This window comes from Rhizobium sp. 007, from assembly GCF_015353075.1.
In the GTDB taxonomy this organism is placed as follows: Bacteria; Pseudomonadota; Alphaproteobacteria; order Rhizobiales; family Rhizobiaceae; genus Rhizobium.
Genome location: NZ_CP064187.1, coordinates 1,562,640 through 1,619,567 on the forward strand (window position 1 = coordinate 1,562,640; position 56,928 = coordinate 1,619,567).

At 60.7% G+C, this 56,928-nt stretch carries 53 protein-coding genes and 1 pseudogene (2 of these 54 running past the window's edge); 26 read left to right on the plus strand and 28 right to left on the minus strand.

The window, feature by feature from the left end; all coding sequences use genetic code 11:
- The 9 genes from ISN39_RS07935 to ISN39_RS07975 form a co-directional block, all read left to right on the plus strand.
- Positions 1–287, plus strand: partial view of a BMP family ABC transporter substrate-binding protein gene (locus ISN39_RS07935; protein ID WP_039844855.1) — the end only. Its footprint begins 787 nt before the window's first position; the window shows 287 of its 1,074 coding nt (coding positions 788–1,074); the start codon falls outside the window, past its left edge; it ends in the stop codon at positions 285–287.
- Between the two features lie 144 nt (positions 288–431).
- Complete coding sequence (ytfQ, locus tag ISN39_RS07940) at positions 432–1,394, plus strand: galactofuranose ABC transporter, galactofuranose-binding protein YtfQ (RefSeq protein ID WP_022715566.1); 963 nt, start codon at positions 432–434, stop codon at positions 1,392–1,394.
- Positions 1,395–1,511: 117 nt separating this feature from the next.
- Complete coding sequence (gene ytfR, locus ISN39_RS07945) at positions 1,512–3,035, plus strand: galactofuranose ABC transporter, ATP-binding protein YtfR (RefSeq protein ID WP_074068078.1); 1,524 nt, start codon at positions 1,512–1,514, stop codon at positions 3,033–3,035.
- Positions 3,032–4,048, plus strand: a complete 1,017-nt coding sequence (locus ISN39_RS07950) for an ABC transporter permease (RefSeq protein ID WP_194729682.1) — start codon at positions 3,032–3,034, stop codon at positions 4,046–4,048. The genes ytfR and ISN39_RS07950 overlap by 4 nt, the downstream gene beginning before the upstream one ends.
- Positions 4,045–5,013: a galactofuranose ABC transporter, permease protein YjfF gene (yjfF, locus tag ISN39_RS07955; RefSeq protein WP_194729683.1), complete on the plus strand. Its 969-nt coding sequence runs from the start codon at positions 4,045–4,047 to the stop codon at positions 5,011–5,013. Before ISN39_RS07950 ends, yjfF begins: the two co-directional genes overlap by 4 nt.
- 11 nt (positions 5,014–5,024) lie before the next feature.
- Positions 5,025–5,777: a FadR/GntR family transcriptional regulator gene (locus ISN39_RS07960; RefSeq protein ID WP_074068082.1), complete on the plus strand. Its 753-nt coding sequence runs from the start codon at positions 5,025–5,027 to the stop codon at positions 5,775–5,777.
- Between the two features lie 77 nt (positions 5,778–5,854).
- Entirely contained in the window at positions 5,855–7,219 is a 1,365-nt protein-coding gene (gene glmU / locus ISN39_RS07965) for a bifunctional UDP-N-acetylglucosamine diphosphorylase/glucosamine-1-phosphate N-acetyltransferase GlmU (RefSeq protein WP_194729684.1), read from the plus strand.
- A 95-nt stretch (positions 7,220–7,314) separates the two neighbouring features.
- Positions 7,315–9,141, plus strand: a complete 1,827-nt coding sequence (gene glmS / locus ISN39_RS07970; RefSeq protein WP_194729685.1) for a glutamine--fructose-6-phosphate transaminase (isomerizing) — start codon at positions 7,315–7,317, stop codon at positions 9,139–9,141.
- A gap of 116 nt (positions 9,142–9,257) precedes the next feature.
- Positions 9,258–9,989 (plus strand): DUF502 domain-containing protein, encoded by a 732-nt coding sequence (locus ISN39_RS07975; protein ID WP_194729686.1) that lies wholly within the window; start codon positions 9,258–9,260, stop codon positions 9,987–9,989.
- Here the strand turns inward: ISN39_RS07975 and recG are convergent.
- Positions 9,945–12,050 (minus strand): ATP-dependent DNA helicase RecG, encoded by a 2,106-nt coding sequence (gene recG, locus ISN39_RS07980; protein ID WP_194729687.1) that lies wholly within the window; start codon positions 12,048–12,050, stop codon positions 9,945–9,947. The genes ISN39_RS07975 and recG overlap by 45 nt on opposite strands.
- Positions 12,051–12,141: 91 nt before the next feature.
- Here recG and ISN39_RS07985 point away from each other — a divergent pair, with 91 nt between their 5' ends.
- Together ISN39_RS07985 and mfd are read left to right on the plus strand one after the other, a co-directional pair.
- The gene (locus ISN39_RS07985; RefSeq protein WP_194729688.1) at positions 12,142–12,459 is read left to right on the plus strand and encodes a succinate dehydrogenase assembly factor 2; all 318 of its coding nucleotides are present in this window, start codon (positions 12,142–12,144) and stop codon (positions 12,457–12,459) included.
- Complete coding sequence (gene mfd / locus ISN39_RS07990; protein ID WP_194729689.1) at positions 12,456–15,962, plus strand: transcription-repair coupling factor; 3,507 nt, start codon at positions 12,456–12,458, stop codon at positions 15,960–15,962. Before ISN39_RS07985 ends, mfd begins: the two co-directional genes overlap by 4 nt.
- Before the next feature lie 6 nt (positions 15,963–15,968).
- Here mfd and ISN39_RS07995 read toward each other — a convergent pair whose 3' ends face one another.
- Complete coding sequence (locus ISN39_RS07995) at positions 15,969–16,640, minus strand: DsbA family oxidoreductase (RefSeq protein ID WP_194729690.1); 672 nt, start codon at positions 16,638–16,640, stop codon at positions 15,969–15,971.
- Positions 16,641–16,737: 97 nt separating this feature from the next.
- Positions 16,738–18,540: an extracellular solute-binding protein gene (locus tag ISN39_RS08000; protein WP_194729691.1), complete on the minus strand. Its 1,803-nt coding sequence runs from the start codon at positions 18,538–18,540 to the stop codon at positions 16,738–16,740.
- A 271-nt stretch (positions 18,541–18,811) separates the two neighbouring features.
- Between ISN39_RS08000 and ISN39_RS08005 the strand changes: the two genes are divergently transcribed.
- A complete protein-coding gene (locus ISN39_RS08005; RefSeq protein WP_194729692.1) occupies positions 18,812–19,453 on the plus strand; it encodes an invasion associated locus B family protein in 642 nt (213 codons plus the stop codon).
- A gap of 116 nt (positions 19,454–19,569) precedes the next feature.
- Here the strand turns inward: ISN39_RS08005 and hspQ are convergent, their stop codons facing one another.
- From hspQ to ISN39_RS08020, 3 genes are all read right to left on the minus strand, one after another.
- Positions 19,570–19,899, minus strand: a complete 330-nt coding sequence (hspQ, locus tag ISN39_RS08010) for a heat shock protein HspQ (RefSeq protein ID WP_194729693.1) — start codon at positions 19,897–19,899, stop codon at positions 19,570–19,572.
- Between the two features lie 150 nt (positions 19,900–20,049).
- On the minus strand, positions 20,050–21,459 hold the full coding sequence (glnA, locus tag ISN39_RS08015; RefSeq protein ID WP_022715580.1) for a type I glutamate--ammonia ligase: 1,410 nt from the start codon (positions 21,457–21,459) through the stop codon (positions 20,050–20,052).
- Between the two features lie 59 nt (positions 21,460–21,518).
- Positions 21,519–21,857 carry a P-II family nitrogen regulator gene (locus tag ISN39_RS08020; protein ID WP_015339877.1) on the minus strand — a complete coding sequence of 113 codons (339 nt, stop codon included), beginning with the start codon at positions 21,855–21,857 and terminating at the stop codon, positions 21,519–21,521.
- 345 nt (positions 21,858–22,202) lie between these two features.
- Here ISN39_RS08020 and ISN39_RS08025 point away from each other — a divergent pair, with 345 nt between their 5' ends.
- A complete protein-coding gene (locus ISN39_RS08025) occupies positions 22,203–23,678 on the plus strand; it encodes an NAD(P)H-hydrate dehydratase (RefSeq protein ID WP_194729694.1) in 1,476 nt (491 codons plus the stop codon).
- Between the two features lie 8 nt (positions 23,679–23,686).
- On the opposite strand, the gene ISN39_RS08030 is transcribed toward ISN39_RS08025, so the two are convergent.
- Both ISN39_RS08030 and uvrA read right to left on the minus strand, forming a co-directional pair.
- Positions 23,687–24,493, minus strand: a complete 807-nt coding sequence (locus tag ISN39_RS08030) for a DUF72 domain-containing protein (RefSeq protein ID WP_194729695.1) — start codon at positions 24,491–24,493, stop codon at positions 23,687–23,689.
- Positions 24,494–24,540: 47 nt separating this feature from the next.
- Positions 24,541–27,465: an excinuclease ABC subunit UvrA gene (uvrA, locus tag ISN39_RS08035; RefSeq protein ID WP_194729696.1), complete on the minus strand. Its 2,925-nt coding sequence runs from the start codon at positions 27,463–27,465 to the stop codon at positions 24,541–24,543.
- A gap of 250 nt (positions 27,466–27,715) precedes the next feature.
- On the opposite strand from uvrA, the gene ISN39_RS08040 reads away from it, so the two are divergent.
- Positions 27,716–28,234, plus strand: a complete 519-nt coding sequence (locus ISN39_RS08040; protein ID WP_022715584.1) for a single-stranded DNA-binding protein — start codon at positions 27,716–27,718, stop codon at positions 28,232–28,234.
- Positions 28,235–28,326: 92 nt separating this feature from the next.
- Here the strand turns inward: ISN39_RS08040 and chrA are convergent, their stop codons facing one another.
- From chrA to ISN39_RS08055, 3 genes are all read right to left on the minus strand, one after another.
- The gene (gene chrA / locus ISN39_RS08045) at positions 28,327–29,730 is read right to left on the minus strand and encodes a chromate efflux transporter (RefSeq protein ID WP_194729697.1); all 1,404 of its coding nucleotides are present in this window, start codon (positions 29,728–29,730) and stop codon (positions 28,327–28,329) included.
- Positions 29,731–29,744: 14 nt separating this feature from the next.
- Positions 29,745–30,560, minus strand: coding sequence for a sulfurtransferase/chromate resistance protein (locus ISN39_RS08050; RefSeq protein ID WP_074068102.1), 816 nt, complete (start codon positions 30,558–30,560; stop codon positions 29,745–29,747).
- Between the two features lie 142 nt (positions 30,561–30,702).
- Complete coding sequence (locus ISN39_RS08055) at positions 30,703–31,335, minus strand: MarC family protein (RefSeq protein WP_074068104.1); 633 nt, start codon at positions 31,333–31,335, stop codon at positions 30,703–30,705.
- Between the two features lie 225 nt (positions 31,336–31,560).
- On the opposite strand from ISN39_RS08055, the gene gyrA reads away from it, so the two are divergent.
- Together gyrA and ISN39_RS08065 are read left to right on the plus strand one after the other, a co-directional pair.
- On the plus strand, positions 31,561–34,347 hold the full coding sequence (gene gyrA / locus ISN39_RS08060) for a DNA gyrase subunit A (protein ID WP_074068105.1): 2,787 nt from the start codon (positions 31,561–31,563) through the stop codon (positions 34,345–34,347).
- 463 nt (positions 34,348–34,810) lie between these two features.
- Positions 34,811–35,011 (plus strand): hypothetical protein, encoded by a 201-nt coding sequence (locus ISN39_RS08065; RefSeq protein WP_246763309.1) that lies wholly within the window; start codon positions 34,811–34,813, stop codon positions 35,009–35,011.
- Between the two features lie 99 nt (positions 35,012–35,110).
- On the opposite strand, the gene ISN39_RS08070 is transcribed toward ISN39_RS08065, so the two are convergent.
- The 3 genes from ISN39_RS08070 to ISN39_RS36195 form a co-directional block, all read right to left on the minus strand.
- The gene (locus ISN39_RS08070) at positions 35,111–35,248 is read right to left on the minus strand and encodes a hypothetical protein (RefSeq protein WP_166677326.1); all 138 of its coding nucleotides are present in this window, start codon (positions 35,246–35,248) and stop codon (positions 35,111–35,113) included.
- A 33-nt stretch (positions 35,249–35,281) separates the two neighbouring features.
- Entirely contained in the window at positions 35,282–35,437 is a 156-nt protein-coding gene (locus tag ISN39_RS08075; protein ID WP_022715592.1) for a hypothetical protein, read from the minus strand.
- 161 nt (positions 35,438–35,598) lie between these two features.
- A complete protein-coding gene (locus ISN39_RS36195) occupies positions 35,599–35,751 on the minus strand; it encodes a hypothetical protein (RefSeq protein WP_246763310.1) in 153 nt (50 codons plus the stop codon).
- Positions 35,752–35,933: 182 nt separating this feature from the next.
- On the opposite strand from ISN39_RS36195, the gene coaD reads away from it, so the two are divergent.
- The 6 genes from coaD (at position 35,934) to ISN39_RS37610 (ending at position 40,144) form a co-directional block, all read left to right on the plus strand.
- Positions 35,934–36,428, plus strand: a complete 495-nt coding sequence (gene coaD, locus ISN39_RS08085) for a pantetheine-phosphate adenylyltransferase (protein ID WP_074068109.1) — start codon at positions 35,934–35,936, stop codon at positions 36,426–36,428.
- A 27-nt stretch (positions 36,429–36,455) separates the two neighbouring features.
- Positions 36,456–37,022, plus strand: a complete 567-nt coding sequence (locus tag ISN39_RS08090) for a peptidylprolyl isomerase (protein WP_194729698.1) — start codon at positions 36,456–36,458, stop codon at positions 37,020–37,022.
- A 24-nt stretch (positions 37,023–37,046) separates the two neighbouring features.
- Entirely contained in the window at positions 37,047–37,556 is a 510-nt protein-coding gene (locus tag ISN39_RS08095; protein ID WP_039844879.1) for a peptidylprolyl isomerase, read from the plus strand.
- A 71-nt stretch (positions 37,557–37,627) separates the two neighbouring features.
- Positions 37,628–38,713, plus strand: a complete 1,086-nt coding sequence (gene queA / locus ISN39_RS08100) for a tRNA preQ1(34) S-adenosylmethionine ribosyltransferase-isomerase QueA (protein WP_194729699.1) — start codon at positions 37,628–37,630, stop codon at positions 38,711–38,713.
- Positions 38,710–39,840, plus strand: a complete 1,131-nt coding sequence (gene tgt, locus ISN39_RS08105) for a tRNA guanosine(34) transglycosylase Tgt (protein WP_194729700.1) — start codon at positions 38,710–38,712, stop codon at positions 39,838–39,840. Before queA ends, tgt begins: the two co-directional genes overlap by 4 nt.
- Entirely contained in the window at positions 39,764–40,144 is a 381-nt protein-coding gene (locus ISN39_RS37610) for a YgaP-like transmembrane domain (RefSeq protein WP_194729701.1), read from the plus strand. Before tgt ends, ISN39_RS37610 begins: the two co-directional genes overlap by 77 nt.
- On the opposite strand, the gene ISN39_RS08115 is transcribed toward ISN39_RS37610, so the two are convergent.
- The 3 genes from ISN39_RS08115 to ISN39_RS08125 all read right to left on the minus strand — a co-directional run bounded on the left by ISN39_RS08115 (position 40,090) and on the right by ISN39_RS08125 (position 42,288).
- Entirely contained in the window at positions 40,090–40,518 is a 429-nt protein-coding gene (locus tag ISN39_RS08115) for a DUF4864 domain-containing protein (RefSeq protein WP_074070262.1), read from the minus strand. The genes ISN39_RS37610 and ISN39_RS08115 overlap by 55 nt on opposite strands.
- A 332-nt stretch (positions 40,519–40,850) precedes the next feature.
- Positions 40,851–42,059 (minus strand): MFS transporter, encoded by a 1,209-nt coding sequence (locus ISN39_RS08120; protein WP_194729702.1) that lies wholly within the window; start codon positions 42,057–42,059, stop codon positions 40,851–40,853.
- 13 nt (positions 42,060–42,072) lie between these two features.
- Entirely contained in the window at positions 42,073–42,288 is a 216-nt protein-coding gene (locus ISN39_RS08125) for a DUF1127 domain-containing protein (RefSeq protein ID WP_194729703.1), read from the minus strand.
- Between the two features lie 135 nt (positions 42,289–42,423).
- On the opposite strand from ISN39_RS08125, the gene ISN39_RS08130 reads away from it, so the two are divergent.
- Complete coding sequence (locus tag ISN39_RS08130; RefSeq protein WP_194730130.1) at positions 42,424–43,932, plus strand: winged helix-turn-helix domain-containing tetratricopeptide repeat protein; 1,509 nt, start codon at positions 42,424–42,426, stop codon at positions 43,930–43,932.
- A gap of 64 nt (positions 43,933–43,996) precedes the next feature.
- Here the strand turns inward: ISN39_RS08130 and ISN39_RS08135 are convergent, their stop codons facing one another.
- From ISN39_RS08135 to ISN39_RS08155, 5 genes and pseudogenes are all read right to left on the minus strand, one after another.
- Complete coding sequence (locus ISN39_RS08135) at positions 43,997–44,389, minus strand: GFA family protein (RefSeq protein ID WP_194729704.1); 393 nt, start codon at positions 44,387–44,389, stop codon at positions 43,997–43,999.
- Positions 44,390–44,648: 259 nt separating this feature from the next.
- A complete protein-coding gene (locus ISN39_RS08140; RefSeq protein WP_074068124.1) occupies positions 44,649–45,065 on the minus strand; it encodes a GFA family protein in 417 nt (138 codons plus the stop codon).
- A 45-nt stretch (positions 45,066–45,110) separates the two neighbouring features.
- On the minus strand, positions 45,111–45,575 hold the full coding sequence (locus ISN39_RS08145; protein ID WP_194729705.1) for an SRPBCC family protein: 465 nt from the start codon (positions 45,573–45,575) through the stop codon (positions 45,111–45,113).
- 2 nt (positions 45,576–45,577) lie between these two features.
- Positions 45,578–45,892: a helix-turn-helix domain-containing protein gene (locus tag ISN39_RS08150; RefSeq protein WP_194729706.1), complete on the minus strand. Its 315-nt coding sequence runs from the start codon at positions 45,890–45,892 to the stop codon at positions 45,578–45,580.
- Positions 45,893–46,465: 573 nt separating this feature from the next.
- Positions 46,466–47,838: pseudogene (locus tag ISN39_RS08155) on the minus strand (ISNCY family transposase).
- Positions 47,839–48,419: 581 nt separating this feature from the next.
- On the opposite strand from ISN39_RS08155, the gene ISN39_RS08160 reads away from it, so the two are divergent.
- Both ISN39_RS08160 and ISN39_RS08165 read left to right on the plus strand, forming a co-directional pair.
- Positions 48,420–49,574, plus strand: a complete 1,155-nt coding sequence (locus ISN39_RS08160) for an MFS transporter (protein WP_194729707.1) — start codon at positions 48,420–48,422, stop codon at positions 49,572–49,574.
- Between the two features lie 454 nt (positions 49,575–50,028).
- Positions 50,029–50,838 carry a methyltransferase domain-containing protein gene (locus tag ISN39_RS08165; protein WP_074070265.1) on the plus strand — a complete coding sequence of 270 codons (810 nt, stop codon included), beginning with the start codon at positions 50,029–50,031 and terminating at the stop codon, positions 50,836–50,838.
- Between the two features lie 26 nt (positions 50,839–50,864).
- Here the strand turns inward: ISN39_RS08165 and ISN39_RS08170 are convergent, their stop codons facing one another.
- From ISN39_RS08170 to metG, 3 genes are read right to left on the minus strand one after another with little or no spacing between them, the layout of a single operon-like run.
- Positions 50,865–51,692: an MBL fold metallo-hydrolase gene (locus tag ISN39_RS08170; protein WP_194729708.1), complete on the minus strand. Its 828-nt coding sequence runs from the start codon at positions 51,690–51,692 to the stop codon at positions 50,865–50,867.
- Between the two features lie 4 nt (positions 51,693–51,696).
- A complete protein-coding gene (locus ISN39_RS08175) occupies positions 51,697–52,479 on the minus strand; it encodes a TatD family hydrolase (protein ID WP_194729709.1) in 783 nt (260 codons plus the stop codon).
- A 9-nt stretch (positions 52,480–52,488) separates the two neighbouring features.
- Positions 52,489–54,039, minus strand: a complete 1,551-nt coding sequence (gene metG, locus ISN39_RS08180) for a methionine--tRNA ligase (RefSeq protein WP_194729710.1) — start codon at positions 54,037–54,039, stop codon at positions 52,489–52,491.
- Between the two features lie 238 nt (positions 54,040–54,277).
- Here metG and ISN39_RS08185 point away from each other — a divergent pair, with 238 nt between their 5' ends.
- Positions 54,278–55,078 carry a sulfite exporter TauE/SafE family protein gene (locus tag ISN39_RS08185; protein WP_194729711.1) on the plus strand — a complete coding sequence of 267 codons (801 nt, stop codon included), beginning with the start codon at positions 54,278–54,280 and terminating at the stop codon, positions 55,076–55,078.
- On the opposite strand, the gene ISN39_RS08190 is transcribed toward ISN39_RS08185, so the two are convergent.
- The 3 genes from ISN39_RS08190 to ISN39_RS08200 form a co-directional block, all read right to left on the minus strand.
- Entirely contained in the window at positions 55,079–56,104 is a 1,026-nt protein-coding gene (locus ISN39_RS08190; protein WP_194729712.1) for a DNA polymerase III subunit delta', read from the minus strand.
- Complete coding sequence (gene tmk / locus ISN39_RS08195; protein ID WP_194729713.1) at positions 56,097–56,780, minus strand: dTMP kinase; 684 nt, start codon at positions 56,778–56,780, stop codon at positions 56,097–56,099. The genes ISN39_RS08190 and tmk overlap by 8 nt, the downstream gene beginning before the upstream one ends.
- 135 nt (positions 56,781–56,915) lie before the next feature.
- On the minus strand, positions 56,916–56,928 hold the 3' end of the coding sequence (locus ISN39_RS08200; RefSeq protein WP_194729714.1) for a D-alanyl-D-alanine carboxypeptidase family protein. It continues 1,181 nt past the right edge of the window; only the last 13 of its 1,194 coding nucleotides appear in the window; its start codon lies off the right edge, out of view; its stop codon occupies positions 56,916–56,918.

Genomic DNA, 56,928 nt, shown 5'->3' on the forward strand with positions numbered 1-56,928 from the left:
GCACAAAGGCCCTGCTCGACGGCACGTGGAAGTCTGAACAGATCTGGGACGGCCTAAAAGACGGCATCTTGACCATGGCGCCCTACACGAACATGCCGGACGACGTGAAGAAGATGGCCGAAGAAACCGAGGCCAAGATCAAGTCCGGCGAACTGCATCCCTTCACCGGCCCGATCAACAAGCAGGACGGTACGCCCTGGCTGAAGGATGGCGAGAAGGCCGATGATGGCACGCTGCTCGGGATGAACTTCTACATCCAAGGCGTCGACGACAAACTGCCGCAATAATCGCTGCATTTCACAGTTGCAAAAGGCGCTCCCACTCTGAGCGCCTTTTTTTGCGAGCCATCCTAAAATAGTAATTTACAAAAGTAATACTATATGATTTTTTCTCTCGTGCGCCGCGAGGAGCGGCATTTGGGAGAGACAATCATGAAATTGAAAAATGCACTTTTGAGTGCCACGGTTCTGGCTGCCTGCATGTTCGGTTCCGCATCTGCAGCTGAGCTTGTCGTGGGCTTTTCACAGATCGGCTCGGAGTCCGGCTGGCGTGCCGCTGAGACGACGGTGACGAAGCAGGAAGCTGAGAAGCGCGGCGTTGATCTGAAATTTTCCGATGCCCAACAGAAGCAGGAGAACCAGATCAAGGCGCTGCGCTCCTTCGTTGCACAAGGCGTCAACGCGATTTTCCTCGCTCCCGTCGTCGAAACCGGCTGGGACGATGTTCTCAAGGAAGCCAAGGAAGCCGAAATCCCGGTCATCCTGCTCGACCGTACCATCAAGGCTCCGGATGATCTCTATCTGACGGCTGTGACCTCCGACCAAGTCCATGAAGGCAAGGTTGCGGGCGAGTGGCTCGTCAAGAATGCCGGCGACAAGAAGTGCAACATCGTCGAACTGCAAGGCACCACCGGTTCCTCGCCGGCGATTGCCCGCAAGAAGGGCTTCGAGGAGGCGCTTGCCGGCCACGACAACTTCAAGATCGTCCGCAGCCAGACCGGCGACTTCACCCGCGCCAAGGGCAAGGAAGTCATGGAAAGCTTCCTGAAGGCTGAAAACGGCGGTAAGGACATCTGCGCGCTTTATGCCCACAACGACGATATGGCCGTCGGCGGCATTCAGGCGATCAAGGAAGCCGGTTTGAAGCCCGGCAAGGATATCCTCGTCGTCTCGATCGACGCCGTTCCGGACATCTTCCAGGCGATGGCGGCAGGCGAAGCCAACGCGACGGTCGAGCTCACGCCGAACATGGCCGGCCCGGCATTCGATGTGCTTGATGCCTATCTGAAGGACAAGAAGGAGCCGCCGAAGTGGATCCAGACGGAATCGAAGCTCTACACGCCGGCTGATGATCCGATGAAGGTCTACGAAGCCAAAAAGGGCCTCGGTTACTAATTGACACTGTTGCCGCACCGGTCCCTCATGGACCGGTGCGGCGCTGCCCGTGCGAGCGGGACATCAAGTCCGCCAAGTGCAAGGGCATGAGCGGTCATATCTGGAAAATATCGAGCCATGATTCACGATTTCGAGAACGTTCTCGTCGCGTCCGGAATATCGAAATTCTTCCCCGGCGCCGTCGCGTTGGACAAGGTCGATTTCACGCTTCGCAAGGGCGAAGTCCATGCGCTGCTCGGCGAAAACGGAGCCGGCAAATCCACACTCATAAAATGCCTGACCGGCGCCTATCGCCGCGACGAGGGAAGACTTGCGCTCGAGGGCAGCGAGATCGATCCCGCCGATACGCTGGCGGCACAGAGGCTCGGCATCGGGACCGTCTATCAGGAGGTGAACCTCCTGCCGAATCTCAGCGTCGCCGAGAACCTTTTCCTTGGCCGTCAGCCGCGCCGTTTCGGCATGGTCGATACGCGCGCGATGAACCGGATGGCGCGCGAGCTGCTGGCGCAATATGGCTTGGACATCGATGTCACGGCACAGCTCGAGCGCTTCTCCGTCGCCGTCCAGCAGGTGATCGCCATTGCCCGTGCAGTCGATCTTTCCGGCAAGGTTCTGATCCTCGACGAGCCGACCGCGAGCCTTGATACGCACGAAGTCGCGATGCTCTTCAATGTCATCAATGACTTGAAGAAGCGTGGATTAGGCATTGTCTTTATTACACACTTTCTTGAACAGGTTTACGAGATCAGCGACCGTATCACGGTGCTTCGCAACGGCAGGCTTGTCGGCACCCGGGAAGTGGCGGAACTGCCGCGGCAGGCGCTGATCCCGATGATGCTCGGCCGCGAACTGGCGCAGACGGAAGAGGCCGCAAAGGAACGCACGGCCGCTGCGGGCAGCGTCAAATATCGCTTCGAGGGCTATGGCAAGCGCGGCAAGGTAAAGCCTTTCGATCTCGACATTCGCGTGGGTGAAGTCGTCGGCATTGCCGGCCTGCTCGGTTCCGGACGTACCGAGACGGCAGAACTTTTCTTCGGCATAGAGCATGCCGACAGCGGCAGGGCGGTGATCGATGGAAAGGTTGTGGCGCTGTCGAGCCCGCGCGCTGCGATCAGGCACGGATTCGGTTTCTGCCCGGAGGACCGCAAGACCGACGGGATTATCGGCGATCTGTCGATCCGAGAGAATATCGCGCTGGCGCTTCAGGCCCGCCGCGGCTGGGCAAGACCGCTGTCGCGCGGCGAACAGAATGCTCTTGCGGACCAATATATCAAGGCGCTCGATATCCGCACGACCGACCGTGAGAAACCGATCCGGCTGCTTTCGGGCGGCAACCAGCAGAAAGCCATCCTCGCGCGCTGGCTTGCCACCAATCCTGATTTCCTGATCCTCGACGAGCCGACGCGCGGCATCGACGTCGGTGCCCATGCGGAGATCATCCGGCTGATCGAGGAGCTTTGTGCAAAGGGCATGTCGCTGATCGTGATTTCATCTGAATTGGAAGAGCTTGTCGCCTATAGTTCACGCGTCGTCGTCCTTCGCGACCGCGAGCACATTGCCGAGCTTGCTGGAGACCGCTTGACGGCATCCCACATCATCGACGCGATTGTCGCGGCCGAACAGAAAATGGAGGATGCATGAGTTCCTCGCTGAGGGCGCTTGCCATACGCCTGGCGCCGCAATTGATTGCGCTGGCCGTCATTCTTTTGTTGAATTTCATCATGTTTCCGCAGTTTTTTAATGTCGTCGTTCAGAATGACCGCCTCTATGGCAGTCTGATCGACGTCCTGAACCGCGGCGCCCCCGTTGCCCTGCTCGCCATCGGCATGACGCTGGTGATCGCGACGAAGGGCATCGATCTTTCCGTCGGCGCCGTCATTGCGATCTGCGGTGCGGTTGCCGCATCGTCGATCGTCTCCGGTAATTCGCTGGCCTACACGCTGATCACGACGCTCTGCGTCGGGCTGCTTTGCGGCGTTTGGAACGGCTTCTTGGTGGCGATCCTGAATATCCAGCCGATCATCGCCACGCTTGTGCTGATGGTCGCCGGACGCGGCATCGCCCAGCTGATCACCGAAGGCGTGATCATGACTTTCAATGATCCGGGTCTGATATTCTTCGGCAGCGGCTCCTTCGCCTTTTTGCCGATGCCCGTCGTGATCTGGCTGATCGCCGGCGCGTTGGTGATCCTGCTCGTCAGGCGGACCGCACTCGGCATGCTGATCGAATCGGTCGGCATCAATCGCCGTGCCAGCACGCTCTCCGGGGTTCGCACGCCCGTTCTTTTGATGGCGGTCTATATGCTGAGCGCGCTCTGTGCGGCGATCGCGGGCATTATCGTGGCCGCCGACATCAAGGGTGCTGATGCCAACAATGCCGGTCTCTGGCTGGAGCTCGATGCGATCCTTGCGGTCGTCGTGGGTGGTAATTCGCTCCTCGGCGGGCGCTTCAGCATCCTCGGCTCGCTGATCGGGGCGATGATCATCCAGGCGGTCAATACCGGCATCCTGCTATCCGGTTTCCCCCCGGAATTCAACCTGATCATCAAGGCCGTGATCGTCCTGATCATTCTCATCATCCAGTCGCCTGCGCTGCAATCCGCCGCAGTCTTCTTCAGCCGCAAGCCGGAAGTCAGAGCGGAGCTGTTGAAATGAACTCGAAATACTTGCCGCTCCTGGCAACCATCGTCATCTTCGTCCTTTCCTATGCGGCCTGCGCGCTGCAGTACCCGAACATGCTCTCAACCCGCGTCGCCGGCAATCTGCTGACCGACAACGCATTTTTGGGAATTGCCGCGGTCGGCATGACCTTCGTCATCATCTCGGGCGGTATCGACCTTTCGATCGGCTCGGTCATCGCCTTTACCGGCGTGTTCCTTGCCGTCGTGCTGCGGGACACCTCGATTCATCCGCTGGTAGCCTTTGCGTTGGTTCTCGTCATCACCACTGCCTTCGGTGGATTGATGGGCGCGGTGATCCACTATCTGAAGATGCCGGCCTTCATCGTGACGCTTGCCGGCATGTTCCTGGCGCGCGGCATGTCCTACGTGCTTTCGATCGACAGTATCCCCATCGATCACGATTACTATTCGACGCTGACCGGCATTTACTATCGTCTGCCGGGCGGCGGACGCCTGACGCTGGTCGGCGGAGTCATGCTGCTGGTTTTCATCGCCGGCGTCTTCATTGCGCATCGCACCCGCTTCGGAGCAAATGTCTACGCGCTCGGCGGCGGCGTCCAGACGGCGGAGTTGATGGGTGTGCCGGTCGGCCCGACGACCATCCGGATCTACGCGCTCTCCGGCTTTTTGGCGGGCCTATCCGGAATCGTTTTTTCGCTCTATACGTCTGCCGGATATTCCCTGGCGGCGGTCGGTGTCGAGCTTGACGCCATCGCGGCAGTGGTCATTGGGGGGACTCTTCTGACCGGGGGAGCAGGATTCGTAGCAGGAACCTTCATCGGTCTCCTGATACAGGGGCTTATTCAGACATACATCACCTTCGACGGGACGCTCTCGAGCTGGTGGACGAAAATCCTGATCGGCCTTTTGCTCTTTGCGTTTATCCTGATGCAAAAGGCCATCCTGTTCTTGTCCAGTTTGAACAAGAGGTACGCCTGACGGAGGACTTGTTGCGCAACCGTTTGCTTGAGACACGAAGGACCGGCCGGAAGACCCGCACGAGCCACGCGCAGGTCGTGGACGAGCTTGGCAAGGCCATCGTCGCCGGAACCTATCCGGTCGGCTCGATTTTGCCCGGCGACGTCGAGCTTGCCCAGCGCTTCAAGGTCTCCCGCACCGTCCTTCGCGAAACGATGAAGACGCTTGCAGCCAAGGGCATGGTTGTTGCCAAGGCCCGCGTCGGCACGCGTGTGACGGAGAAGAACCTCTGGAACATGTTCGACAGCGAGATCATTGCCTGGCACTTCGACCACGGCGTCACCGAAGAATTCCTGCTGCAACTCTACGACATCCGCCTTGCTGTGGAACCTTTTGCCGCGGGCCTTGTGGCAGAACGTGCAAACGCCGATGACATCGCGACGCTGCGTGCATTGGCGCTCGATATGGCTGCGCCCGGCCACACGACGGAGAGCCTTGCGCTCGCCGACCTGAAATTCCATCTCGCCGTCGCGGATGCTTCCCACAACCCATTCATGCGCACCCTCGGAAGTCTGATCGAGGCGGCCCTCGTCGGTATGTTCCGCCTGAGCACGCCACCATCGCAGAACGGTTTCGCCAACATTGCCGACACGCATATGCGCATTGTCGATGCGATCGTCGCCGGCGACGTTGCCGGCGCCCGCAAGGCGATGGAAGATGTTATCGTTGAAGGCCGCAAACATGTGCGTGACGCCTATGCGGCGTTCTCCGAGGTTTCCGCCTGATCCAAATTCGTCTTTGTCGCCGGTTCGCCTTGCTGCTATGAGGCAGAGCTGAACAACGGATTCCCGGAGCCTGCCCCATGGAACGCACCTGCCTTGCCGTCATTCTTGCCGCCGGCGACAGCACACGCATGAAATCCTCGAAATCGAAGGTGCTGCATCCGGTCGCCAACCGGCCGATGATCGCACATGTCGTGGACGCCGTGGCGAAGGCCGGCATTTCGTCGGTCGCTCTCGTCGTCGGGCGTGATGCCGACGAAGTCTCGAAGGCCGCCAGAATCGGCGGCGTCGAGGTCGAGGCACACTTGCAGAAGGAGCGCCTCGGAACCGGACATGCAGTTCTTGCGGCACGCGAAGCGATCGCCCGCGGCTACGACGATATCCTGGTGACGTATGGCGATGTCCCGTTACAGACCGAGGGGCCGCTGAAGGCGGCGCGCCAGGGACTGGCGGAGGGCAGCGATATCGTCGTCATCGGCTTCCATACGAGCAAGCCCACAGGCTATGGCCGGTTACTCGTCAAGGACGGCGAATTGATTGCGATCCGCGAGGAGAAGGACGCGACCGATGCGGAGCGCGCCGTCAAATGGTGCAATAGCGGCCTGATGGCGATCAACGGCCGCAAGGCCCTCGATCTCCTTGCGCGCATTGAAAACAGCAACGCCAAAGGCGAATACTATCTCACGGACCTCGTCGAGATTGCCCGCTCGCTCGGCGGCCGAGTCACGGCCGTCGATGCGCCGGAAGTGGAAATGACCGGCTGCAACAACAGGGCAGAACTCGCGGCGATCGAGCGTTTCTGGCAGGAGCGCCGCCGCCACGAATTGATGATCTCCGGCGTGACGATGATCGCCCCCGAAACGGTTTTCCTGTCGCACGACACTGTCATCGGCCAGGATGCGCTGATCGAGCCGAACGTCGTCTTCGGTCCGGGCGCGGTGATCGACGGCGGCGCGGTGATCCATGCTTTCTCCCATATCGAAGGCGCGCATGTGAGCGTCGGTGCGACGGTCGGTCCCTTTGCACGCCTGCGGCCGGGCGCCGATCTCGGCGAGAGATCGAAGGTCGGAAACTTCTGCGAGGTGAAGAACGGGCAGATCGGTGAGGGCGCCAAGGTCAACCACCTGACCTATATCGGTGATGCGGTCATCGGCGCCGGGGCCAATATCGGCGCGGGCACGATCACCTGCAATTATGACGGCGTGAACAAGCACGAGACCCGCATCGGCGCCAACGCCTTCATTGGCTCCAACAGTGCGCTGGTTGCTCCGGTCAGCATTGGCGACGGTGCCTATATTGCGTCGGGCAGCGTCATCACCCACAATGTCCCTGCCGAGGCGCTCGCTTTCGGCCGGGCGCGCCAGGAAATGAAACCGGAGCGCGCCAAGGCGATCCGCGAGCGCGCGCAGGCGATCAAGGCCGCAAAGCAAGCCAAGACTGAGTAACGGCCGGAAATCGAATGTGACCGGCTGACCGATTGAGAAATAACAGAAAATCGCTAGGACTGGCTCGTTATTTTCGAAGCGTTGGGGACATTTTCATGTGCGGTATTGTGGGCATCGTGGGCAGTCAGCCGGTCGCGGAACGTTTGGTTGATGCGCTGAAGCGGCTCGAATATCGAGGTTACGATTCGGCGGGCGTCGCGACGATCCACGAGGGCGTGATGAGCCGTCGCCGCGCCGAGGGCAAACTCTTCAATCTCGAGAAGTGCCTCGACGTCGAGCCGCTGCCTGGTACGACCGGCATCGCCCATACGCGCTGGGCAACGCACGGCGTTCCGAACCAGACCAATGCGCACCCGCATTTCGTCGAGGGCGTGGCGGTCGTCCACAACGGCATCATCGAAAACTTCTCGGACCTGCGTGACGAGCTCAACGCTGAAGGTGCGGTATTCGAAAGCCAGACCGACACCGAAGTCGTCGCCCACTTGATGGCGAAATACCTACGCGAAGGGCTTGAGCCCCGCGCTGCCATGCTGAGGATGCTGAACCGCGTGACGGGCGCCTATGCGCTCGTCGTCATGCTGCAGAGCGATCCGGGCACGTTGCTGGCAGCGCGCTCCGGCCCGCCGCTTGCTATCGGATTCGGCAACGGCGAAATGTTCTTGGGCTCGGATGCAATCGCTCTTTCGCCCTTCACCAACGAAATCACCTATCTCGTCGACGGCGACTGCGCGGTCATCACCCGCGACGGTGCAGCCATCGTCGATTTCTCCGGCAACCCGCTAAATCGCCCGCGGCAGATATCGCAGGCGACGGCCTATGTCGTCGACAAGGGCAACCATCGTCACTTCATGGAGAAGGAAATCTATGAGCAGCCGGAGGTCATCTCCCACGCGCTCAGCCACTACATGAATTTTGCCGAGAACACGATTGGTGCTAATGCGTCGGAGATTGATTTCAAGACAGTCAGCGGCCTCGCAATCTCGGCCTGCGGCACCGCCTATCTCGCCGGTCTGATCGGCAAATACTGGTTCGAGCGCTATGCCCGCCTGCCGGTAGAGATCGATGTCGCCTCGGAATTCCGCTATCGCGAAATGCCGCTGCAGCCGTCGCAGGCTGCACTCTTCATCTCGCAGTCCGGCGAAACCGCAGACACGCTGGCCTCGCTCCGCTACTGCAAGGACAACGGCCTGAAGATCGGCGCCGTGGTCAATGTGCAGGAGTCGACGATCGCGCGCGAATCCGATGCCGTCTTCCCGATCATGGCCGGTCCTGAAATCGGAGTTGCTTCGACGAAGGCCTTCACCTGCCAGCTGGCCGTCCTCGCGTCTCTGGCCATCGGTGCCGGCAAGGCGCGCGGCACCGTCAGCGCCGATGAGGAAAAGGGGCTCGTCCGGCAACTCGCCGAAATGCCGCGCGTCATGAGCCGTGTGCTGAACCTCGTCCAGCCGCAGATGGAAAGTCTCTCACGCGAACTCTCCAAGTGCCGCGACGTGCTTTATCTCGGCCGCGGCACCAGCTTCCCGCTGGCGATGGAAGGTGCGCTGAAGCTCAAGGAGATTTCCTATATCCATGCGGAAGGGTATGCGGCGGGCGAATTGAAGCACGGGCCGATCGCGCTGATCGACGAGAACATGCCGGTCATCGTGATCGCGCCTTACGACCGGTTCTTCGAAAAGACCGTTTCGAACATGCAGGAAGTCGCAGCCCGCGGCGGCCGGATCATATTCATCACCGACGAAGCAGGCGCTGCTGCCTCCAAGCTGCCGACAATGGCGACGATCGTGCTTCCGAACGTCCCTGAGATCATCGCGCCGATGATCTTCTCGCTGCCGATCCAACTGCTCGCCTACCACACCGCCGTCTTCATGGGCACGGATGTCGACCAGCCACGAAACCTTGCAAAATCGGTCACGGTGGAGTGAATCGGAATGCCGCCGGAAGGCTTGTGAAAGGGGCCGAATTCTGGCAGCTTCGTTCCAGGTGCGGGGGAGCGCCTGATCACGTCAGCCGGTAGATTCAAGGGAGTTCATCGCGAGCGATGGCGCACAAACTGCCCCGATTGCCGATAGCGACCCGCATGAGAAACAACTTCCTTGCGGGCCTTATCATCTGTGCTCCGATTGCGATCACGCTGTGGCTCACGTGGTCCGTCGTACGGTGGGCTGACAGCTGGGTGAAGCCTTACATTCCCGCGCGTTACGATCCGGACAGCTACCTGAATTTCGCCGTACCCGGCTCCGGCCTGGTGATCGCGATGATCTTCATCACCGTCATCGGTTTTCTCGGCAAGAACCTCATCGGCCAGACCATCGTCCAGTTCGGCGAGTCGGTGGTACGCCGCGTGCCGCTGGTGCGCAGCATCTACAGGAGCGTGAAGCAGATATTCGAGACGGTGCTCGAGGAACGCAGCAATTCCTTCAAGAAGGTGGGCCTCATCGAGTATCCGAGCCCCGGCCTCTGGGCGCTGGTGTTCATCGCAACCGATGCAAAAGGCGAGATCGCTTCGAAGTTCAATGCGATGGGCCAGGATATGGTGAGTGTGTTCCTGCCGCCGACGCCAATACCGACCGCGGGATTTCTGATCTTCGTGCCGCGCGAAAAGATCGTCGTGCTCGACATGAGCGCGGAAGACGGCGCCAAGCTGCTCGTCTCCGGCGGCCTCGTGGCGCCAGACTTTCCGGCCAAGCCGTCCAAGGAACCGGCGGTTCCGGGAAAACCGAGACTGCTAGCCCGCGCGAAGAAAGCGGATCGCTTCGTCGCGCCGGAATAGATAGAGCAGGGTGCGGAACGCCGAACCGCGTTCGCTCGTGAGTTCCGGGTCGCGCTCGATCAGATAGGCGGCATCTCTTCGGGCGATCTCCAGAAGGTCGGCGTGCGCTTCGAGGCTCGCGATCCGGAAGCCGGGCGTGCCCGATTGGCGGGTGCCGAGCAATTCGCCTTCGCCGCGCAGTTTCAAGTCTTCTTCGGCAATCCGGAAGCCGTCCTCCGTCTCCCGCATGATCGAAAGCCGCGCATGGCCGGTTTCGCCGAGCGGGCCTTTGTAGAGCAGGATGCAGGTCGAAGCTTCGTCGCCACGGCCGACGCGGCCGCGAAGCTGATGGAGCTGCGCGAGACCGAAGCGTTCGGCATGTTCGATCACCATGATCGTCGCATCCGGCACGTCGACGCCCACTTCGACGACGGTCGTCGCCACCAGCAGTCTGAGTTCGCCGTTCTTGAACGCCATCATCACGGCATCTTTCTCCGGTCCGCTCATGCGGCCGTGGATGAGGCCGATGCCCGGTCCGAGCGTTGAGACCAGCGTCGCATGCCGCTCTTCGGCGGACATGAGGTCGAGCTCTTCGGATTCCTCGACCAGCGGGCAGATCCAATAGGCCTTCTTGCCTTCGGCAAGCGCGCTTTGCAGCCGCTCTATGATTTCCCCGGTCCGTTCACTCGGTATGGTGATCGTCTGGATCGGCTTGCGGCCGGCGGGTTTCTCGGTGAGTTTCGAGACATCCATGTCGCCGAAGGCGGCGAGCACCAGCGTGCGTGGAATGGGTGTTGCCGTCATCACCAGCATGTGCGGCGAGATCCCCTTCGCCGTCAGCCGCAGCCGCTGGTGTACGCCGAAGCGATGCTGCTCGTCGACGACTGCCAGCATTAGATTCTTGTAGTTGACGCTCTCCTGGAAGAGCGCATGCGTACCGATGATGACTTGGGCCTCGCCGGAAGCGATGCGTCCCAGGATATCGTCGCGCTCGCGTCCCTTGGTGCGGCCCGTCAGCACCTCGATACCGAGACTGGCAGAAGCGGCGAATTTGGAGATCGTCGCGTAGTGCTGACGCGCGAGAATCTCGGTGGGAGCCATCAGAACGGACTGTCCGCCGCACTCGATCACCGCGGCCATGGCCATCAGCGCCACCAGCGTCTTGCCGGAGCCGACATCGCCCTGCAGCAGTCGCAGCATGCGGTCTTCGCCAGCCATGTCCTTCAGGACGTCGGCGATTGCTTCCGTCTGGCTGCGCGTGGGCGAGAAGGGCAGCGCCTGCAGGATCTTGCCGCTGATTTTGCCGGTGGCATGGACCGGCTGCCCGGGGACCTTGCGAAGACGCTGGCGTACCAACGCGAGCGACAACTGTCCGGCAAGGAATTCGTCATAGGCGAGCCTTCGGCGGGCAGGGGCTTGCGGATCGACGTCTGTTGGATCGCGCGGTTCATGCAGCATATGGAAGCTGTCGGCGACCGAAGGCAGCCCCTGTGCCTGCGCCAGCGAAAGATCGATCCATTCCGGCAGTTCCGGCATGCGCAGCACCGCCGCCTCAATGATCTTGTGCAGTGTTTTCGGTGAGAGCCCGGCGGTCAGCGGGTAGACGGGCTCGACGAGCGGCAGGCTCTCCGTATCGCCTGCCTTTACGATGTAGTCCGGATGCACCATCGTTGCCCGGCCGTTGAACCAGTCGATCTTGCCGCTGACGGTGACCTCCTCGTCGATCGGAAGCTGCTTTTCCAGCCACGCCGCCTGTCCGCGGAAGAAGACGAGGCTGAGTTCGCCCGTCTCGTCGTGCAGGAAGACGCGGTAGGGGATATTGCTTTTGCCCCTCGGCGGGGGCTGGTGCCGGTCGACCCGCGCCGTGATCGTCACGATCGCACCTTGCGGCGCGCGTGCAATTCCCGGCTGGTTGCGCCGATCGATCAGCGAATGCGGCGCATGGAAGAGCAGGTCGATGATCCGCGTATCGTCCGGTGTCTCGCGCCCAAGCAGCTTCACCAGCAGCTCAGCAATCTTCGGGCCGACGCCCGAAAGAGCCGAAACGGGGGAAAACAACGGATCGAGGATGGTGGGGCGCATGCTGCAAAATGCGATGAAGAATAGGGCATTGGCAAGGCTGACAAGCCGCTTTCGAGGGGCTATAGAGGCGCATCAACAGGAAGGTGATGCCATGACAGGTGTGACACTCTCGAGTGCCGGTCTCGACCCGCGCCGCCGCCGCATATTGTTCCGCTGTTGGCATCGCGGGCTGCGCGAGATGGATCTGGTGTTCGGCCAGTTCGCCGAAGCCGAGGTGGCGACGCTGTCCGAAGCAGAGCTCGACGAGCTCGAAACCATTATGGGCGAGGAAGATAACGACCTTCTGCGCTGGGTTATGGGCACATGGCCCGTTCCGCAGCGCTTTCAAACGCCGATGTTTCAACGCCTCGCAGCCTTCAAGCCGGATTTCGAATACCCAGCCGACACCACATCCAGGAAGCCGGAATGATCCCAGGATTTGATGCAAGCAAGCTCGCAGCCGCCGCCGAGTCGCTGACGATCGGCAATGTGCCGTCCGGCCTGGAACCGCTCCTGCTCGCCGAATTGGCACGCGCTGGCGGACCGGTCGCCTACGTGCTTTCCGACGGGCAGCGCATGGCCGACCTGGAGCAAATGCTCGGCTTTGTCGCGCCCGACATCCCGGTTCTTACGCTGCCCGCCTGGGACTGCCTGCCCTACGACCGCGTTTCGCCCAGCGCCGATACCTCGGCCCGCCGCCTGGCGGCACTGAGCGGCCTGATCGCCCATCGCAAGAAGCCACATGCGGCAATCGTGCTCGTTACCGTCAACGCAATGCTGCAGAAGGTGGCGCCGCAAGATGTGATCGAGAGCCTGGCATTCTCGGCGCGCCCCGGCAACCAGGTGCGCATGGACGACCTCGCCGGCCGTCTGGAGCGCAACGGCTTCGACCGGGTCGCGACGGTGCGCGAGGTCGGCGAATTTGCGGTGCGCGGCGGCATCCTCGACGTTTTCGTTCCGGGATCCGAAGAGCCGGTCCGTCTCGATTTCTTTGGCGATACGCTGGAGAGTATCCGCAGCTTCGACCCGGCAAGCCAGCGCACGACCGGGCAGGTGCGTTCTCTCGATCTCAACCCGATGAGCGAAGTGACGCTGACGCCGGATACAATCAGCCGCTTCCGCAAGAATTATCTCTCGGCCTTTGGCGCCGCGACCCGCGACGACGCGCTTTATCTTGCCGTTTCCGAAGGGCGCCGCTATCCCGGCATGGAACACTGGCTGCCGCTCTTCTACGAGAGGCTGGAGACTGTCTTCGATTACCTGAAGGGTTTTCGGATGGTCACGGATCATACCGTGCGTGAGGCCGCCGAGGAGCGCTCGAAGCTGGTTCTCGACTACTTCGATGCCCGCCTGAACTCAGCCCAGCAGGTCAAGGGCCAGATGGCGCAGGGAACACCCTACAAGCCTGTGACGCCCGGTCAGCTTTATCTCGACAGCGAAATTTTTGCGAAGGCTCTGGATGCGTTCAATACCATGCGGATTTCGCCCTTCAACGAGCACGAGGGCGAGGCAAGGCGCGTCGTCAATATCGGTGCGCGCCAGGGCGAGCGCTGGGCGCGGGCGAATGCCGAAGGCGGCGGCAATGCCGAGCGCGTCAACATCTTTGATGTTGTCGTCAAGCATATCGCCGAAAGGCGGGCAGGCGGCGCGAAGGTTCTCATCACCGCCTGGACGGAAGGTTCGCTTGAACGCCTGCTGCAGGTGCTGAACGAGCATGGCCTGGAACGCGTCAAGCCGGTCGAAGCGTTGAAGGCCGTCGATTCGCTGGACAGGGGCGAGGCAGCGGCAGCCGTGCTCAGCCTCGAATCGGGCTTCGAGATGGGTGACCTTATCGTCATCGGCGAGCAGGACATTCTCGGCGACCGCATGGTTCGCCGCACGAAACGCCGCAAGCGCGCTGCCGACTTCATTTCGGAGGTTGCGGGTCTCGACGAAGGTTCGATCGTCGTTCACGCCGAACACGGCATCGGCCGTTTCGTCGGCCTGAAGACAATCGAGGCGGCCGGCGCCCCGCACGCCTGTCTAGAGCTGCAATATGCCGATGACGCCAAGCTCTTCCTGCCGGTCGAAAACATCGATCTCCTGTCACGTTATGGCGGTGAGGGGACCGAAGCCCAGCTGGACAGGCTCGGCGGCGGCGCATGGCAGATGCGCAAGGCGAAACTCAAGAAGCGCCTGCTCGACATGGCGGATGCGCTGATCCGAATTGCGGCCGAGCGTTTGACCCGCCACGCGCCGGCGCTGACGACACAGGAAGGGCTTTACGACGAGTTTGCGGCCCGCTTCCCCTACGATGAGACGGAAGATCAGGACAATGCCATCGAGGCCGTGCGCGGCGACCTTGGCGCCGGGCGCCCGATGGATCGCCTCGTCTGTGGCGACGTCGGGTTCGGCAAGACGGAAGTTGCGCTGCGCGCCGCCTTCATCGCGGCGATGAACGGTATTCAGGTCGCTGTGGTCGTACCGACAACGCTGCTTGCGCGGCAGCATTTCAAGACCTTTATCGAGCGCTTCCGTGGCCTGCCAGTGCGTATCCAGCAGGCCTCGCGCCTTGTCGGTGCGAAGGAACTCGCTCTTACGAAGAAGGAGGTGGCCGAGGGCAAGACCGATATCGTCGTCGGAACGCACGCGCTGCTCGGCGCCGGCATCAAATTCGCCAATCTCGGCCTCCTCATCATCGACGAGGAGCAGCATTTCGGCGTGAAGCACAAGGAACGCTTGAAGGAGCTGAAGAGCGACGTCCACGTGCTGACACTTTCGGCAACGCCGATCCCGCGCACGCTGCAGCTGGCGATGACCGGCGTTCGCGAGCTGTCGCTGATCACAACACCGCCGGTCGACCGCATGGCGGTGCGCACCTTCATTTCGCCCTTCGACAGCCTCGTCATCCGCGAGACGCTGATGCGCGAGCATTATCGCGGCGGCCAGAGCTTCTACGTCTGTCCGCGCTTGGCGGACCTCGAGGACGTGCATGCCTTCCTGCGGTCGGATGTTCCCGAGCTGAAGGTTGCCGTCGCCCATGGTCAGATGCCGGCGGGCGAACTCGAAGACGTCATGAATGCCTTTTACGACGGCCGTTACGACGTGCTGCTTTCGACGACCATCGTCGAATCCGGCCTCGATGTCCCGACAGCCAACACGCTGATCGTCCACCGTGCCGACATGTTCGGTCTGGCGCAACTCTATCAGCTCCGCGGCCGCGTCGGCCGCTCGAAGGTCCGCGCCTTCGCGCTCTTCACGCTGCCGGTCAACAAGGTGCTGACGGCAACCGCCGAGCGTCGCCTCAAGGTGCTGCAGTCGCTGGATACGCTCGGCGCCGGCTTCCAGCTCGCCAGCCACGACCTCGATATCCGCGGGGCGGGTAACCTTCTGGGCGAGGAGCAGTCGGGCCATATCAAGGAAGTCGGCTTCGAGCTTTACCAGCAGATGCTGGAAGAGGCGGTCGCCGAGGTGAAGGGCGTGGACGAAATTCAGGATACCGGCTGGTCGCCGCAGATTTCGGTCGGGACGCCGGTGATGATCCCGGACGGCTACGTGCCGGACCTGCATCTGCGCATGGCGCTCTATCGTCGCCTCGGCGAGATCACTGAGCTCAAGGAGATCGATGCCTTCGGCGCCGAAATGATCGACCGCTTCGGTCCGATGCCGATCGAGGTGCAGCATCTTTTGAAGATCGTCTACATCAAATCGCTTTGCCGCATCGCCAATGTCGAAAAGCTGGACGTCGGCCCGAAGGGTGTGGTCGTCCAATTCCGCAACAAGGAATTCCCGAACCCGGCAAACCTGGTCGGGTATATCGCCAAGCAGGGCACGATGGCGAAGATCCGTCCGGACCACAGCGTGTTTTTGACCCGCGACCTGCCGACGCCGGAAAAGCGGCTGCAGGGCGCGGCCGTCGTCATGACGCAGCTGGCCGAAATGGCAAAGCCGTAGGGCCGGTCAGTTCAGCCCGGCGCGCGCTTCCGCCTTCGCCTTGGCGATGTCGCGAAGCGCGCCTGCCAGCACGTCCGGCGTCTGAGCGCCGCTGACAGCGTATTGCTGGTCGAAGATGAAGAAGGGGACGCCGTTGACACCCATCTTCTGGGCCGCCTCGATCTCGGCAATCACCAGGTCGCGGTCGGCATCCGAAGCAAGCAGGGAGGCGATGACAGCGCGGTCGAGCCCGACTTGCTCGGCGATGTCGAGCAATACGGCGTGGTCTCCGACATTGCTGCCTTCCTCGAAGTTCGCCTTGAAGAGTGCGTTGACGACGCGGTCCTGCTTCTCGCGGTCCCCCACCATCGCCCAATGGATCAGGCGGTGCGCATCGAGTGTATTCGGCCCGATCTTGATCGCTTCGAAGTCGAAATTGATGCCGACCTCGCGGCCGAAGTCGGTCAGCATCTTGTGGGCCTGCGCGACGCGTTCGGCGCCGCCGAGCTTCTGCTCCAGCGCTTCCTTCTGATCGACGCCCTCGGGCGGATAGTCGGGATTGAGGCGGTAGGGCCTCCAGTTGATGTCGACGCCCACCTCGTCCTGCACTTCCGCGATAGCAAGCTCAAGCCGCGCCTTGCCGAGATAGCACCAGGGGCAGACGACATCCGATACGACGTCGATGGTGATGCGTTGCATGGTGGTTCCTTTCATCGGTCCGAGGCTTTCCACGCCATCTATGCCCTGACGCGTCCGACTTCAACCAGGCAGGAAAAAGGAACCGGCTCCGGCAGGCTTATTGCACGCTCTGATCCCACCAGGCCGGAAGCTGGTAGCCGTAAAGCGGCACAGCGTCGGGACGGCCGAGCCGCTTGTTGCGTGCGACCCATTGCTGGTCGATATGGTAGAGAGGCAATACATAATGGCCGGAAAGCAGCAATCGGTCATACGACCTGACGGCGGCGGTGAAATCCTCGTCGGAGCGCGCGGTAAGAATATGCTTGATCGACGTATCGACATTTGGGTCGGCAACGCCCGCGAAACTTGAACTGCCCTCGCGGTCGCGCGCAGCCGAGGACCAATAGGAAAGCTGCTCGTTGCCGGGCGAGAGCGACGACACATAAGATTTTAGGATAACATCATAGTCGAAACTATTGGTCCGGCTCTGATATTGCGAATCGTCCACTGTGCGGACCGAAGCGGCAATGCCCAGGGTTTGGAGCGAACGCTGAAAGGCAATCGCAAGTTTCTCCTGATCGGCATTCTGCGTCATGATCTCGAAGGCAAGCGGCTTGCCGCTGGCATCCGCCATCTTGCCGCCCTGGATCGAATAGCCGCCTTCCTTCAGCACCTGCACTGCCTTTTTCAGCACAGTTCGGTCGCGTCCGGAAGCATCGGTCACAGGCAGCTTGTAGGTGCCGTCGAGGATGGCAGGGTCGATCTTGTCTTTGATCGGGCCTAGCATGTCGAGTTCGCGGGCGTCGGCCGGAACGCCGAAGCTCGAAAGCTTCGAATTCTGCCAGAAGCTCTGCGTACGCTTGTAGGCACCGGAATAGAGCGTCTTGTTCGCCCATTCGAAGTCGAAGATCAGCGAGAGTCCCTCCCGAACCTTGATGTTTGCGAATAGCGGCCGTCGCGTGTTGAAGACAAAGCCGAACATGCCGCTCGGCAGCTTCGACTGGAATGTATCCTTGATCACGGCACCGGAAGAAACCGCCGGAAAATTATAGGCCGTCGCCCAGTGCCCGGGGCTGCCGTCGGGATAGACGTCGATATCGCCCTTCTTGAAGGCCTCGAAGAGCGTCGTGTCCTGAAGAAAATACTGAACGGTGATCTGGTCGTAATTGTCCATGCCGACCTTGGAGGGGATATCCTTGCCCCAATAGTTCGGGTCGCGCTCATAGGTGATACTCTCGCCGGGCTTCACCGTCTTGATCTTGTAAGGGCCGGAGCCGAGCGGCGGCACGAGAGACGTCCGGTCGAAGGTTTCGGGATCGATGGCGTGCTTGGGCAGGACTGGAAAAAGTCCAAAGATCATCGGCGTTTCGCGGTCTGCCTTGTCGTTGAAGGTGAAGCGCACGCTGCGCTCGCCGACCTTCTCCATCTTGGAGACAAGGCTGAGACGATTCGCGAAGGGCACGCGTCCTTTGTCGCGCAGCAACTCGAAGGAGAACATGACGTCGTCGGCCGTCACCGGCTGGCCGTCGGACCACTTGGCTTTCGGATTGAGATTGAACTGGATGAACGTGCGGTCCTCGTCCCATTCGACGGTTTCCGCAAGCAGTCCATAGAGAGTGAAAGGTTCGTCCCGGGAGCGCAGCAGCAACGATTCGTAGACGAGGTTGCCATAGTCCGGATCCCACATGCCGCGCGCTGTCGTCCGCATGCTTTTCAGGATGAAAGGGTTGAGATTATCGAAGGTGCCGACGACGCCGTAGGTGATCTTGCCGCCTTTTTTCACGTCCGGGTTGACGTAGGAGAAATGCTTGTAATCCGGGGGCAGTGCGGGTTCTCCGTGCATGGCGATACCATGCAGCGGGCTGGCAGCAACGGCGCCGCAAAACAGCGTAAAGGCAAGAGGGAAAACAACCCGGAGCATGCTCAAATCCTTTCCGGCAAAAGGCACGATTCGGCCAAAGACTATCATGCACGGCAGGAAATCGAACATTCACATGCCGAAATCTTTCGGCCCATCCAGAAATTGCCAAAGAAATACTGGATATCTGGATCACCTCAATGTAACAGGTGGTCCCGGGTTTTGGGGGACATGCATTTGCCTTAATGTTTTTAGAGGTGGAATGCCGAATGACCCCGGTTGGAGAGGACGGCAGATCGCGGTCCCGAATGGGTATCAGGAGACAGAATCCGTTATGATGTTCAAGTCTGATAAGAAATTGCGGGCAGCTCTGTCCGTTCTGGCAGCAGCTTTCGGCGCCGCTTCGGCCCCGGTATCCTCCTTCGCGCAGGATGCACCCGCACAGGCTGCCGGCGCGCCACGCCTTGGCTGGTACAAGACCTGCAGCAAGCAGGAAGACAACGATATCTGCGTCGTTCAGAACCTGATCCTCGCCAACGGCGGCCAGCTCGTCACGGCTGTCGGCCTTATCAGTATCTCCGGCAAGGTCAACCGCAAGATTCTGCAGGTATCCGTACCGACCGCTCGCCTGATTCCGCCGGGCATCATGATGCAGGTCGATAACAACAAGGGGCAGAAGCTCGATTACGCCGTCTGCCTGCCGGACAAGTGCACCGCCGAAATCCCGCTGACAGATGCGATGATCGCCGGCCTCAAGAAGGGCAGCGACGTGATCTTCACGTCGATCAACTTCCGCCGCGCCCCGAACCCGATCAAGATTTCGCTCGAAGGCTTTACCGGCGCCTATGATGGCGAAGCCGTTTCGCCGAACAAGCTCGCCGAAAGCCAGAAGAGCCTTCAGGACAGCATGCAGAAGAAGGCTGAAGAAGCCCGCAAGAAGCTCGAAGACGCGCAGAACGCAGCTAAGGCGCAGTAATCCTGCCAGGTGGCAAGAGAATGAACAAGGACCCGGCCGCCGCGCCGGGTTTTTGTTGTTACGGCAAACAAAAACCCCGCCGGAGCGGGGTTTAAAATCATAATCGATTGCGCGTCTTAGTGGGCGAAGCTCATCTTGGGTTTGAGCTGGCCAGACGGCGCTTGATCGAAAATCTGGTAAACCTGTTGATTGCGAAGCGGAATGCCGCTTTCGTCATTCACCAGGTTCTGCTCGGAGACGTAAGCGACATATTCGTTATCGTCATTTTCCGCGAGCAGGTGGTAGAAGGGCTGGTCCTTGTCAGGGCGGACGTCGGGAGGGATCGAATTCCACCATTCTTCCGTATTCGCGAATTCCGGATCGACATCGAAGATGACGCCGCGAAACGGAAAAACCTTGTGCCGGACCACTTCACCGATACTGAACTTTGCTACTCTTTCTTTCATGGTACGACTTCCTTTCATCACCTGATCTGGTGATTGGGCCCGCTCAAATCAAGATTTTTGCGGGTCTTCGTCACATGAGTGTCATGTCGCCATCAGCCTCAGTGACAAGGAAGGAAGGCCCCGGCGGAACCGGAGCCTTCCGCTGAGCGATCAAGCCGAATAGTACATATCGTATTCGACCGGATGCGGGGTCATCTCGAAGCGCATCACCTCTGCCATCTTCAGCTCGATGAAGGCGTCGATTTGATCGTCGTCGAAGACACCGCCGGCCGTCAGGAACTTGCGGTCCTTGTCGAGGCTTTCGAGGGCCTCACGCAGCGAACCGCAAACCGTCGGGATCTTCTTCAATTCCTTCGGCGGCAGATCGTACAGATCCTTGTCCATGGCCTTGCCGGGATGGATCTTGTTTTTGATGCCGTCGAGACCGGCCATCAGCATGGCGGCGAAAGCGAGATACGGGTTGGCGGTCGGATCGGGGAAGCGGACCTCGACGCGCTTGGCCTTCGGGTTGGAGCCGAACGGAATGCGGCAGGAGGCCGAGCGGTTGCGGGCCGAATAGGCAAGGAGCACCGGTGCTTCGTAGCCCGGAACGAGACGCTTGTAGGAATTGGTCGACGGATTGGTGAAGGCGTTGATCGCCTTGGCATGCTTAATGATGCCGCCGATATAATAGAGGCAGGTTTCGGAAAGGCCGGCATATTCGTCACCGGCAAAGGTCGGCTTGCCGCCCTTCCAGATCGACTGGTGCACGTGCATGCCCGAGCCGTTGTCGCCGAAGATCGGCTTCGGCATGAAGGTTGCCGTCTTGCCGTAGGCGTTGGCGACCTGGTGCACGACGTACTTGTAGATTTGCATCTTGTCGGCGTTGCGGACGAGCGTGTCGAACTTGATGCCCAGTTCGTGCTGGGCAGCGGCGACTTCATGGTGGTGCTTCTCGACGACGACGCCCATTTCGGCAAGCACCGTCAGCATTTCCGAGCGCATGTCCTGGGCGCTGTCGACCGGCGGAACCGGGAAGTAACCGCCCTTGACGCGCGGACGGTGGCCGAGGTTGCCGGTCTCGTAGTCGGTGTCGTCGTTCGACGGCAGTTCGCTGCTGTCGAGCTTGAAGCCGGTATTGTAGGGATCGGCCTTGTATTTCACATCGTCGAAGACAAAGAATTCAGCTTCCGGACCCACGAAGATCGTGTCGCCGATGCCGGATGCCTTGAGGTAGGCCTCAGCCTTCTTTGCCGTGCCGCGCGGATCGCGGTTATATGCTTCGCCCGAAACCGGGTCGAGAATATCGCAGACAATGACCATGGTGGATTGGGCGAAGAACGGGTCCATGTGAACCGTTTCCGTGTCCGGCATCAGCACCATGTCGGACTCGTTGATGGCCTTCCAGCCGCCGATCGAGGAACCGTCGAACATGACGCCGTCCGCGAACATATCCTCATCGACGCAGGAAACGTCCATCGTGACATGCTGCAGTTTGCCCTTGGGGTCGGTAAAGCGCAGATCGACGAACTTGACGTCGTTTTCTTTGATCTGCTTAAGAATTTCGTTCGCGGTCGCCATGAAATCTCCCTTTCATTTGCAATGACGATGAATAAATTCGCCGCGTCGGGCGAGCCGCCTTAAATAGCGTCGATGCCGGTCTCGCCGGTACGGATTCGAATAACTTCTTCGACGTTGGATACGAAGATCTTCCCGTCTCCGATTCGGCCGGTCTGCGCGGCCTTGCGGATCGCCTCGATGACGGCTTCCGCATTCTCGTCGGCGAGCACGACCTCGACCTTCACCTTGGGCAGAAAATCGACGACATATTCAGCGCCGCGGTAAAGTTCCGTATGGCCTTTCTGGCGACCGAAGCCCTTTGCTTCCGTGACAGTGATGCCCTGCAGGCCGACTTCCTGAAGGGCTTCCTTCACCTCGTCCAGCTTGAAAGGCTTAATGATCGCTTCGATCTTTTTCATGAGAAAATGACTCTCCGCTTCTCCCGTTAAAGCGGGCAAATTGCCGCTCGCGAGACATGATGCAGGTATCGTGCCAGTTCGCAACGCTGGAGAGCGAAAAAATATGTCAATTCCCCCCGAATTCGCGGCTTCGCGGCGCTTTTTGAGGCATTTTTTCCAGCAAAAGCGGTTGGGATTGCGATCGGAAATTCAAAAATCGCGCAAAAGCGGGAAAAATGCGGAGTGGCTCTTCTTGCATCCGCCGCATGTCAGATGCCCTAAAATTAGGCAAATGACTTAATTTTAAGCTGCAGAAGAGATCGTAAAACAGGTTGTTTTTTAGGCGTTTTTTGAATTGAATGGCGCATGGCAGAAAAACTGGGTGACCTACTCCTTACGCCTGCAGAAATGGCTGCCGTCGATGCCGCCACGGCCGAATCGGGCATCGCCTCTTTCGGGCTGATGTGGAGCGCGGGGGCGGCCGTCGCGGGTGCCGCGCTTCGGCTGTATCCCGGCGCACTGCGCTTCGCCGTTCTCTGCGGCCCTGGCAACAATGGCGGCGACGGATATGTCGCGGCCCGTCGGCTTGCGGAAAGCGGCGCCGGGGTTGCCGTCTTCCATCTCGGCGACCCGGCCAGGCTTCACGGCGATGCCGCGCGGGCAAAGGCCGAATGCGCGCTCGCCTCGCAGCCGCTCGCTGTCTATATCCCGGGGCCGGGCGATGTTGTTGTTGATGCAATCTTCGGGGCGGGGCTCGGACGGGATGTGCCGCCGCAGGTGCGTTCCGTCATCGAGCAGGTGACCGGCGCTGCGGTTCCCGTTATTTCCGTCGACTTGCCATCCGGGCTCGACGGCCGCAGCGGCGAGGTGCTGGGTGCGGCATTCAAGGCGGCCCACACGGTCACGTTCATGACCCGCAAACCCGGCCACTTGCTGATGCCGGGCAGGGAGCTTTGCGGCAGCATCGAGGTTGCCGACATCGGCATTCCGGCGCGCATCATCAAGGCTCATTCGTCCGGAATGATTTCGGAAAACACGCCGGTAAAATGGGCGCACCTGCTGTCCTCTGCGAGACTGGAGACGCATAAATACAAGCGCGGACATCTTGCTGTTTTTTCAGGCGGCGCGGGTAAAACAGGTGCTGCGCGGATGTCTGCGATGGCCGGGTTGAAAGCCGGGGCCGGTCTCGTAACCATCGCCGCGCCGAGGGATGCGATGGCTGAAAACAGCGCCCACCTGACGGCCGTCATGCTGCATGTTGTCGATGACGGGATGGCCTTGCGCGACTGGCTGGCCGACGAGCGCTTGCAGACTTTCGTCCTCGGACCAGGCTTCGGGATCGGTGCAAAGACAAGAGACTTCACCGCCGCGCTCAGCGGTCGCCATCTCGTGCTCGACGCAGACGGCATTACGTCGTTCAAGGACGACCCGCGAGAGCTTTTCAACCTCTTTGCGGAAGGCGAGCCGCATCTCGTGCTGACGCCGCATGAAGGCGAGTTCGCACGGCTCTTTCCGGATATCGCGGCAGACAAGAGGCTCAGCAAGGTCGACAAAGCGCAGGCGGCTGCAGAGCGCGCCAATGCGGCGATCGTCTACAAGGGCGCCGATACCGTTATCGCATCGCCGGATGGCCGGGCTCTGATCAACACGAACGCACCGGTCTGGCTTGCGACGGCTGGCTCAGGCGATGTCCTTTCCGGCATGATCGGGGCGCTTCTGGCGCAGGGTTTGCCCGCATTCGAGGCTGCTGCATTCGGCGTCTACCTCCATGGCGAAGCCGGGCAGCGCGCCGGCAAGGGCCTGACGGCCGAAGATCTCGTGGCCCATGTGCAGCCGTTCTAGGCCGGCTGCTATCTCCCGACCTCTTCCTGAAGAGCGATCGCGCCGAACGGTGCATTGACCTTGCCTTCGTGGATCATGAAGGCAAAAACGTCGCGGGGCTCGCTCTTGACCTTCCGCTCCTTGTCGATCAGCGGCAGATCATCCGGCACCTTGCCTTCAGCCCATGTCTCAAGGCGCTTGGCCCAGGCCTTCAGGTCCTTGGGAGCGTAGCAGGTCTTGATGTCGTCCGAACCTTTCTGCAGCCGGGCATAGACGAAATCCGCCGTGACGTCGGCGATCATCGGATAGTCGAAGTGCTCGGCGCAGACCGGCGCCACGCCGTATTTCGCCAGCAGCGCGATGAATTCCGGCACCTTGAAGGAATCGTGGCGCACCTCGACCACATGCCGCAAAGGCAGGCCGTCCTGCTTGTCCGGCAAAAGCTTCAGGAAGGCTTCGAAATCCTCGGCATCGAACTTCTTGGTCGGCGCGAGCTGCCAGAGGATCGGACCGAGCTTGCCGCCGAGCTCGGTCAGCCCCTGCGTCAGGAAACGCTCCATGGATTCGCCCGCCTCGCCGAGCACGCGCCGGTTCGTCACGAAGCGGCTGGCCTTTAGCGAAAAGATGAAACCCTCCGGCACGTCGGATGCCCATTTGGCGAAGGTCTCCGGCTTCTGCGAACTGTAATAGGTGCCGTTAACCTCGATGACCTTCAACTGCCGGCTGGCATAATGCAGTTCGTCCTTCTGCTTGAGATCGGATGGGTAGAAGTGGTCGCGCCAGGGCTCGAAAGTCCAGCCGCCGACGCCGACGCGGATGCTGCCGGATTTGCTCATGTGTTCCTCCCGTTGTTCCGCCGTCGCCAGAGCTCTTCGCGACACGCCTATTCCGCCGCGACAAACGTCTTCTTCACCGGCCGGCGCTCCAGCAGTTCCTTCAGGAAGTGGCCGGTATAGGACCCGGTTTCCTTGACGATCGCTTCCGGCGTGCCGGCCGCAACGATCTCGCCGCCGCCGTCGCCGCCTTCCGGGCCGAAATCGAGCACCCAGTCGGCCGTCTTGATGACTTCGAGATTGTGCTCGATCACCACGACGGAATTGCCCTGGTTCACCAGCTCGTGCAGCATTTCGAGCAGCTTGGCGACGTCATGGAAGTGCAGGCCGGTCGTCGGTTCGTCGAGGATGTAGAGAGTCCGGCCCGTCGAGCGCTTCGACAGTTCCTTGGCTAGCTTGACGCGCTGGGCCTCGCCACCCGAAAGCGTGTTTGCCTGCTGGCCGACCTTGATGTAGCCGAGGCCGACATCGAATAGCGACTGCAGCTTGTCGCGTACCGCCGGCACGGCGCTGAAGAACTCCACGCCTTCCTCGACCGTCATGTCGAGCACGTCCGAAATCGACTTGCCCTTGAAGGTCACGTCCAGCGTCTCGCGATTGTAGCGCTTGCCATGGCAGACATCGCAGGTGACGTAGACGTCCGGCAGGAAGTGCATTTCAATCTTGATGACGCCGTCCCCCTGGCAGGCTTCGCAGCGCCCGCCTTTGACGTTGAAGGAGAACCGCCCCGGCTGGTAGCCGCGGGCTTTCGCCTCCGGCAGGCCCGCGAACCAGTCGCGGATTGGCGTAAATGCGCCGGTGTAGGTTGCCGGGTTCGAACGCGGCGTGCGGCCGATTGGCGATTGGTCGATATCGATTACCTTGTCGATGTGCTCGAAGCCGTCGATGCGATCATGATCGGCCGGAATTTCGCGCGCGCCCATCACGCGACGTGCGGCCGATTTGTAGAGCGTCTCCACCAGGAAGGTGGATTTGCCGCCCCCCGAAACGCCCGTCACAGCCGTGAAGACACCCAGCGGGATGGAGGCGGTGATGTTCTTCAGATTGTTGCCGCGCGCGCCGACCACCTTGATCTCGCGGCCTTTTTTCGGCTTGCGCCGTTCGTCGGGCACCGGCACGCCGAGTTCACCGGAAAGATACTTGCCGGTCAGCGATCTCGGGTTCGCCATGATGTCCTGCGGCGTGCCGTGCGCCACGATCTGGCCGCCGTGCACGCCGGCTTCCGGACCGATGTCGACCACGTCGTCGGCCGTCAAGATCGCATCCTCGTCATGCTCGACGACGATCACCGTATTGCCGATATCGCGCAGGTGCTTCAGCGTGTCGAGCAACCGCGCATTGTCGCGTTGGTGCAGGCCGATCGACGGCTCGTCGAGAACGTAGAGCACGCCTGTCAGGCCCGAGCCGATCTGCGAGGCAAGACGGATGCGCTGGCTTTCGCCGCCCGACAATGTGCCGGAATTCCGCGACAGGCTGAGATATTCGAGGCCGACGTCGTTCAGGAAGCGCAGGCGGTCGCGGATTTCCTTCAGAATGCGGACTGCGATCTCATTCTGCTTGGCCGACAAAGTCGCGGGTAGCGCCTCGAACCAGTCGCGTGCCACACGGATCGACATATCGGTGACCTGGCCGATATGCAGCTTGTTGATCTTCACTGCCAGCGTTTCCGGCTTCAGGCGAAAGCCGTTGCAGGCCGGGCAGGGGGCTGCGGACATGAAGCGCTCGATCTCTTCGCGCGCCCAGACGGAATCGGTTTCCTTCCAGCGGCGCTCGAGATTGGTGATGATGCCTTCGAAGCTCTTATGCGTGGTGTAGGAGCGCGCGCCGTCGGCATAGTGGAACTCGATCTTCTCATCCGTGCCGTTCAGGATGACGTCCTGCGCTTTTTCGGGCAGATCGCTCCAGCGGTTGCCGAGCTTGAAGCCGTAATGTTTACCGAGCGCTTCCAGCGTCTGATTATAGTAAGGGGAACTCGACTTTGCCCACGGCGCGATGGCGCCGTCGCGCAGCGTTCGCTCCGGTTCGGGGATGATCAGCGCCGCGTCGATCTTCTGCTGCGAGCCAAGGCCGTCACAGGTCGGGCAGGCACCGGCCGGATTGTTGAACGAGAAAAGCCGCGGCTCGATCTCCGGAATGGTGAAGCCGGAAATGGGGCAGGCGAATTTTTCCGAGAACAGCACGCGCTCATGCGTCTCGTTGAGCGATTTGTTGGCGGACCCACCCGCAGACGTTTCCTCCGGGGGCAACGGCTTGTCGGCAAATTCGGCGATGGCAAGCCCTTCGGCGAGCTTCAGAGAGGTCTCGAAGCTGTCGGCAAGCCTAGACGCCATGTCGGGACGCACGACGATGCGGTCCACGACGATGTCGATGTCATGCTTGTATTTCTTGTCGAGCGCCGGGACATCTGCGATCTCGTAGAACTGGCCGTCAACCTTGACGCGCTGGAAGCCCTTTTTCATGAGCTCCGCCAGTTCCTTCTTGTATTCGCCCTTACGGCCGCGCACGATCGGCGCCAGAATATAAAGACGCGTGCCTTCCTCGAACTCGAGCACACGGTCGACCATCTGGCTGACGGTCTGGCTCTCGATCGGCAGACCGGTTGCCGGCGAATAGGGAACGCCGACGCGCGCAAAGAGCAGCCGCATGTAGTCATAGATTTCGGTGACCGTGCCGACCGTCGAGCGAGGATTGCGCGAGGTCGTCTTCTGCTCGATCGAGATGGCCGGCGACAGGCCGTCGATCTGGTCGACATCCGGCTTCTGCATCATCTCCAGGAACTGGCGGGCATAGGCCGAAAGGCTTTCGACATAGCGGCGCTGGCCTTCGGCATAGATCGTGTCGAAGGCGAGCGACGACTTGCCGGACCCGGAAAGGCCGGTCATGACGATGAGTTTGTTGCGCGGCAGGTCGAGGTCGATGCCCTTGAGGTTGTGCTCGCGCGCGCCGCGGATGGAAATCGTCTTAAGTTCACTCATCGTAATTTTGCTTCTGTGCTGGAGTAAGCCCCTTATTTAGTGATGCCGCCGGGCGAGTCGAGGCTGAATATCCATCTGTTGCGAGGTTTTCGATTCTGTTGACAGGATCATAAGCATAAACTAGAACAAATAAAGAACAAAATTCCTTGTGGATGAACCGGCGATGGACGCGCATGGCCGGGGCTCTATAGTTTAAGGTACAGCGATTGTTTCAAGCGCCGCCGGGCAGGGCGGCAGTAAGGTGAGAAGTATGGCTGGCAGCGTGAACAAGGTAATTCTGATCGGAAACGTGGGCGCAGACCCCGAAATCCGCAGGACGCAGGACGGCCGCCCGATTGCCAATCTTCGCATCGCGACGTCCGAGACGTGGCGTGACCGCAATTCCGGCGAGCGCCGCGAAAAAACCGAGTGGCACACCGTCGTCGTTTTCAACGAAGGTCTCTGCAAGGTTGTCGAGCAATATGTGAAGAAGGGCGCCAAGCTCTATATCGAAGGCCAGCTCCAGACCCGCAAATGGCAGGACCAGAACGGCAACGACCGCTATTCGACGGAAGTCGTGCTACAGGGGTTCAATTCGACGCTGACGATGCTCGACGGCCGCGGCGAAGGCGGCGGTGCGAGCGCCGGCGGCGGACGCGGCAGCAGCAACGATTTCGGTGGCGGCGGCAATTACGGAGACGATTACGGCGCCCCGGCGCAGCCGTCCGGTCGCAGCAGCGGTGGCGGCGGGAATTTCTCGCGCGATCTCGATGACGACATCCCGTTCTGAGAAGAAGCACCTCTTGTTATGAACCGCTGATTGTCAGCGGATTTTTTGGTGTTTTTCCGCATAAGCATTCGGCGCGAACGATGTTCCGGCGGTTACGGCGCGATTGCGCCGAAACCTGTCAGAATGGTCCATGCGACGCCGATTGCAGCGCAAATCGCCAGCGTCGTAATCACCGAAAGCTTCAGGTGAAAGATCGCCAAGGCGGCAAGCACCGTTAGTACCAGCGACGGCCAGATGAGCGAGGCTGGAACCGGGACATCGATTGAAACTTGTCCCCATGAGGCAGTGCGCACGTCGGCAAAAAGCACATGGACGCCGAACCAGATCGCAAGGTTCAGGATCACGCCAACGACGGCTGCCGTGATGGCTGACATCGCTCCGGTCAGCGCAGGGTCGCCGCGCAGCCTTTCGATGAAGGGCGCTCCGAGGAAGATCCAGAGGAAGCTCGGAATGAAGGTCACCCATGTCGTCAGGACGGCGGCAAGTGTGGCAGCGAGCATTGGATCGAGCGGCCCGGGGTTCCTATAGGCGGCCATGAAGCCGACGAACTGGACGACGCTGATCAACGGTCCCGGGGTTGTCTCGGCCATGCCGAGACCATCCAGCATTTCCCCCGGTTTCAGCCATCCGAAATGCTGGACCGCTTCCTGAGCGACATAGGCAAGGACCGCGTAAGCGCCGCCGAATGTCACGACAGCCATTTGGCTGAAGAACAGCCCGACCTGCGAGAAGACACTGCCGGATCCCACCGTCACCAGCAACAACGCGACTGGTAGAAGCCAGGCAGCCGCAAGGCTGCCGGACACCCGCAGCGACCAGGCGAGGTTTGGCCGGGCATGGATTGGTGTATCTTCGCCGAGGAGGGAATCGCGATCTTCGAGGATATCGCCCGAACCGCCTTTGTGTCCGCCGCCCACCTCGAACAAGGGCGATCCCGCGCGGCCGCCGAGGAAGCCAACGATGCCAGCTGTAATGATGATCAGCGGGAACGGGACGTGGAGGCAGAAGATCGCGATGAAGGCGGCGGCAGCGATGCCTATCATCACGTTGTTTTTAAGCGCTCTGCTTCCGATCCGGAACACCGCCTGCAGCACGACCGCCAGCACCGCGGCCTTCAGGCCGAAGAACAGACCGGCGATATAGCTTACGTTTCCATAGGCGGCATAGACGTAGCTCAGCCCAAGGATGGAGATGAAGCCCGGAAGCACGAACAGAGCTCCGGCGATCAGGCCGCCAATCGTCCTGTTGAGCAGCCAGCCGATATAGATCGCCAGCTGATGGGCCTCTGGCCCCGGAAGCAGCATGCAGTAGTTGAGCGCATGCAGGAAGCGATGTTCGCCGATCCATCGTTTTTCGTCGACGACGATGCGGTGCATGACGGCGATCTGTCCCGCCGGTCCGCCGAAACTGAGCGCCGCAACTCTTGCCCACACTTTCGCCGCCTCACCAAGAGGGACTATGTCGCGGCTCGCCGGGGCGTCCCGTTCCATATCCATTTACTTCGGCCACATCACGGCGCCCGCCTCGGGTTGGGCCAATTATGGGTCTCGTCGGTGGCGTCGCGGCACCAGCGGTAAAACGCGTCATAGAGCGTCAGACCGGCGTCGAGCTGCTGCAGGTCATCTGTGAACATGCGCGAAAGTCCGAGCGAAGCGGCGAGCAGACCGGCTGCTTCCGGCGCGAGATCGAGCCTGGCAGTATCAGCGCCGCGAATAATGGTGGCGAGATGCAGCAGTGGTTTGGAAGTGAGATTGAATTCCTCGATCATCACGTCAAAGGTGCAGCGCTCGCCGCGATGGCTCCAGAAAACGTCCTCGATATCGAAAGGCGTCGCGCCAAAACGGTCGGCGACGGCCGGCACTTCCGATGCCGGAACGAACAGGAAGACGGCATTTGGATCGACGAACCGCTTGATCAGCCAGGGGCAGGCGATCCGGTCGATCTTGGGACGGGCCCGCGTCACCCAGACCGTACGGCCCTGCGGGTCACGCGCCGGCAGCTTGACATAGGGCACCACCTGGCCACCGGCCTGCAGCCACGCCTCGAATCCTCCTTCGAGAACTTCCGCGTCCGTTCCGAAATGGCGAAGATAGGCGGCCACGCCATGACTGAGCTTTTGCCCTCTCTGGCACACGATGACAGCCGTGCCGGCAACCTCGTGGCTCCATTCACTGACATCGGTGTGGCTGCGCCGGATCGACCCCGGGACGAGCCGTGGGTCGGCGGCAAAATCCTCGGCCGTGCGGACGTCGATAATGACGGGCACATTCGGCGTTCCGATGATGCGGTTGAGCTTGTCGGATGAAATTTCCAGAAATGACGGCATGACGCGTCCTCCGTTGTACGGGTTATCGGACGCGATACTTCAGCTGTCGCCTCGTGGGGTGATCGCGACCCCAGACCCAATCATGTGCTGCAGGCCCGCGGGAAGTCAAGCGCTGTTGGTGTGCCTTGCGGCGGCGCACTTTTCAACTGACAGCCATCGCCGCCTTCACGCCGTCCACGACGAATTGTGCTGCAAGTGCCGCCAGGATGACGCCGAGCAGGCGGGTGAGGATCGCCCGGCCGGTCACGCCGAGGAAGCGGTCGAGGCGGTCGGCGATCAGCAGCGCAGCCAGCATCAAGAGAAGATTGCCGGCAATGACGATGAGAAGCTGCGCGCGCTCGACGGAGGTCGGCAGCGAGCCCGCAAGCAGGATTGTCGCCGAGATCGCGCCCGGACCGGCAATGAGAGGAAGGGCGAGCGGAAAAACCGCGATATTCTGGATGTGATCCTTGGTGATCGCCACTTCGCTGGTCTTTTCCTTGCGGTCCTGCCGTCTCTCGAACACCATTTCGAAGGCGATCCAGAAGAGCAGCAGCCCGCCGGCGATGCGGAAGGCGCCGATGGAAATGCCGAGCACCCCGAGCACGCTTGCGCCGAACAGCGCAAAGATGGCGAGGATGATGAAAGCGATGACGGAGCTGCGCAGCGCCACCTGCTTGCGCTGGCTGCGGCTCATGCCGCTGGTCAGTCCCAGAAAGATCGGCACAAGTCCGGGAGGATCGATCGTGACGAGCAGCGTCGTGAAAGCGTTGATCAATTGGTCGGCGCTTGCCATCGTCTCTCCGGAACGCCATATGAAGGCTCGGTTATTCGCGATTGTGAAGCGAGGTTTTCCATTTGGCAAATGACGGGCGGCGGGCCGGCGCTAAAAGCGGTCGAAATCGCTTGATTGCCGCCCTTCCGCCGCAAAGTCTGTTCAAAACCGCGGCTCAAATTGGCGCCGGGCAAGCCTTTCCGCTATAAATCTTTCAGTGATTCTACAAAGAGATCGTGATCTGTTTTGACTGAACAAACACCCCCAGGTGGCGGGAAGCTCCCGCCGGGCATCGAGCCCATCTCCATCATGGAGGAAATGCAGCGGTCCTATCTCGATTACGCGATGAGCGTCATCGTCAGCCGCGCGCTTCCGGACGTGCGCGACGGCCTCAAGCCTGTGCACCGGCGCATCCTCTATGGGATGTCCGAGCTCGGCATCGACTGGAACAAAAAATACGTCAAATGCGCCCGCGTCACCGGTGACGTGATGGGTAAATACCATCCGCACGGCAATGCCGCGATCTACGACGCGCTCGCCCGTATGGCGCAGGATTGGTCGCTCCGCCTGCCGCTGATCGACGGCCAGGGCAATTTCGGCTCCGTCGACGGAGACCCGCCGGCGGCCGAACGTTACACGGAATGCCGTCTGCAAAGGGCGGCCCATTCTCTGCTCGACGACCTCGACAAGGAAACGGTCGACTTCCGCGACAATTACGACGGCACGCTCTCCGAGCCCGTCGTGGTGCCCGCGAAATTCCCGAACCTTCTGGTCAACGGGGCAGGCGGTATTGCCGTCGGTATGGCGACCAATATTCCGCCGCACAACCTGACCGAAGTCATCAACGGCTGCATCGCGCTAATCGATGATCCAGCGATCGAACTGCCGGAGCTCATGCAGATCATTCCCGGTCCGGATTTTCCGACTGGTGCGAAAATCCTTGGCCGCGCCGGCATCCGCTCGGCTTATGAAACCGGCCGTGGTTCCGTGATCATGCGCGGCGTTGCCGCGATCGAGCCGATGCGTGGCGACCGCGAGCAGATCATCATCACCGAGATCCCGTATCAGGTGAACAAGGCTACGATGATCGAGAAAATGGCCGAGCTGGTGCGCGAAAAGCGCATCGAGGGCATCTCCGATCTCCGCGACGAATCCGACCGCCAGGGCTATCGCGTCGTCATCGAGCTGAAACGCGATGCCAATGCCGAAGTCATCCTGAACCAGCTTTACCGCTACACGCCGCTGCAGACCTCCTTCGGCTGCAACATGGTGGCGCTGAACGGCGGCAAGCCCGAACAGATGAACCTGCTCGATATGCTCCGCGCATTCATCTTCTTCCGCGAGGAGGTCGTTAGCCGGAGAACGAAATTCCTTCTTCGCAAGGCGCGCGAACGTGCGCATGTCTTGGTGGGTCTCGCGATTGCGGTCGCCAATATCGATGAAGTGATCCGCGTCATCCGCCAGGCGCCCGATCCGCAGTCCGCGCGCGAAGAGCTGATGACGCGCCGCTGGCCCGCGGAAGATGTTGAAAGCCTGATCCGCCTCATCGACGATCCGCGCCATCGTATCAACGAGGATATGACCTATAACCTCTCGGAAGAGCAGGCGCGCGCAATCCTCGAGCTCCGCCTTGCCCGCCTAACAGCGCTCGGCCGCGATGAAATCGGCGACGAACTCAACAAGATCGGCGACGAGATCAAGGATTATCTCGATATCCTGTCCTCCCGCGTCCGCATCCAGACGATCGTCAAAGACGAGCTGACATCGGTTCGCGACGAATTCGGCACGCCGCGCCGCACCGAGATCGTCGACGGCGGCCTCGAAATGGACGACGAGGACCTTATTGCCCGCGAGGACATGGTCGTTACCGTTTCGCACCTCGGCTATATCAAGCGCGTGCCGCTGACGACCTATCGCGCCCAGCGCCGCGGCGGCAAGGGCCGCTCCGGCATGACGACGCGCGACGAGGATTTCGTTAGCCGGCTATTCGTGGTCAATACCCACACGCCAGTCCTTTTCTTCTCCTCGCGTGGCATCGTCTACAAGGAAAAGGTCTGGCGCCTGCCGATCGGCACCCCGACGTCTCGGGGCAAGGCGCTGATCAACATGCTGCCGCTGGCACCTGGCGAACGCATCACCACGATCCTGCCTTTGCCGGAGGACGAGGAGAGCTGGGAAAGCCTCGACGTCATGTTCTCGACGACACGCGGCACGGTTCGCCGCAACAAGCTGTCAGATTTTGTCCAGGTAAACCGTAACGGCAAGATCGCCATGAAGCTCGAGGAGGAGGGCGATGAAATCCTATCCGTCGAGACCTGCACCGAACATGACGACGTTCTGTTGACGACGGCGCTCGGCCAGTGCATCCGCTTCCAGGTCGATGATGTCCGTGTCTTTGCGGGCCGCAATTCGATTGGCGTGCGCGGCATCAACCTTGGCAATGGCGACCGCATCATCTCGATGACTATCGTCGGGCATGTCGATGCCGAACCTTGGGAGCGTGCTGCTTACCTCAAGCGTTCCGCTGTCGAACGCCGCGCCACGGGCGTCGACGAGGAGGATATCGCCCTGGTCGGCGAGGAAGTCACCGAAGAGGGACTGCTGACAGACGAGCGCTACGAGGAACTGAAGGCACGCGAACAATTCGTGCTGACAGTATCACAGAAGGGCTTCGGCAAGCGGTCGTCTTCCTACGACTTCCGCATCTCCGGCCGCGGCGGCAAGGGCATTCGCGCCACCGATACCTCCAAGACGAGCGAGATCGGCGAACTCGTCGCCGCATTCCCGGTCGACGAGGGCGACCAGATCATGTTGGTCTCGGATGGCGGGCAGCTGATCCGCGTCCCGGTCGGCGGCATCCGCATCGCCAGCCGCGCCACCAAGGGCGTGACGATCTTCTCGACCGCCAAGGATGAAAAGGTCGTCTCCGTCGAGCGCATCAGCGAGCCGGAAGATGACGGCGAGGAGGTTGGCGAGATCGTCAACGAAACGCCGATCGAAAGCGGTGAGGCGCCACCTGCAACGGAAGAATAATTCTACCAGGCTTTGGTTGAGAACCGGGCGGCCCCTGCCGCCCGGTTTTTTATGCGCTAATCCGATGTTCGCATCGCCGCGCTAAGATCGTTTCACCCACATTCTTTCGGATATTGCCAAAGCAGGAGGCACGATCCCGCGAAATTGTCGGCATTGACGACATCGTGGCGTCGTTCACGGTGCGGCAGGCCGATCAGAGGCCACCGCCCGGCGAGCTGATCGCGGTTCCCGCGTACTGGGTTTGAAAGCGACAGGCTGCTTGTCTCGGTGAAGATTGCCGCTCTCGCACAAATTGCTGCGCGACAGCCGATTGCTGATCCCTGCATCGAGTATATATTCGCATTCTAACAAGGAAGGCGCCCATGGCAGTGGCTTCGCGGATCGCGAAGACGGGGGCATTTGCAGGAATCAATCGTCGCAACGGTCGTCCTGCTGTCTGCAGGCGTCTTCATCGCGATCGGCGATGCCCCGGCGCATGGTCTTCCGTCCGCCGGGTGAGGGACCGGTCGCGCTGCCGGAGAGCGTGAAGATCCTGGGCTGGGGCACTGCATTCGTCGTCGTGACCGGCGACAGTCCTGATTGTGTGCGCAGGCCCTACGCTTCCGGTGTCTTGATGGTGCTGCGTTTCCGCAAAAGCGGCTGCCTAGCCTGGCGGCCGGCCTGAAACCATCCAAAGAAAAAGCCGGACGCGGGGACGGCGTCCGGCTTTTTGAATGGCCCCGAGCGCTGGAGGGGAAGGCGCTCAAGGGCAGGGGAACTCAACTCAGAAAGTGCTGTGCTTCTTCTCGTTGAACGCCTTCACTTCTTCGCTTTCGCGGCGAAGCGCGGAAACGGTTGACGCCACAGACACGATGAACATGACGCTGATGAGAGCGGTAAGAACAGTCAAGATCGTGAACATGGGCAATCCTTTCCGAAGTTGCGTTCACGTTCCTCAGTACTGGCTTATGATGGCCGTGCGGGCCGAAGCATAAGGACCATATACCTTGGACGTATCGGTCTTCTGGTCATAGAGTGCGACAGTTGCGGTAAGCATTCCCGTGATCATTGCCATCCAGAATACATTGATGATGGTAATCTTATCGGGCATCTTGTTTTCCCTTCGTGCAGCGTATCGCATCTACGCTTCGGTTAAGTGAACGTATCCGTCTGAAAATGGTTCCGGCGGATGTTGGCGTGTCGTTTAGCAAGCCCGGTCTGAAGCGACCTTGAATGCCTTGTTCATCTGGCGTTCAGGTTCGGGAGCAGGTCTCAACGCGCCCTTCCGAGCTGCCGCATGATGGCGTGATGCTCGCTGACTTCGGCGCGCACCCAGCGCATCGTATAGCGGTCCTGCAGGTAGCCATATGCCAGCTCCGCGAGCAGGGAGAGAACGACGGCAAGGGCGAGAAGCAGGATCAGCATGTCGATATCTTTCGGAAGTGCCCGATGCGGGTGGCATCGGCTGCGTTGCTGTTTCCGATTATGCGTACCGCATCTGAAACCGCGTTGAACGCGGCATTCATCCACCGTTCAGCAGGGCGGCAAATGACTTGCGGGATGCGGGTATCCGTGACAAAAGGCATCGAACAGAACGGCCGGGTCCTATGACGACTGCTTTTTATCCGGGGTCCTTCGACCCGCTCACCAACGGACACCTGGACGTGCTCGTCCAGGCGCTGAACATCGCCGAAAGAGTGATCGTTGCGATCGGCATCCACCCCGGCAAGGCGCCGCTGTTTTCCTTCGAGGAGAGGGCGGAGCTGATCCGGAACGCGCTTGCCGATGCCATGCCGCAGAAAAGCGGCAGCATCTCTGTCGTCTCCTTCGACAATCTGGTCGTAGATGCCGCGCGCATGCATGGCGCGGCGCTGCTCATCCGCGGCCTTCGCGATGGCACCGACCTCGACTACGAAATGCAGATGGCGGGCATGAATCGGCAGATGGCACCGGATGTGCAGACCATCTTTCTGCCGGCAGGGACGGCCTCACGGCCCATTACCGCCACATTGGTCCGTCAAATCGCGGCCATGGGCGGCGACGTCAGCGCCTTTGTGCCGGCCGCCGTTTTGAAGGCCCTTCGATCCAAGCGCAAATCTTGAGGCGTTTTCCGCCGCAACGGAGCTCACATGAAACTTTTCTATATTGCATTTGCCGGCGTGCTTTACCTCGCCTCCTTCGTTGGCGACGTGTTTGCCCAGGCCGACCACACGCTGACGATCCAACTCAAGGATGGTCCCGTCGTGATCCAGCTGATGCCGGACGTGGCTCCCAAGCACGTAGCGCAGATCGAGGCGCTGGCGAAGAAGGGGGCCTATGACAACGTGGCCTTCCACCGCGTCATCGACGGCTTCATGGCGCAGACCGGCGACGTGCAGTACGGCAATATGTCGAAGGGCTACGATCCGAGCCTTGCGGGCACCGGCGGCTCCGATCTGCCGAACATTCCGGCCGAATTCTCCAAGGAGCCGTTCGTTCGCGGCACGGTGGGCATGGCGCGTGCCCAGGATCCGAATTCGGCAAACTCGCAGTTCTTCATCATGTTCGCGGACGGCTCCTTCCTGAACGGCCAGTACACGGCTGTCGGCAAGGTCGTCTCCGGCATGGAAAACGTCGACAAGATCAAGCGCGGCGCCGGCCAAAACGGCGAAGTGACCGATCCCGACCGCATGGTCAAAGTTACCACCGGCAAGTGATTTAGTGAAAAGAGGAGAATAAAAATGGCCGAGATCAAGGATCCGGAAAACACCGTTATCCTGGAAACCACCAAGGGCAAGGTTGTCATCCAGCTGCTGCCGCAGGTGGCCCCCGAGCATGTCGCCCGGATTAAGGAGCTTTCTCGCGAAAAGGCCTATGACGGTGTCGTCTTCCACCGCGTCATCCCCGACTTCATGGCGCAGACCGGCGACGTCCAGTTCGGCAAGAAGGGCGGCGAGAACTTCAACCCGGGCCGCGCCGGCATGGGCGGCTCGTCGAAGCCTGACCTGAAGGCAGAATTCTCCGCGACGCCGCATGTCCGCGGCACCTGCTCGATGGCGCGCTCGCAAAGTCCGAACTCGGCAAACAGCCAGTTCTTCATCTGCTTCACCGATGCGCCGTGGCTGAACAAGCAATACTCCGTCTGGGGCCAGGTCATCGAAGGCATGGATGTAGTCGACACGATCAAGAAGGGCGAACCGGTCAGCGATCCGGACTCCATCGTCTCGATGCGGGTTGCCGCCGACGCCTGATTGTGATTTCTGCTGAAACCCGCCCTTGCGCGAAGGCGTCGGGCGGGTTTCGCTTTGCCTGAAAGTGCCCGATGCGCGTAGACCTTTTCGATTTCGACCTTCCGGCTGAACGGATCGCCTTGCGGCCCGCCGAGCCACGCGATAGCGCGCGCCTGCTCGTCATCGATCCGCATGCTGAACCGGCTCTCGGCGACCATGCCGTCGGCGAGCTGCCGTCGTTCCTGCGGGCAGGGGATGCGCTTGTCTTCAATGACACCAAGGTCATTCCCGCGCAGCTCGAGGGCGTCCGCCATCGTGAAGGGGCAGGCGGCCAGCAGGTCTCGGCGACATTGCATATGCGCGTCGGCGCCAGCCGCTGGAAGGCATTTTCCAAGCCCGGCAAACGCATTAAGGTCGGCGATCGTATCGCCTTCGGCCACGGCGGTGAAAGCTGCTTCCTCGGCCAGCTCGATTGCACCGTCGAGGAGAAAGGCGAGGGCGGTGAAGTCACCCTTGCCTTCGATCTTTCCGGCCCGGCGCTGGACGAGGCAATCGCCTCCGTCGGCCATATCCCGCTGCCGCCCTACATCGCCGCCAAGCGTCCGGACGACGAACGCGACCGCACCGATTACCAGACGATCTATGCCCGCGAGGAAGGTGCCGTCGCAGCGCCCACAGCCGGCCTGCATTTCACGCCACGACTTTTTGAGGCAATCGACAAGGCCGGCGTCGAGCGCCATTTCGTGACGCTGCATGTCGGCGCCGGTACCTTCCTGCCGGTCAAGGCCGATGATACTGACGATCACAAGATGCATCTCGAAAGCGGCTATGTCAGCGCCGAGACGGCGGCAAAGCTGAATGCCGTCAAGGCGAGGGGCGGGCGCATCATTTGTGTCGGCACGACATCGCTACGGCTGATCGAAAGCGCGACCGCGGACGATGGAGGAATCCGCGCCTGGGCGGGCGCCACCGGCATCTTCATCACGCCCGGCTACCGTTTCAAGGCAGTCGATATCCTGATGACCAATTTCCACCTGCCGCGCTCGACGCTCTTCATGCTGGTTTCGGCCTTTGCGGGTTTCGAAACCATGCAGGCGGCATACAAACACGCCATTTCGACAGGTTACCGTTTCTATTCATACGGGGATGCGAGCCTTCTTTTCCGGAAAGACAGATGACCGAGAATTTCCAGTTCACGCTCAGAAGAACCGATGCAGGCGCCCGCCTCGGCGAAATCTCAATGCCGCGCGGCACCATCCGCACGCCGGCCTTCATGCCGGTCGGCACGGTCGGCACCGTCAAGGCCATGTATCTCGACCAGGTTCGCGAAACGGGCGCCGACATCATTCTTGGCAACACCTACCACCTGATGCTGCGCCCGACGGCAGAACGCGTGGCGCGCCTCGGCGGCCTACACAGCCTCATCCGCTGGGAACATCCGATCCTGACGGATTCCGGCGGCTTCCAGGTCATGTCACTTTCAGGTCTTCGCAAGCTCGACGAGCAAGGCGTCACCTTCAAGTCGCATGTCGACGGCAGCCTGCATCACATGTCGCCGGAGCGCTCGATCGAAATCCAGGGGCTGCTCGACTCCGATATCCAGATGCAGCTTGACGAATGCGTGGCGCTTCCGGCTGAACCGCGCGAGATTGAACGCGCAATGGAGCTTTCGCTGCGCTGGGCTGAACGCTGCAAGGTCGCCTTCGGCAACCAGCTGGGCAAGGCGATGTTCGGCATCGTGCAGGGCGGTGACATTCCCGCACTCCGCATCCGCTCGGCCGAAGAGCTGGCACAGCTTGACCTCAAGGGTTATGCGGTCGGCGGTCTTGCGGTTGGCGAACCGCAGGACGTCATGCTGAAGATGCTCGAGGAAACTTTGCCGGTGCTGCCCGGCGAAAAGCCGCGCTACCTCATGGGCGTAGGCACGCCCGACGATATCCTGAAATCGGTTGCCCGCGGCATCGACATGTTCGACTGCGTGATGCCGACCCGCTCCGGCCGCCATGGCCTGGCCTTTACCCGCCGCGGCAGGGTCAATATCCGCAACGCTCGCCACGCGGAGGATCTGCGTCCGCTCGACGAGCAGTCGAATTGCCCGGCCTCGCGCGATTATTCGCGCGCTTATCTCCACCATCTCGTCCGCGCCAACGAGGCGCTCGGCGGCATGCTGCTCTCGTGGCACAATCTCAGCTACTATCAAGAACTGATGCAGGGCATCCGCACGGCGATTGCCGAGGGTCGCTTCGCCGATTTCATGGCGGAAACCCAGGAGGAGTGGGCAAAGGGCGATCTCGAGCGCGCTTGAGGCCGATGGTCTGCCGGTTGTCGGCGCGAGCCAGGGCGCGCCGCGCCTGACGATCTCCAGGCAGGTCCAGATCACCGTCGGGACGCTGGTTCTGTTGTCGGTGCTGTGCGAATTTCTCCTTCATCCGGCAGCTTTTGCTTTCGCCGGCCTTCTCGGCGCCGCGCTCGCATTTTCAGGCATAAGCGGCTGGTGCGGCCTGGCGATCCTTCTTTCCCGCATGCATTTGGAACAGGGTCGGCTGCACCGCCGTCAAATGCCTTTGCTGTCGGTGTTCGGCACGATCTGCACGCCGTTGATCTTGTAGCCGCCGTCGGGCTGCCGCATCATCTGGTAGATCGCCGTCCAGTCCTTGCCGTCCCGGCCGGATATCAGGACCTCGTGATAGATCATCGCGCCGTTATCGATGGAGCGGCTGCGGCCGAAAGCATAGTTCCCGGGATGATAGACGGGTTCGTAGCGCTTCTTCACCATCGCAAAGAAGACGCCCTTGTCCGGATACATCGCCTTAATGCCGGGCGCTGCAAAGGAATAGGCCGTCTCCGCATCATCCTTCAGGAAGGCCGTAATCTGATCCTCGATGATATGCCGCGTCGTCTCGACCGGATCTTCGGCCCGCGCCGGTATCGATACAAAGATCAAAGCAGCACACAGCGCAGACACAGAGGATAAAGCGCGCATGGATTTCTCTCCGGCGATATAAAGCGGAGTGTAGAGTACTTTGCAGATTTGGAAAGTGGGGCAGTTGCTGCGTTCATGCAGGCTGTCAGCTCGCACGGCGTCCTCCACCGTCGCGGAAGTCCTTGCGCGTCACCTTGCGTCTGTGTCGAAGACCAAAAGCGACATCCGTCCTCCGTCTGCAGCGGCGACTTGGTGTGCCGCCAGCAACGGCAGTCCCGATGGAAGCAAGCGCGGCCGCACGCCCTTTTGAATTGGGAGATCTTCGGCAGTCATGCTGGCTCCCTTGGTAAAATCCGGCATACCAACGATGCGGCGCGAGGCAAGTGCCTCGATCAGCCCCGTCGTCTCTCCGCCATCAGAAGCACCGCCAGTACAAAACAGATAAGGCTCAGGGACGATGGCAGCCCTTGGTGTCCGATCAGTTGCATCGCTAGTCCTGTCGCGGGCGAGCCCACGATGCCGCCGATACCCCATACGAACGCGAAGGCCGCGTTTCCGGCGATCAAGGCTTGACCGATGAAACGCTCGCCGAGTTGGATCAGCGACATGGTGTAAATCCCAAATGAGACCCCGCCCCAGACGAAAACGAGCGGCCAGATGAGCCACGCGTTGAAGAGCGACGGCAGCAGCAGGCAGCCGGCCAGCGAAGCCAGGGCACAGAATAGCATGGTCCGCGTCGAGCCGAACCGTTCGGCCACGCGCCCGAGCAATATCTGCAGGACGGCATTGCCTGCGGTGAAACAGGCGATGAGCGAAGCGATACGTGCTTCGGCACTGCCAAGCGCGGTACCATAAACCGTGAATAAGGAAATCACGACTTGCTCGAAGGCGGCAGCAGTGAAAACCGCGAACAACAGAAGGGGTGCCCGTGCGAAGAAGCCGCCGACCGATGTTGCCTCACCTTCATGCGGCATCTTCGGCAGGCGCGGCACGACCGCAAGTACGATCAAGCCGCAGAGAGGGAAGGCCACGATGCCGATCATGAAGGGCGGCCAGCCCTGCGTGCCGACAAGGCCGAGCGACAGCGGGCCGATGGCGAAGCCACCCGAAACGATCGATGAATAGAGGCCCATGATGCGGCCCCGGCGTGGCGCGGGCGTGATCGTGATCAGCCAGGTTTCGCTGATCACGTAAAGCGGATTGGCGAAGAAGCCGAGCAGGAAGCGCAGAGGCAGCCAGGCCCAGACCTCCTGCTTCCAGGCAATCGCGATCAGGATGAGCGCGGCGAGGGTGGAACAAAGGATCGCAAGCCGCGCCGCGCCCACGCGCCGCGCCAGCGTCGGAACGAAGGGCGCGGATACAATGAAACCCAGCGGCGTCATCGCCGCCGACAAGCCGATCAGGCCGGGCGCCGTCCCCTGCCGCTCCAGGATGAAGCTGAGCAGCGGATAGGTCAGCCCCTGTGCCACGGCGAACACCGTGACCGTCGCGATGATGCCCGCCATCGCGGCCCATGGGATCCGATCCTCTCGCGGGGACGTCGTGCTGTGCAAGTGCCGGCAAACCGTTGCGGCACGCGGAAACTGGCGCTCCGGTGTCATTGCAGCATTCGCCTTATCGCTGCCAGAAGGGCTTGGCGATCTCTGCCTCGACCTGCCGCCTCGTCAGACCGATATCGTCGATCAAATGGGGATCATCCTTTGACTTTTGCTCAAGTTGCCAGCGAAGGCGTTTGCGCTCGTCCCAGGTCGCGATAACGCTTCGCAGGGTCGCCAGGCTGTAAGTCCGACGCGAAACTTTCGCCAGCCCCACGGGGGGAACATCGTTCATGGCAACCTCCATATGGTTTGAGGGTCCAGAGCCCTCGACCTGAAAGAGGTTGAATTCTGCAGGATACGAAGGGCGCCGTAATTAAGCTCCCCCAAATAGTTCCAAAAACTTCCAAACAGGCTATAGATGCGCCGTATGCAGGGATCGCGCTTTGCCTTTGGTCCGTTCGTGCTTGATCCGGGTGCCGGAACGCTCCTTCGGAACGATGATCCCGTTGCCGTCGGCTACCGCGGACTAAAGCTGCTTGCGGCGCTTGTCGGACGGCCTGGCGAAATCCTGGGCAAGGCCGAGTTGATGGACGCGGCGTGGCCGGGCACAGCCGTCGAGGAAGGTAACCTCACCGTCCAGATCGCGCAGCTCAGGAAGCTGCTTGGTCCGGCCACCGATGGCGGTGAATGGATCGCCACGGTTCCGCGCGTCGGCTACCGCTTCACGGGGGCCATCGAACACCTCGGTGGCGCGAAGCAAAAACCTTTGCCACTGCCCGACAAGCCATCGATAGCCGTGCTGCCCTTCGTGAATGTCAGCAACGATCCCGAGCAGGAATCCTTCGCGGATGGGTTGACTGAAGACCTGATTACCGACCTGTCCAGGATCTCCGGCCTGTTCGTCATCGCGCGCAACTCGGCCTTTGCCTACAAGGGAAAGGCGATGGCTGTGCGCGGGATCGCTGAGGACCTCGGCGTGCGCTACCTCCTGGAGGGGAGCGCAAGACGTGCCGCTGGGCGCGTACGCATCAACGCCCAGCTGGTCGACGCGGTGAGTGGCGATCATCTATGGGCGGAACGCTTCGATCGCAGCCTGGACGATATCTTTGCCGTTCAGGACGAGGTCACTGGCAAAATCGTGGAGGCGCTGCTCGGCCGGCTGCGTGCACCGCCGCCGCGCAATCGGCCCAAAAATCTCGAGGCTTACGATCTCTGCGTGCGGGCGCGCAAGCTGATGGATGACTCGCCGCAGACGGCGCGGGAAGCGCATCTGATGCTGACGCGCGCGGTTTCGCTCGATCCGGAATATGCCGAGGCCTATCGCTGGCTTGCCGTGAACCACTGGATGGGATGGGTACATAGCGGCGGACCAACGGAAGCTGCCCGCAGCGACGCTTTGAAGCTTGCGCGCAAAGCTGTAGCACTCGATCCCAACGATGCTGGCTGTCGCTGGAGCCTTGCTTACTTGCTTGCCTATGAGCGCAGCTTCGCCGAGGCGGACGCGGAATTCGCCAAGGCGATCGAGCTCGACCCGAACGAAGCCGACACCTGGGCGGCGCTATCCGACATTACGGTCCTGGCCGGGCGGGTCGAGGAGGGCCTTGAGCACATCCGCAAGGCGTTCCGGCTGAATCCGCTTCCGGCAAGCTGGTACTATCTGACGCTCGGCCAGGCGCTATATGCGGCCGGTGAATACGAAGCCGCTATCGAGACACTGCGTCGGGAGGAGACTTATCGTACAAGCTCACGCCGTTTCCTGGCGGCAAGCCTTGCCCAACTTGGCCGGCTCGACGAGGCGCGCGCAGAGGTCGAACTGTTCCTTGTCGGTAACCCGCATTTCACAACCCGCCACTGGGCCACGACGGAGCCGTTCCGCGACGCCGCGACGCTCGAGCATTTCGTTGATGGCTACCGCAAGGCCGGTCTTCCGGAGTGACCCTCCCAAACGGCCATTCAATCCGAAGGCCGCTGTATCGGCGCCTTCGCACCGTTCGTGCGACCTATTCCTCAAAGCGGCTCGTGGTGTCACGATCGCGGTCGTATCGTCTCGTGAGCGGAAACGGCGGCAACCAGGACTCGCGACGGACGATCCAGCTTTCGTAGGTTGGCATCAGCTGGTCAGGGGCATCCAGGGATCCCAGGTTCACTTCAATTTCGTCTGCGGTGCGTGCGAAAACGGGTGAGCCGCAGCGGGGACAGAAACACCGCCCCGCGTAGTCGCGTGCTTCGCCATCGATCGTCACCGCATCCTGAGGGAAGATCGCGGAAGCGTGAAAAAGAGCCCCATGATGCTTCCGGCAGTCGAGACAATGACAAAGGCCGACCCGGTATGGGAGTCCCGACGCCACAATTCGGACGTTGCCGCACAGGCAACCGCCGGTGAATCTGTCCATGTTGCGTCTCCTCTAAGGTCAAACGGTCGGACCAGCCTCGATCTGACCGGCTGGTCCGGATTGCAAGGCAGATAGGGGCGGGTGCATCACCCACCCACAGGCTTTAGATCCCATGAGCAGTGAACAGCGGCCGGCGCTCTGGCAGAGAGTGAGGGCTGCATCAAAGCACTCGCTCGGAAGGAATAGATCATGGGAACCACACTCGTTCAATCAGAAGTACAGGCCGCTGTCTGTAGTTTCGTATTGCTCTCAACCGAATTTATCCGGGTGGCATTCGCTCGAATTTCTGCAACGAGGAATCAATCGTGTCCCACCCATGGCCGCGAATGGTGTATGTGACCAGCTGCGGGTTGAATTGGCCAGGATCGTCAAGGCTGGTGGCGGGGACCGCAATCAGCTCCGGCATTGCGACGGATGTCAGATAGACCGGTGTTCCACAGGTGGGGCAGAAGGCGTGGACCTTTTCGTTCCCGCTGTCGCCCGCTACCCGCCAGGTGTTCGGTTCGCCCGTAATTGTCATATCGGCTCGCCGGGGGAAGGTCAGATAGGATCCATGCCCCGTGCCACTTCGTTTCTGGCAATCGCGACATTGGCAGTGATTCTCGAAGATGGGTTCGCTGCTCGTTTCATAGCGGATCGCGCCGCACGCGCATCCGCCGGCATAAGTCTTGGTCATTATCATTCTCCCGCTGGCAGACTTGTTAATTGGCACCGCAAGGGATCAGGCCGATTTTGGCTTGGCGAAAAGGTCAATGCCGCTGCCGGTTTCCAGGAAAGATTTCAGGCTGGACAGGACGGCCGGCCAACCTTGTTTGATGCCTTTCGCCATCCCGCTGTCGGCTTCGAGTTCGTCATGGGTGACGGTCAGCCGGACCATGTTGTCGTATTCCTCGATCGCGAACGTCACCCGACTGTAGCTTGCCGGGTCGGAGGCCTGCGAAGCATTCGCCCAGGTGATGACGAGACGGGTCGGCGGCGAGACCTCAATGACCTTGCCAACGAGTTCGACAGTCCGCTCATCGTTGGCACGGATATGTTCCCATTTCGATCCGGGCTTCCAGTCGGAGACGTTCTCGTGGCCCCAGTAGCGCCTTGCGACGTCCGGTTTCGTTATGGCCTCGAACACCTTTTCCGGGGTCGAGAGAACATAGGTCACGTATACAAAGCTGGTCATCTCTTTGGTCATTGTTACTCTCCTTCGAGTTCCTTCTTCAGATCATGCAGCAGGCTAAGCCGCTGATGTTCGAATTTCCGCACCCACCGTTCGTAGACCTCGTGGAGCGGCACGGGGTTGATGAAATGCAGCTTTTCCCGACCGCGCCTAACCGTGCTCACGAGATTGGCCGCCTCCAATACCCCGATGTGCTGCGTGACGGATTGCCGGGCCATGTCCAAGTTGTCGCAAAGCTGGCCGAGCGTCTGCCCGTTCTTCTCACAAAGAAGGTCAAGCAGCTTTCTGCGTGTCGGGTCGCCCAGCGCTTTGAAAACCTTGTCAGCGTCCATTGGTCTCACTCGAATGTGAAACCACAATATGCAGGTATCCACCTGCATGTCAAGCGCAGGTATTTACCTGCTTTTCAAGTGGCAGCGGTCGAGGTGATCGAGCGTCGAGCGGCGTGGGGTAGGCCGATGGCCTTGTGCCGGATTGACGCTGCGCCGCTCGTGCTGATCCGATCCAACAGCCGACGCACCTGGCGCGCGCTCAGATCAAGCACATGCGCCGCCGACACCAGCGGGCAATCTTGCGGCGTTCATCCATATCGATCTGGGAGTAGGTGCGTTTCATGTCTCGTTCCTTGCAAGGATAAACCGTTGTTATCTATTGCAAGTCGCACTTCATCCTTGAACCCACCCCCACCCGGCACCTGTGGCGGGGAAGTTGGAATGTCCGCTTCTGCGCAAAGTTAAAATGTCACTTTGGGCGCGTCTTCAGCCACTTAGAAATGCGATACTCGACATCTCCACTTGCGCTGAGGCAAGCCCCCGACCGGACCGGCTGGGCCGGGTTGCAAGGGAAGGGAGGGGCGGGTGAGAGGCACCCCTTCGGCTTTAGCTTTGAGACTGTGCGATGACGGATCATTCCGCAGCATCAAGCCGGGAAAGTGCTGCCTCTCGCCGCGCAAGCACCACCGGATCGTTCATGAAATCCGTCTTCCGACCCGGCTTGCGGCCCCGCGGTTTGTAGCCATTCTTCTCACTGTTGGTCCTCACCTTTGGTCCAGGCAACTGCTCCTGACGTGCTTTGATATAGGCCAGCACATCGCCGAGCCGCTTGTTCTCGGTAATCGCCGCATGCGTCACCCGCTGGTCCTTGTCGAACGTCCGGTAGGGCAGGGAATGCCCCTTCCACCGCACATCCAATCGACCATCCGCATAGGCATAGGTCTCGACATAGCGACCAGCCAATCCGCGCGTCACCTCGGTCTCCTCCAGCATGATCCGCTGGCGCTCGAACGAAAACGTCAACTGCGATCCGACATAACGCTGTTCGCGCTTGCACAGGATCTCCTGCAGCCGATCCTGTGCAAGATTCATCGGCCGGTGCAGGTCTTCGGACCGGGCAGGGACAATCGCAAACCGCGCATTGTAGTGCTCCATGAAGCCAGGCAAAAACGCATTGCCAGCCTCCATGTCGCAGATGCCCGCCAGCCGTAGTTCCTTGACCAGCCGATCCTGCAGCGTCCGGTTCATCCGCTCGACGCGCCCCTTGGCCTGGCTGGAGTTTGCACAAAGAATCTCGATGTTTAGCTCGCAAAGCGCCCGCCCGAACTGGGTCATGCCTTGGCCACCTTTGGCATCCTTCTTCGCCACCCGGAACACCGAGTGCTTGTCGGAATAAAACGCCACCGGCGCGCCGTGATGCTTCAGATAAAGCTCCAGCGCCTCGAAGTAAGTGAAAGCGCTCTCCGAGCGGACAAAGCGCAGCTGCATCAACTTGCCCGTCGCATCGTCGACGAACACCAGCAGCGAGCACGGTTCACCACGATCTTCGAACCAGCGATGTTCCGAGCCGTCGATCTGCACCAGTTCGCCATAGGCCTCGCGCCGCAAGCGTGGCTGATGAAACGTCCGCCGCTGCTTGCGTGATAGCCACAGGCCAGCATCCACCATCCAGCTGCGCAATGTCTCGCGCGACACACGCACTCCATCGCGTTCGGCAAGCTTCTCGGCCGCCAGCGTCGGACCGAAGTCCGCATAGCGTTCGCGCACCAGCGTCACGGCGTAATCGCGAACACCGTCGCTGATCCGGTTGTTCGACGGCCGGCCGATCGCCTTGTGCGGATCGATGCCGCACCGCCAGTGCTGATCCGCTCCAGCAGCCGACGCACCTGGCGCGTGCTCAGATCAAGCACATGCGCCGCCGACACCAGCGTCATGCGGCCGGCGATCACTTTCGACAAAATCTCGATCCGCTGCAGATCACGCTCGCTCATCGCAATCAGTCCCATCCGCAATCTCCCAGGTCATCAAAACCCGGGGAGAGTGACATTCTTACTTTGCAGAATCAGGACACTTTAACTTTGCGGCTACAGCACCACATCACATAAGATAGATTATGGAACGGGAACGCTTCGCTGGTGAGGAAGGAAGGAGCCTATAAGAACGGAGCAGAACTGGCACAAACAGGCGAATTCCGTACATCATCAGGAACCTAGAACGACACAAACCGTCGAGCCAGAATAATCTTCCGCGTGCTTGGCTCCCACCAACGAGCTCCGCTCCCGCATTGCATTTTGATGGTTGCGTTAGCCGACACTGCGGGCGAACACGAACTACAAGCATCGATCGCTGCGGCCATTCACCGAAAGCGCGCTTAGTCCTCGGTTCCACAGCCACACCCAGAAGCCTCGGCAGACGGCGGCAACGCTTCTTAGCGTCGCTCGCTTGCCTGTGCGTTTGAGATGCGTAGTGGCAACTAAACGCCACAAACCGTGCCTACACCACTTACGAGTGAGCGTTCATGTTGTTATCGGGGGGCAGTTCTCCTAAAAGGAGGTCTCCCACCGTTTCTAGACTCCGGAGCTACAACATGCACATCGGACCGCAGCAGCGGATTTATGTCTGCTTCTTCCTGTTCGCTGTTTCGATGGGCGCTATGCTGTCGCGTCTTCCGGACATTCAAGACGCTCTCCAGATTGACAAATCTGAGCTCGGTTTGACGCTGATTGGAGCCGCGGTCGGCGCGTTGGTTTCACTAACGTTTTCGTCCCCCATCGTTGCCCGCCTCGGAGCACGTACCACCGCTTTTCTTACCGTGTTGGGAACGTCCGCGTGTCTTGCTCTTGTGCCTTGGGTGAGTGCTGCTCCTTTGGTTTTCGGCATTCTTTTGTGCGAAGGACTGCTGGCAGGAGCGCTGGAGATCAATCTCAACGTCGAGATTGACCGCATTGAGGCGCAGCTTGGACGGGGCGTCATGAACCGGGCACATGGATTCTGGAGCCTTGGCTTCTTCGTCACAGCCCTGGTTTCGGCCGCAGTCCGCCAGGCCGGCGTATCAACGCAGCTTCATCTAGGATTGACGTTCGGGTTTGTCCTGATCGCCGGTACGATAGTAATCGCTGGCATGCGCAATGCCCCTGCAAGAGTGGCGCTTGATCATTCAGACGCGGGGCGTATCGCGCTTCCGACAGTTGCACTGCTTCCTCTGTGTGTCATTGGTATCGCCGCATTCCTGGTCGAGGGCGCGGGCATTGATTGGTCGGCGATCTATATGCGCGACGTCTTCCAATCCGAACCGTTCGTCGGAGGGCTGGGCCTCACGTTTTTCACCTTCTTCATGGCTTTGACGAGGTTATTTGCAGATCCGTTTGTCGATCGCTTCGGCTCCCGAACGGTCGCTTTGACACTGCTCCTCGTGTCAGCCGTTGGGCTTTGCGCGGTGTGGCTTGCTCCGCATCAATACATCGCCCTTGTTGGATTTGCGCTCATGGGCGGCGGTTGTAGCGTGGTATACCCCCTTGCCGTTTCTGCAGCGGCGCGGCGCTCGGACCGAGCCTCCCATCTCAATGTCGCGGCATTGGGCCAAATGTCGTTTGTCGTGTTCTTCCTCGCTCCACCGCTCCTCGGTTTTGTGGCGGAGCACGCTGGTATCAGGACAGCGTACCTTGTATGCCTGCCAGTCATACTTTCCGCTTTAATATGTGTTCGGTCCCTCTCCGCTCGCCGCCGACTGGCTGCTGCATAAAGCACTATGGAAACTGCTCCGTTGGCATTCACTGGGATATAAACACCTGTCCAGCCATGCGGCCACAAACGGCGCGGGCGCCGCTCCGTCGACAGCCCCCTCTCCGCGCCGGCGAATTCGTACGGGGCACCAAACGCAAGTCCCCGCCTGGTGGGCGCTCATCGATCTCGGAGACACTAAACGGCAGAATGACCTTGGGTCGTGTTGCCCTGCTGTCGAGACCTTGGATGCGTGGATCCGACCAGGATGCCGCTGCGAAGGACAACCCTCACAGTGTGGGACGTCCCGGTTGACCGTCGAGGTGTGGTCCTTACTAGGTCTTTTGGGCTAGTTGCCTTGGCTGTCGAGTGTGACACTTTACTCGGAACAAGGAAAGTATCGAGAGACAGCGCTCCGCTGTGTCGTGCGTCGCTCGCTCGGCGCGATGCGCCGGCAAGCCAAGGAGAAGAAGATAATGACCGCGACCGATGCGCATTTCCAAGGAGACATTCCCGCGATCTACGAGCAGTTCCTCGTGCCGATCCTGTTCGAGGGATACGCCTCGGATTTGGCGGCCCGCGTCGCGGACTGCCATCCTGAACGTGTTCTGGAAGTCGCCGCAGGATCGGGTGTGCTGACACGGGCGATGGCGACCAGGCTTGCGCCGGAGGTCCAAATCGTCGCTACCGATCTGAACCAGGCGATGCTCGATATCGCAGCGAAGAAGGGCGTTGGCCGTCAGGTCGAGTGGAAACAGGCGGACGCACTCGAGCTGCCCTTTGACAGCGCAAGTTTCGATGTTGTCGCCTGCCAGTTCGGCGTTATGTTCTTTCTGGACAAGCAGCGCGGTTATGGGCAGATACTGAGGGTGCTGAAGCCTGGAGGGACGTTTCTTTTCAACACTTGGGCCTCGCTTGCCGAAAACGAAATTGCCCGCACCGTTTCCGAGGCAATCGTCGCGGCTTTTCCCGACGACCCCACGCGGTTTCTCGAACGAACGCCGCATGGCTATTACGAGCGAGAGACGATCGAGAATGATCTCAGGCACGCGGGCTTCCGGAAAGTGACGATCGATACGATAGACATGGCCGCGCATGCCCCCTCGCCGCGCGACGTCGCAATAGCATTCTGTCGGGGTACGCCATTGAAAATGGAGATCGCCGCGCGCGCTGCCGATGACGAAAAGGCTGTTCAAGCGGTCGCCGCAGCGTTCGAACAGCGCTTTGGCAGCGGACGGATTCATGGAAACCTACGTGCTCATGTCGTTGTCGCTGAGGTTCGCTAGCCGGTGCCGACCGTTCCCAGGTCGTGCTAGTCTGCTCGGAGCTCATCCACTTTGACCTCGAACTGCATCTGATCAAAGGCGGGTTCGACGTGTTCGGGCGTCTCGGCCATCACGGTGTCGTAGTCAAGCGGCGTATGCATATGCGTCAGGATCGCTCGCTTCGGCTTCAGCCGGCCGATCCAGTCGAGTGATTGCTCAAGCGACAGGTGGCTTGGATGATAGCGGTATTGCAGAGCGTCGATAATGAGGATGTCGAGATCCTGAAGCTTTGCGACAGTCTCGGGCGGGAAGTCACTGATATCGCTGCAATAAGCGACATCACCGATTCTAAAGCCAAGCGAATGTATGTCGCCGTGCTGCTGCAGATGCGGCCGGAATGAAATCGAGCCTCCAGCGCCGCTGATGACGATAGGCGTCATATCCTCGATCAGGATCGGCTCGACGATCGGCGGATAATTGCTGCGGGGCGGCGTTTCGATGCAATAGCTGAAGCCCTGGCGGATGCGGTCCATCGTGAACGGATTGGCATAGATCGGCACGCGCTGCTGTGCGTTGTGGAAATAGCCGCGCAGATCGTCGATGCCGTGAATGTGGTCGGCATGCGGATGCGTGTAAAGCACAGCATCGATGTGCTGCACCTTGGCGGCAATCATCTGCTCGCGGAAATCCGATCCGGTGTCGATGACGACGGTCGTGACCCCGCCGTTGTCGTCGTATTGCTGCACCATGAAGGCTGCGCGCGTACGGCGGTTCTTCGGATTGGCGGGATCGCAGGCGCCCCAATCGCCGGTAATGCGCGGCACGCCGGGCGACGACGCGCAGCCGAGAATGGTGAAGCGCCGCCGGTAGCTCACGCGGCTAGACCTTCGGCATCTTCGAGAAGAGCCGGAAAGCATTCTCGGTAGTGATCCGCGCCATCTCGGCATAGCTGACGCCGAGCGTTTCAGCGAGAACCTCGGCGGTGTCCACTACATAGGACGGCTCGTTGCGCTTGCCGCGCCAGCGCTTCGGCGCAAGGTAAGGCGCGTCGGTTTCGACCAGCAACCGGTCGTGCGGGACTGTTTTTGCGATCGCCCGCAACTCCTCGGATTTCGGAAAGGTGAGGATGCCAGAGAAAGAAATGTAGCCGCCGAGTTCGACGCCGGTTCGGGCAAGCGCGGGACCGGCCGAGAAGCAATGGAGAATGAAGGGGAAGGCCCCCTTCCCAGTTTCTGACGTCAGGATTGCCGCCATGTCTTCGTCGGCACTGCGGCTATGGATCACCAGCGGCAACTGTGTTTCGCGAGCGGCAGCGATATGGCGCAGAAAGCCTGTCTTCTGGTTCTCCGGCATCTGCGTGTCGTAGAAGTAATCGAGCCCGGCTTCGCCGATCGCGACGACCTTCTCATGTTTCTTGGCGAGGCGCACGAGATCTTCGGTCTGAATGTCGAGCTCCTCATCCGCATTGTTCGGATGCGTGCCGACCGAGCAGAAGACCGAGGGATATTTCTCGGTGATCGCGAGCAGCTTTTCGAGTTTCCGCACGCGCGTCGAGATCGTCACCATCTGCTTCACACCGGCCTGGTGAGCGCGCGAGACGATATCGTCTCGCTCCTCCTCGAAATCGGCGAAATCCAGATGGCAATGCGTATCGATCAGCATGGCAGACCCTCAGGTTTCCGGCGCCACATAGCGCGGGAAGACAGGCTTTGGTGCCTCCAGCGGCGTTCCGGGAACGAGGCGTCCGGCTTCGCCCAATGCCGCGAAACCGCGCTCATCGGCTGGCGCGGCAACGAGGTCGAGCAGCTTGCCCGCCGATTCCGGCATGAACGGCTGGAGCAGGATCGCGATCTGGCGGACGACTTCAGCGGTGACATAGAGCACGGTGCCCATCCGCGCCGGATCGGTCTTCTTCAGCGCCCACGGCTCTTGGCTTGCAAAATAACGGTCGGTTTCCGAAACGACGGCGATGATGGAAGCGAGCGCCCTGTGGATCATCTGCTTGTCCATGTCCTCGCGCGTCGACGCGAGCAGCGCATCGGCCTGCGCCAGCATCGCCTTGTCCTCGTCGGTCAACGGTCCGCATTCCGGTATCTTGCCGTCGCAATTCTTGACGATCATAGATAACGAACGGCTCGCGAGATTGCCGATGCCGTTCGCAAGATCGGAATTGATCCGCGTGCCGATCGCCTCTTCGCTGTAGCTGCCGTCCTGGCCGAAGGAGACTTCGCGCAGGAAGAAATACCGCACCTGATCGAGACCGAAATGGTTCACCAGATTGACGGGATCAACGACATTGCCGAGCGACTTCGACATCTTCTCGCCCTTGTTGAGCAGGAAGCCATGCGCAAAGACCCGCTTTGGCAGTGGCAGCCTGGCCGACATCAGGAAGGCGGGCCAATAGACCGCATGGAAGCGGATGATGTCCTTGCCGATGACATGAATGTCGGCCGGCCAGTACTTCGCTCTTGGGCCGTTCGGATCCTGGAGATAGCCGGTCGCTGTGATGTAGTTGGTCAGCGCGTCGACCCAGACATACATGACATGCGACGGATCGTTGGGCACCTTGATGCCCCAGTCGAAGGTCGTGCGCGAAATCGAAAGGTCCTTCAAGCCGGACTTGACGAAGGAAACCACCTCGTTGCGCCGTTCGGCAGGACCGATGAAATCGGGATTGTCTTCATAGTGCTTGAGGAGCTTGTCCTGGTATTCGGAAAGCCTGAAGAAGTAGCTTTCCTCTTCTACCCATTCGACGGGCGTGCCCTGCGGCCCGTAGCGCACGCCGTCGGCGCGGAGCTCCGTCTCGTTCTCCTGGTAGTAGGCCTCGTCGCGCACAGAATACCAGCCGGCGTAGGAATCTTTGTAGATGTCGCTGTTTTCCGCCATCAGCTTCCAGATGTCGCTGGAGGCTTCGTGGTGGCGGGGTTCCGTGGTGCGGATGAAATCGTCGTTCGAGGCATTCAGCAGCTGGGCCATCGCCTCGAACTCGCCGGAGTTGCGGTCGGCAAGCTCCTGGGCGGTAATACCCTCCGCGCGCGCCGTCTGCTGCATCTTCTGGCCGTGCTCGTCGGTGCCCGTCAGAAAGAAGACATCACGGCCATCAAGACGCTGGAAGCGCGCCATGGCGTCCGTCGCGATCAGCTCGTAGGCATGGCCGATATGCGGCTTGCCGTTCGGGTAGGAGATCGCGGTGGTAATGTAGAAGGGCGTCTTGTCTGTCATGGCGGCCATCGTGTCCGGCTTACTCTCTCGAAATATCAGCCGCTCTTAGCGCATGTCATGGAGAAGAGAAACACTAAGTTTCGAAAGCGCTTATGATTTGGCGGTTTGCCGAAGCGCTGAGCTTGACTCGCTTTCTGCCACATTCTAGGCCTTGCGAAACTGAAGAACAGGGCGCAACCGAAGTGAGATTTCCAGCAGCGGGCAAAAGCCGTTTCTCTGTCTGTCAGAGGTCCGTCGCTTGACGTTTCTCGAAAATTTTCAGCCTCTCTATTCACTTTCCGGCTTTTTCGTCGGCGCGCTTGTCGGCATCACCGGCGTGGGCGGCGGCTCGCTGATGACGCCGCTGCTCGTCCTGTTATTCGGCGTCCATCCGGCAACCGCGGTCGGAACCGACCTGCTCTATGCCGCCGTCACCAAGACGGCGGGCACGGCGGTCCATGGCATGCATGGCCGTATCAACTGGCGAGTTGTCGGTGCGCTCGGGGCGGGAAGTGTTCCGGCAGCGCTCCTGATGCTCTGGCTGATGGCAGGCGTCGACCGCAAGAGCGTCGAGGTTACCCATACGATTACCGCAGCGCTTGGCTGGCTGCTCGTCATGACGGCCGTGATGCTTGTCTTCCGCGCGCAGATTCTCCGCTTTGCTCGCCGGGTCACTGGCGAGCGCGCCCCGCCCCGTCCGGCGACGATTGCCGTTCTCACCGTCATCCTCGGGCTGGCTCTCGGCATCCTTGTCACACTGACATCGGTCGGTGCCGGTGCACTCGGGGTAACGATCTTGCTTGTGCTTTATCCGCGACTGGATGTCCGCGAAATCGTCGGCTCCGATATCGTCCACGCGGTGCCGCTGACGCTCATCGGCGGCATGGGCTACTGGATCATCGGCGAGATCGACTGGCTCCTGCTTTTGGCACTGCTGGTCGGCTCGATTCCGGGCATCATCGCCGGCAGCCTCCTGGCGCCGAAGCTGCATGAACGCACCATTCGCATCGTGCTTGCGCTCACGCTCGCGATCGTCGCCTGGAAACTGCTTGCCGGCTGATCAGAGGCCCGGCTGCTTGATGTCGCCGAGAATGCTGAGGATCGTCTGCTTGCGGTCGAGGTTGTAAGCGTCGGAAACGGCAAGCCGCTCGTTGATATCGGATTGCAGGCGTGCCAGCCGTTCGGCGGCGGAAAGCTCGCCTGCTTGCGCCGCGTGGCGCGCCCGGTGCATCAGGTCGTCACCGACATGGCTCACGAAGAATTCGAATATCGTGTCGCTATCCTTGCCGGACAAGGCCTCCGCCAAACGATGCATTGCCTTTCGAGCCGTCGGGCCTTGAGCCGACAGGACCTCGTTGTATGCCGCGATGATCTCGCCGCCGCCGTAGTTCAGGAGCTTCAACGCCTCCCCGACGCTGCCTTTCGCGATCGATATCATCGAGGCATCGCTGCCGGTTACGCCGAGATTGGCGAGTGCCGCGCCCAAGGCGCCATTATCCAGCGGCGAAAGCTTAAGCGGCAGGCACCGTGAACGGATCGTCGGCAGAAGCTTTCCCGGCCCATGCGACAGCACGAGGAAAAGCGCGCGTTTGGGCGGCTCCTCCAGAATTTTCAGGATGGCGTTGGCCGCATTGCGGTTCATGTCGTCTGCCGGATCGATGATGACGATGCGCCAGTTTCCTGTTCCGGAGGTCTGCGAGAAGAAGCGTCCGGCGCGCCGCACCTCGTCCACCGTGATCGCCGACTTCACTTTGCCTGTCTTCTCGTCAACGGGACGCGAAAGATAGAGCAGATTATGCGACGCCCCGGAAGCGATCTGGCGGCTGACGGCAGAGGCCGCATCAGGATCGCCGATCGTTGCAGGCGCCGTTGCCGGATCGGGATTCGACAGAACGTAGTTTGCAAATCGAAAAGCAAGGGTTGCCTTCCCGATGCCCTCCGGCCCCTCGATCAGGACCGCGTGATGGCCCTTGCCGGAGCGATAGGATTGGGAAAGAAAAGCCTGGGCTTCGTCATGCCCAAAAAGTTTCGTGTTTTCGGCCGGCCAGATGGCGCCGTCCAGAAGCCCCGGCCGCTCGTCACTCATGCGCGGCCTCCGGCATCTTGGCGACGGCAACAGGCCCAAGAAGCTGATTGACGATCGCAAGAATTTCCGCGGCAATCGGCTCTTCGTCCTGCGTCGCGTTGACGACGTGGCACCGCTCCGGTTCGCGCGCGGCTATGTCGAGATAGGCTTCGCGGCGTTTTTCGTGCGTCTCAAGTTCTTCCCTTTCGAAACGGTCCGGTCGGTCCGCCGTCGCCGCACTGCGCTTCTTTGCTCGCGCCAGACCAAGCCTTGCCGGAATGTCGAGGATCAGCGTGCAATCTGGTACGACGCCGTTGACGGCGATCCGCTGCAGCGTCTCGATGAAGTCCGCCTCGAGATTGCCCGTCACGCCTTGATAGACGCGCGAGGAATCCATGAACCGGTCGCACAGCACGATCTTGCCCTGGAGAAGCGCCGGGCGAATGACCGCTTCGACGTGATCGTTACGGGCTGCGGCGAAGAGAATGGCTTCCATGCGCGTGCCGAAGGCTTCCGCGCTACCGGACAGCAGCACGTGGCGCACGGCTTCCGCACCAGGCGACCCGCCAGGTTCCCGCGTCAGCAGAACCTCATGGCCGCGCGCCCTCAGCGCTTCCGCCAGCCGGCGGATCTGCGTGGATTTCCCAGCCCCTTCCCCGCCTTCAAACGTAACGAACAATCCCGTACCGGATGACAATGACACATTCCCGTATTCTTCAGCGCCCGCGCCACCGGGCTTTTTTCCTATCTATCCGAAGACAGGGCCAAGCGAAACCTTCAGGCTAGGCGCCTTCCGGTCCTTCCCCGGCAATTTAGGCAATGAATATGGCGATCAGGTGGGCTCG

Bases quoted from the DNA above. Each gene is read 5' to 3' on its own strand.
- ISN39_RS07995 (WP_194729690.1), bottom strand. From the start codon at position 16,640: ATGCAACGCATCACCATCGACGTCGTATCGGATGTCGTCTGCCCCTGG.
- ISN39_RS08040 (WP_022715584.1), top strand. From the start codon at position 27,716: ATGGCTGGCAGCGTGAACAAGGTAATTCTGATCGGAAACGTGGGCGCA.
- ISN39_RS08190 (WP_194729712.1), bottom strand. From the start codon at position 56,104: ATGAGTGACGAGCGGCCGGGGCTTCTGGACGGCGCCATCTGGCCGGCC.
- coaD (WP_074068109.1), top strand. From the start codon at position 35,934: ATGACGACTGCTTTTTATCCGGGGTCCTTCGACCCGCTCACCAACGGA.
- mfd (WP_194729689.1), top strand. From the start codon at position 12,456: ATGATCCCAGGATTTGATGCAAGCAAGCTCGCAGCCGCCGCCGAGTCG.
- ISN39_RS07975 (WP_194729686.1), top strand. From the start codon at position 9,258: ATGGCGCACAAACTGCCCCGATTGCCGATAGCGACCCGCATGAGAAAC.
- ISN39_RS08005 (WP_194729692.1), top strand. From the start codon at position 18,812: ATGATGTTCAAGTCTGATAAGAAATTGCGGGCAGCTCTGTCCGTTCTG.
- ISN39_RS08120 (WP_194729702.1), bottom strand. From the start codon at position 42,059: ATGACACCGGAGCGCCAGTTTCCGCGTGCCGCAACGGTTTGCCGGCAC.
- ISN39_RS08130 (WP_194730130.1), top strand. From the start codon at position 42,424: ATGCAGGGATCGCGCTTTGCCTTTGGTCCGTTCGTGCTTGATCCGGGT.
- ISN39_RS08030 (WP_194729695.1), bottom strand. From the start codon at position 24,493: ATGAGCAAATCCGGCAGCATCCGCGTCGGCGTCGGCGGCTGGACTTTC.
- recG (WP_194729687.1), bottom strand. From the start codon at position 12,050: ATGCGCCCCACCATCCTCGATCCGTTGTTTTCCCCCGTTTCGGCTCTT.
- tgt (WP_194729700.1), top strand. From the start codon at position 38,710: ATGACCGAGAATTTCCAGTTCACGCTCAGAAGAACCGATGCAGGCGCC.
- ytfQ (WP_022715566.1), top strand. From the start codon at position 432: ATGAAATTGAAAAATGCACTTTTGAGTGCCACGGTTCTGGCTGCCTGC.
- ISN39_RS08070 (WP_166677326.1), bottom strand. From the start codon at position 35,248: ATGTTCACGATCTTGACTGTTCTTACCGCTCTCATCAGCGTCATGTTC.
- ISN39_RS08020 (WP_015339877.1), bottom strand. From the start codon at position 21,857: ATGAAAAAGATCGAAGCGATCATTAAGCCTTTCAAGCTGGACGAGGTG.
- ISN39_RS08050 (WP_074068102.1), bottom strand. From the start codon at position 30,560: ATGCCGTCATTTCTGGAAATTTCATCCGACAAGCTCAACCGCATCATC.
- ISN39_RS08160 (WP_194729707.1), top strand. From the start codon at position 48,420: ATGCACATCGGACCGCAGCAGCGGATTTATGTCTGCTTCTTCCTGTTC.
- glnA (WP_022715580.1), bottom strand. From the start codon at position 21,459: ATGGCGACCGCGAACGAAATTCTTAAGCAGATCAAAGAAAACGACGTC.
- ISN39_RS08135 (WP_194729704.1), bottom strand. From the start codon at position 44,389: ATGGACAGATTCACCGGCGGTTGCCTGTGCGGCAACGTCCGAATTGTG.
- ISN39_RS08140 (WP_074068124.1), bottom strand. From the start codon at position 45,065: ATGACCAAGACTTATGCCGGCGGATGCGCGTGCGGCGCGATCCGCTAT.
- ISN39_RS08055 (WP_074068104.1), bottom strand. From the start codon at position 31,335: ATGGCAAGCGCCGACCAATTGATCAACGCTTTCACGACGCTGCTCGTC.
- ISN39_RS08150 (WP_194729706.1), bottom strand. From the start codon at position 45,892: ATGGACGCTGACAAGGTTTTCAAAGCGCTGGGCGACCCGACACGCAGA.
- ISN39_RS08175 (WP_194729709.1), bottom strand. From the start codon at position 52,479: ATGCTGATCGATACGCATTGCCATCTGGATTTCGCCGATTTCGAGGAG.
- ISN39_RS08165 (WP_074070265.1), top strand. From the start codon at position 50,029: ATGACCGCGACCGATGCGCATTTCCAAGGAGACATTCCCGCGATCTAC.
- ISN39_RS07985 (WP_194729688.1), top strand. From the start codon at position 12,142: ATGACAGGTGTGACACTCTCGAGTGCCGGTCTCGACCCGCGCCGCCGC.
- glmU (WP_194729684.1), top strand. From the start codon at position 5,855: ATGGAACGCACCTGCCTTGCCGTCATTCTTGCCGCCGGCGACAGCACA.
- ISN39_RS08025 (WP_194729694.1), top strand. From the start codon at position 22,203: ATGGCAGAAAAACTGGGTGACCTACTCCTTACGCCTGCAGAAATGGCT.
- ISN39_RS08090 (WP_194729698.1), top strand. From the start codon at position 36,456: ATGAAACTTTTCTATATTGCATTTGCCGGCGTGCTTTACCTCGCCTCC.
- ISN39_RS08115 (WP_074070262.1), bottom strand. From the start codon at position 40,518: ATGCGCGCTTTATCCTCTGTGTCTGCGCTGTGTGCTGCTTTGATCTTT.
- ISN39_RS08095 (WP_039844879.1), top strand. From the start codon at position 37,047: ATGGCCGAGATCAAGGATCCGGAAAACACCGTTATCCTGGAAACCACC.
- ISN39_RS08075 (WP_022715592.1), bottom strand. From the start codon at position 35,437: ATGCCCGATAAGATTACCATCATCAATGTATTCTGGATGGCAATGATC.
- uvrA (WP_194729696.1), bottom strand. From the start codon at position 27,465: ATGAGTGAACTTAAGACGATTTCCATCCGCGGCGCGCGCGAGCACAAC.
- ISN39_RS08065 (WP_246763309.1), top strand. From the start codon at position 34,811: ATGCCCCGGCGCATGGTCTTCCGTCCGCCGGGTGAGGGACCGGTCGCG.
- glmS (WP_194729685.1), top strand. From the start codon at position 7,315: ATGTGCGGTATTGTGGGCATCGTGGGCAGTCAGCCGGTCGCGGAACGT.
- metG (WP_194729710.1), bottom strand. From the start codon at position 54,039: ATGACAGACAAGACGCCCTTCTACATTACCACCGCGATCTCCTACCCG.
- ISN39_RS07950 (WP_194729682.1), top strand. From the start codon at position 3,032: ATGAGTTCCTCGCTGAGGGCGCTTGCCATACGCCTGGCGCCGCAATTG.
- ISN39_RS08125 (WP_194729703.1), bottom strand. From the start codon at position 42,288: ATGAACGATGTTCCCCCCGTGGGGCTGGCGAAAGTTTCGCGTCGGACT.
- queA (WP_194729699.1), top strand. From the start codon at position 37,628: ATGCGCGTAGACCTTTTCGATTTCGACCTTCCGGCTGAACGGATCGCC.
- yjfF (WP_194729683.1), top strand. From the start codon at position 4,045: ATGAACTCGAAATACTTGCCGCTCCTGGCAACCATCGTCATCTTCGTC.
- ytfR (WP_074068078.1), top strand. From the start codon at position 1,512: ATGATTCACGATTTCGAGAACGTTCTCGTCGCGTCCGGAATATCGAAA.
- ISN39_RS08000 (WP_194729691.1), bottom strand. From the start codon at position 18,540: ATGCTCCGGGTTGTTTTCCCTCTTGCCTTTACGCTGTTTTGCGGCGCC.
- ISN39_RS08145 (WP_194729705.1), bottom strand. From the start codon at position 45,575: ATGACCAAAGAGATGACCAGCTTTGTATACGTGACCTATGTTCTCTCG.
- ISN39_RS36195 (WP_246763310.1), bottom strand. From the start codon at position 35,751: ATGCTGATCCTGCTTCTCGCCCTTGCCGTCGTTCTCTCCCTGCTCGCG.
- chrA (WP_194729697.1), bottom strand. From the start codon at position 29,730: ATGGATATGGAACGGGACGCCCCGGCGAGCCGCGACATAGTCCCTCTT.
- hspQ (WP_194729693.1), bottom strand. From the start codon at position 19,899: ATGAAAGAAAGAGTAGCAAAGTTCAGTATCGGTGAAGTGGTCCGGCAC.